This is a genomic window from Streptomyces litchfieldiae (assembly GCF_031845365.1).
GTDB classification, from domain to species: Bacteria; Actinomycetota; Actinomycetes; order Streptomycetales; family Streptomycetaceae; genus Streptomyces; species Streptomyces litchfieldiae.
This window is the reverse complement of the sequence record NZ_JAVREL010000018.1, coordinates 109,522-161,506: the sequence shown is the minus strand read 5'-3', so window position 1 is coordinate 161,506 and position 51,985 is coordinate 109,522. Positions and strand designations below refer to the sequence as shown.

Genomic DNA, 51,985 nt, shown 5'->3' with positions numbered 1-51,985 from the left:
CGGGCGTGCCTTCCCGACCCGCGTTCGCATCGCGGGCCTACTCGGTGACTTGACGATCACTCACTCGGGAAGGTACGCCCTTCGCACGCTCCCCGCGGAGCCGATCCACAAGTCATGAGCATTGCTCTGCCATGTCCACCGTGGAGATTCTCTTCTGACGGCCTACGCCACCGCCTCGTCGCAAACAGCACCAACACGCGGCGAGGCTTCGAACCCACGGTCCTTCTACACATCTTGTGCGTGTGCCCCCAGTAACGCGGCGACCGGTGACCGATGAGGACCTGGCAGCGCTCGTGCTCCTGCCATGCTTAGGGTGGCCGTGCACGTGGCCGGCGGCAACCGCCCGGACCGCACTGCACGCCACCCTCAAGTCGATTATTCAGCGGAGCCCACGCACACGACGTGGCTCAAACTGCGGAGGATGTACGCAACCATGGCGGAGCGGGTGCGGTCTTGGGCCGACGACGTGGAAGCGGCAGTCTCGACAGCGATGTCCGAGACCCTGCCGGCCGACCTGGCTTCCGAGGACCCGCTCGTGCGACGTTCGGACCGCGCCGATTTCCAGTCCAACGTTGCCCTCTCCCTCGCCAAGCGCCTCAAGCGCAATCCGCGGGACCTCGCGGCCGAGCTGCGCGACCGGCTGACTGGCGTCGAATGGGTCACCTCCGTCGAGGTGTCCGGGCCCGGTTTCCTGAACATCTTCCTGTCCCAATCCGCACTCCTCGATCGCCTGGCCTCGCGTCTGGACGACCCTCGGCTCGGCGTGCCCGAGACGCAGGCTTCGCAGGTCGCCGTGATCGACTACTCCGCGCCCAACGTCGCCAAAGAGATGCACGTCGGACACCTGCGGTCCACGCTGATCGGCGACGCCCTGGCACGCATCCTTGGATTCCTCGGGGCCACGGTCGTACGGCAAAACCATGTCGGCGATTGGGGCACCCAGTTCGGCATGCTGATCCAGTACCTCTCCGAGCACCCGGAAGCGTCCTGGCGGAACAAGGAGGTTGACCCGTCGACGACGGCCGGCGCCGTCTCCGCGTTGGACGCCCTGTACCGGGAGGCAAGGGCCGAGTTCGACGCCGACCCGGACTTCAAGGCCCGGGCCCAGCGTCGGGTCGTCGCCTTGCAGGCCGGGGATGAGGAGACCGTCGAAGCCTGGCGCGAGATCGTCGCGGAATCCGAGCAGGCGTTCCAGCAGATCTACGAACGGCTCGGTGTCCTGCTGACTCTTGACGACGTGGCAGGCGAGTCCTTCTACAACCCCTGGCTGCAAGAGGTCGTCGACGAACTGCGGGACAAGGACGTCCTGGAGGAGAGCGAGGGTGCCCTTGTCGTCTTCTTCGACGACATCCGAGGCCCCGAAGGACAACGCGTTCCCCTGCTGGTCCAGAAGAGCGACGGCGGCTTCGGATACGCCGCCACCGATCTGGCCACCATCCGCTACAGCATCCAGGAGCACGAAGGAACCCGGCTGCTCTACCTGGTCGACGCCCGCCAGGCACTCCATTTCAGGATGGTCTTCGAAACCGCCCGGCGCGCCGGCTGGCTCACCGACGACATCGAGGCCATCCACGTCCAGAACGGCACCATCAACGGCCCCGACGGCCGCCCCTTCAAGACCAGGGCCGGCGGCACCGTCCGACTGGCAGACCTGCTCGACGACGCACTCCGGCGCGCCCGCGAAGTCGTGGCGGAGAAGGACAGCGCACACGGCCCCGACGAGCTGGACGCCATCGCCCAACTGGTCAGCATCGGCGCCGTGAAGTACGCGGAACTCTCCACATCCCGGGTCAAGGACTACTCCTTCGACGTCGACCGCATGGTGAGCTTCAACGGGCAGACCGGCGTTTACCTCCAGTACACCCACACCCGGATCGCCTCGATCCTGCGCAAAGCCGAAGAGACCGGGGCCGGCCAGGGCCGGCTCCATCCCCACCTCGCCCTTGAGCCCGCCGAGCGCGCCCTCGCCCTGTCGCTGGACGAATTCGCGGCCGTTCTCAACAAGGTGGCGGCGACACTGGAGCCACACCGTCTCGCCGGCTACCTGTACGAGCTGGCCAAGGCATACACCACTTTCTACGAGTCCTGCCCCGTGCTCAAGGCGGACTCCGCGGAGACCCGGGCGAACCGGCTGACCTTGTGCCAACTGACCCGCCGCACACTCGCTCAGGGCCTGGAGCTCCTGGGAATCGCCGCCCCCGAACACATGTAGGTACCCAGCCCGCGCCCGCCCGCTTCGGCACAGTCCGGGCGGGCGCCATCGCCGTCACGAGACCGGTCGGCGTGTCCGGGTGATCGCGCTGCCACGTTTGCTCAACAGTTGGTTCGGTGACTCGGCCTGGCCGACGGGGCCCCGCGTCGGCGAACGGAGGAGAATCCCATGCGCGCGATCCGGAAAGTCCGCCACCTTCAGGCCGACGTGGGTGGCCTGAACGTCTTCTACCGCGAGGCCGGGCGCCCCGGGCGGCCGGCGGTACTGCTGCTGCACGGATTCCCCAGCTCCTCGCACACCTTCCGCGAGGTCATGCCCGCGCTGGCCGACGTCGCGCACGTGATCGCCCCCGATCTCCCCGGCTTCGGCCTGTCCTCATCGCCCACCGTCGACACGTACGACTACACCTTCGCGAACCTCTCGCGGACGGTCGAGGACCTGCTCGACCAGCTCGGGGCCGAGCGCTTCTTCGTCTACCTGCACGACTTCGGCGCACCGGTCGGCTACCACCTGGCCACCCGCTCCCCGCACCGCGTCCGCGGGCTCATCGTTCAGAGCGGCAACGCGCACCAGGAGGGCCTCGGCGAGCAGTGGGAGAGCGCCAAGGCGTACTGGGCCGACCCGACCGACGACAGGCGCGCCGAGCTGCCGGACTGGCTGAACTTCGCCGGCACGCGTGACCAGTACCTCGCCGGGCTGCCCGAGCGCCTGCGCGCGCTGCACCCCCCGGAGTCCTGGCACCTGGACTGGGAGCGCATGAGCCGGCCCGGCAACGTCGACGCGCAGTTCGCGCTGTTCACCGACTACGCCAACCACGTCGCCCGTTTCGAGGAGCTCGCCGAGTACCACCGGGCTCACCAGCCGCCGGCGCTCGTGCTGTGGGGACGGCACGACGCCTACTTCGACGTCCACGAGGTCCTCGCCTACCACCGCGCCCTTGAGCGCATGGACGCGCACATCTACGACGGCGGGCATCTCCTGCTGGAGACGCACGCGGCCGAGTGCGCCGAGCTCATGCGCGCGTTCGTGCTCGACAACGCCTGAGTGCGCCAGAAGTCGGTGCCCGCGGGGACCGGAACGGCCCTACCAGAGCGTGGCGATGAAGATGTTCGCCGTGGTGAGCAGCCCCACCGCCGCGAAGAGCGGCGTGGGCACGCGCTCGTCGTCGCGCCGGACGTAGACCAGCACGAGGACGGCCAGCAGCACGGCCAGCTTCACGGCGATCTTGGTGTTGTTGACCTCCTGGTCGTCCGCCTGGTTGAGGCCGACCAGCGCCACGCCCGTCACCAGCATCGTCAGCGCGCCGTGCAGCATGCCCGGCAGCATCCGCGCCTCGCCGGCGCCCAACGCCCGCAGCTGCGTGAGGAATCCGCCGAGCAGCGCGGCGATGCCGATGATGTGGAGGGCGAGAACGATGTTGAGCAGGACGTCCATGCTGCGGAGTTTACTGGTGCGGCTTATTGAGCCATTTCGGGTACTCCTGAGGTCTTGACGCGGTCCTGCCAGCGACATGACCATTCACTGGGAGCGCTCCCACACCCATGCCCACGTCCGCACTGCTGAAGGATCGAGCCGTGACCCACCGTCCTTCCCTCACCCCCCACGCGTCCCGCCGCGGCAAACGCGGCAGACGCCTCATGGGCGCAGCCCTCGCCGCCGGGCTGGCCACCAGCGCGCTCTCCGTCTCGACCGCGTCCGCCGAGGGCCCGGAGCTGATCAGCAACGGCGACTTCGCCTCCGGGGCGATCGCCCCCTGGTGGTCGACGCCCAACGCTCCCGCCGCGGTCGTTGACGGACGGCTCTGCGCGGAGGTTGAGGGCGGCACCGTCAACCCGTGGGATGCCATCGTCGGGCAGGATGGCCTTCCGCTGACCGCGGGTGAGTCGTACGAGCTCACCTACACCGCCTCGTCCTCGGTGCCGATCACGAGCCGCACCAACGTGCAGTTGGCCGAGGAGCCCTGGACCCAGGAGCTGGCCGCGCTCGACCCGGTCACCGAGACGGCCCAGACGTTCACCCATGTCTTCACCGCGAGCGCCGACTACACCGCCGCGCAGCTCGCGTTCCAGATCGGCGGCAGCGCCGATCCGTTCACCTTCTGTCTGGACGACGTCTCGCTGACCGGCGGCGCCGAGCCGCCCGTCTACGAGCCGGACACCGGCTCCCCGGTGCGCGTCAACCAGGTCGGCTACCTCACCAACGGCCCGAAGACCGGCACGTTCGTCACCGAGGCCACCGCCGCCCTGCCCTGGACGCTGAACGCCGCCGACGGCAGCGAGGCCGCCACGGGCACCACCACCCCGCTGGGCGTGGACCCGACCTCCGCGCAGAACGTCCACAGCTTCGACTTCAGCGACGTGACCGAGGCCGGCGACGGCTACACGGTGACGATCGACGGCCAGACCAGCGAGCCCTTCGCCATCGGCGACGACCTGTACTCCTCGCTGCGGAGCGACGCGCTGGCGTACTTCTACCACAACCGCAGCGGCATCGAGATCGACGCCGACCTGGTCGGCGCCGAGTACGCGCGCCCCGCCGGTCACGTCAACGTGGCGCCCAACCAGGGCGACGACGGCGTGACGTGCTGGGCGGCCGACCCCTGCGACTACACGCTGGACGCCGCGGGCGGCTGGTACGACGCGGGCGACCACGGCAAGTACGTGGTCAACGGCGGTATCTCCGTTGCCCAGTTGCTCTCCAGCTACGAGCGCACCCTGACCACCGAGGGCGCCGACGGCGAGCCGCTGGGCGACGGCGCGCTGGCCGTTCCCGAGCAGGGCAACGGCGTGCCGGACATCCTGGACGAGGCGCGCTGGCAGTTGGAGTTCCTGGTGTCGATGCAGGTGCCGGCGGGCGAGGAGCTGGCCGGCATGGCGCACCACAAGCTGCACGACCGGGAGTGGACCGGCCTGCCGCTGCGCCCCGACCAGGACCCGCAGCCGCGTGAGCTGCACCCGCCGTCCACCGCGGCGACGCTGAACCTGGCGGCCGCCGCCGCCCAGGGCGCCCGGCTCTTCGAGGAGTACGACCCCGCGTTCGCCGAGGAGCTGCGCACCGCCGCGGTCACCGCCTACGCGGCGGCCGAGGCGAACCCTGCCATCTACGCCGACCCGAACGACGGCGTGGGCGGCGGCGCCTACAGCGACAACAACGTGACGGACGAGTTCTACTGGGCCGCGTCCGAGCTGTTCATCACGACCGGCGAGGACGCCTACCGGCAGGACGTGCTGGGCTCCGAGGTGCACGGCGACGCGGAGGCGACGTTCCCGCGCGGCGGGTTCGGCTGGGGCTCCACCGCGGCGCTCGGCGCGCTGAGCCTGGCCACCGTGGACAACGGCCTCACCGCCGACCAGTTGGCCGGGGTGCGCGCCACGCTCGCCGAGGCGGCCGACGGGTTCGCCGCGGACGCGCAGGCGGCGGCGTACGGCGTGCCGCTGGCCGGCGCGGACAACTACGTGTGGGGCTCCAACAGCCAGGTCATGAACAACATGGTCGTCCTGGCCGTCGCCCACGACCTGACCGGGGACAACACGTACCGCGACGCGGTGCTCAGCGGCTTCGACTACCTGCTGGGCCGCAACCCGCTCAACCTCTCCTACGTCACCGGCTACGGCGAGCGCGACGTGGAGAACCAGCACCACCGCTTCTGGGCCAACCAGCTCAACGCCAGCCTGCCGAACCCGCCGGCCGGCTCGGTGGCGGGCGGCCCGAACAGCGCGCTCCAGGACCCGATCGCGGAGGACATGCTCCAGGGCTGCGCCCCGGCGATGTGCTACATCGACCACATCGAGTCCTACGCGACCAACGAGGTCACGATCAACTGGAACGCCCCGCTGGCCTGGCTCGCCTCCTACGCCGACGACCTGGGCGCCGGCGAGGGCGACACGGGCGAGGAGCCCGCGACGTGTGAGGTGTCCTACAACTCGTACCGGTGGAACAGCGGCTTCACCTCGTCGGTGACCATCAAGAACACCGGGACCACGCCGATCAGCCCCTGGGAGCTGACCTGGACGTTCGCCGACAACCAGCGGATCACGAACGCCTGGAACGCGTCGGTCACCCAGACCGGCCGGGACGTGGTGGCCCGCCCGGCCGCCTGGAACGGCACGGTTCAGCCCGGCGGTTCGGTGAACTTCGGCTTCCAGGGCACCGCCTCGGGCGCCGTCGCCGATCCGCAGTCCTTCTCGCTCAACGGGGGCGCCTGCACGACCGGTTAGCCACCCCCCACACCGCCGTCCCGCCACCCGCCCTTCAGGCGGGGCGGCCCCGGGCCTGCCGGCCTCAGCGCCGGCAGGCCCGGCCTTTTTGTCGGGCCGCTCGCACCGCCACCCGCACCGCCACCCGCACCGCCGCTCGCACCGTCCGGGCACCGCCTACCCTTGGCGGCATGCCCGTCGCACGCACCAGGAAGCCCAAGAACGGCAAGAAGCCCAGCGGCCGGGGCGGCGCCCGGCCGCCCGGCCCGCCCCGGCCCGCCGTCGCCCGGCGGGGCGGCGGCCCGCGCCGGCTGGCCGCGGCCCTGCTGGCCGCGGCCCTGGTGTGCGTGCTCACCGTCGCCGCGCTCTCCGCGCTGTCCCCGGACTCCGGCGGCTCGGCGGACTCCGGGGGCTCGGGCGCCTCGGGCGAGGAGGGCGTCGAGCCGCTGCCCGAGGACCACCCGGCGCTGGAGCTGGCCCGCCGCGACGCCGGCGACCCGCTGGCCCTCGGTGAGACCGACGCCCCGGTCGTCATGATCGAGTACGTGGACTTCCAGGACGCGTTCAGCGGCATCCACGCCCGCGACACCCACGACCAACTGGTGTCGGAGTACGTGGACGCGGGCGTGCTGCGCATCGAGTTCCGCAACTACCCCATCTACGGCCCGGAGTCCGACGCGGCGGCGCGCGCCGCCTGGGCCGCGGGCCGACAGGGCCGGTTCTGGGAGTTCTACGAGGCGGCGCTGGCCGAGGAGTTCCACCAGAACAGCGGCCGGTTCGACGAGGACGGCGTGCGCGAGCTGGCGCGGCAGGCGGGGGTCGCCGACCTGGACCGGTTCGCCGCGGACATGGACTCCGAGGAGGCGGGCGAGGCGGTGGGCCGGGACGCCGAGGAGGCGTTCGACCTGGGCGTGACGAGCACCCCCTCGTTCCTGATCAACGGGCAGGCGCTTCAGGGCGCGCGGCCCATGGACGAGTTCCGGGAGCTGATCGACCAGTTGTCCGAGGCCGAGCAGTAGTCACAGATCTCGCAGGATTGATCACACAGCGCCAGGGTTACCGAGCTCGCTCGATCAACTCCCGACAGTATCCATGGGATTGGCACCAATCCCGGTCGGACGGCCAGGAGCCGCCCCGCGCCAGGTCTACCGTCCACGTCCATGGCTCAGCATCGCAAGCAGCGGCACAAGCGGCGCCCATGGCACCGGCGGACCCTCCGAAAACCCATGCCTGCCGCCCTGCGCGCCGCCGCCACCCTCACGCTGGCCGGCGCCGCGTCGGCCGCCGCGTTCGACGGCTCCGCCCTGGCCGACCCCGAGCCCTCGCTCGCCGAGGTCGAGGAGCGCGTGGACGCGCTGCACCGGGAGGCCGAGGAGGCCACCGAGGAGTACAACGACGCCACCGAGGCCGTCCGGCGGGCCGAGGCGGAGATCGACCGGCTCGCCGACCGGGCCGCCCGCCGCACGGCCGAGCTGAACGAGGCCCGCGACCAGCTCGGTTCGCACGCGGGCGCCGAGTACCGCAACGGCGGGCTGCCCGCCTCCCTCCAGCTCGCCCTGTCCACCGAGCCCGACGACTTCCTCAGCCGCGCCGCGGTGCTCGACCGCAGCGGCGACCACTCGGCGCGCACGGTCGCCGGGATCGAGAACGGGCTGCGCGAGCTGGACCAGTTGCACGCCGAGGCGGCCGAGCGGTCCGAGGAGCTGACCGACGCCCGGGAGCGCGCCCGCGAGCAGCGGGAGCTGATGGCCGACCGGCTGGCGGAGGCCGAGCAACTGCTGGCCGAGCGCACCGCCGAGGAGCGGGAGCGGCTGCTGGGCGTGTCGGGCACGGAGACCGTCCCGGCCGACGCGGCCCCGCCGGTCGCCGCCCTGAGCGAACGCGCCGCGGCGGCCGTCGCGTTCGCCTACGCCCAGTTGGGCAAGCCGTACGGCTGGGGCGCGACCGGGCCCGCCGCCTACGACTGCTCCGGCCTCACCCAGGCCGCGTGGCGCGCCGGCGGGGTCGCCCTGCCGCGCACCAGCTACCGCCAGGTCGACGCGGGCACCCGGATCTCCCGTGCCCAACTCGCCCCGGGTGACCTGGTGTTCTACTACTCCGGGATCAGCCACGTGGGCATCTACGTCGGCGACGGCCAGATCATCCACGCCTCCCGCCCGGGCACCCCGGTGCAACTGGCGCCGGTCGACTCGATGCCGTTCGCGGCAGCGGCCCGCCCGGCCTGAACGCGCCTGACCCGCCGCGCGGGGGCCCGCCCGGCCGCCGTTCCGCACCCCTCACCGATCGTCAGCCGAACGGGGAAGTCCCGGACGGGAGTTGACGCGAGTCCGCCACCCCCGGCCCGGCTACCGCCCGCCGGGGCACGGCCGTGGCAGACTGGCCGACCCACCGACCCACCGGTCCCCCACCCGATGACGAAAGGTCGGACTTCCCCATGTCCTTGACGGAACGACTGGGCGGTCCCGCCGCCCGCGGCGCCCTGCCCGGCACCGGCGGCCCCGGCGGCGGCGCCCGGGAGGCCATGGCCCGCTACGCGACGCTCCCACTGCGGCTCTTCCTCGGCCTGACCTTCCTGTACGCCGGCATCGACAAGTTCACCGACGCCGGCCCGTTCAGCGCCGCGATGAGCACCGACGCGATGGAAGGGATGCTCACCGCCACCCGCGACGAGGCGGCGGCGGGCTGGCTGGCCGGCCTCGCCCTGGACCACCCGGCCCTGTTCACAGGCGGGATCGCCGTGGCCGAACTGGCGGTCGGCGCGGGCGTGCTGCTCGGCGTGGTGACACGGCTGGCGGCGGCGGGCGGCGCGCTGCTGTCGCTGTCGTTCTGGCTCACCGTGAGCTGGCCGGCCGAGCCCTACTACCTCGGCCAGGACCTGCCCTACCTACTGGGCTTCGCCACCCTGGCGCTGGCCGGCGGCGGCCCGTTCTCCCTGGGCCGCGTGCTCACGGCCCGCCGGGCCCAGCGGAGCGGCCGATTGTTCGCCTGACGCGGGCTTCTTCCCGCGGGCGCGCCGCACCACGAACGTGGCCACCGCCACCGTCGCCGCGGCCAGCAGCGCGGCGGGCAGCAGCGCCAGCCGCACCGGCAGCGGCACCTCGCCGCCGCCGGTGGCCCGCACCAGGTGTGCCACCGCGATGCCGATCAGGGCCAGGCCGAGCACCAGCCGGGCCGGTTCGAACCGGTGCCGCCGCAGCGGCGCGTTCTTCGCGCTCATCCCCGCTCCACCACCACATGGCCGATGCCCATCTCCAGCCGCAGCTCGATGGTCCCGGCCGGCTCCGCGTCCGGCTGGGCCGGATACTGCGTCGTGTCGTCCCGGCCGAGCCCGCCCCAGGAGTCCTCCAGGCCGCGGGCGCCGGCGGCCTCGTCCGTCTCGTAGGAGAACGCGCCCATGCCGATCTCCGTGGTGACCTCGACGTCCGCGCCGAGCGGCACCTCGACCCGGATCTGGCCGGCCCCGGCCTCCACGGAGGTGGACAGCCGCTGCCCCTCGGCCAGTTGCAGCGCGGTCAGGTCCAGCACGGCGTCGCCGGTGCCCAGCTCGTACGCGTCGCGCACGGCCGACACCTCGTCCGGCCGCCACTCGGTGGAGGTCCAGCTCGTCGTGATGTTGTCCGGCAGGGTGGACGCGCCCGCCAGCAGCCCGCCGGTGAGGATCACCGCGACGACCGTGCCGCCGCCCAGCTTGCCGGCGAACGCGCTGAACACCAGGCCCACGCCGAACACCCCGAGCGCCGCGGCCAGTCCGACGACCAGGCTGTCGCCCAGCGGCTCGCGCTCCCAGGACACGGCCGTGCCGATCACGCAGGCGCACATCGCCAGCAGGAGCAGCAGCGCGCCCAGCCGGAACTCGCGCGGCTCCGGCGGCTGCGCCGGGGGCCGCGGCACGGGCCGGGCCTCGCGCGGCGTCCAGACGCCGGGGGGAACGGCCGGGCCGGGCGCGTAGTCGCCCGGCCGGGCGTCCGCCGGGCCCCACAGATAACCGCCCGCCGCGCGCTCCGCCGCCGAGCCCGGCGCCACGCGCCACCAGGCCGGGCCGACCGGCGCGGGCGGCGGCTGCGCCTCCGGCGGCGCCTCGGCGACGACCTGCGCGGTCGCCGCGTCCACCGGCGCGCCCCCGGCGCCCGCGACCTGGGTCTCGGTCCGCCGCCGCGACCAGTAGGCCGCGCCGGCCAGCGCCCCGAAGACCATGATCGAGAACCAGGTGGCCTCGCCCCGGTCGCCCAGCGACGCCAGCAGCAGCCCGAAGCCCGCGACGATGAACAGCAGCGCCGTCAGGCCCGGCCCCTCCACGCGCCCGGACAGCATCCGGCGGCCCTCGTTCTCCTCCTCGCGCTCGAACGGGATCAGCAGCCAGGCGATGCCGTAGGCGACGAAGCCCAGGCCGCCGATCACCGAGAGCACCGCCAGCGGCACCCGGAAGATCACCGGGTCGAGGTTGTAGTACCGACCGACGCCGCCGCACACGCCGCCGATCACCTTGTGGCGGCGGCTGCGCGTCAGCCGGAGCCCCCCCGGCGCGTCGGCCGCCGGCTCCGTCGTCAGGTCGTCGGTCATGCCCACCATGGTGACGCAGCGGCGCGCCGGCCGTATCCGGGGGCGCCCCGGATCGTTCCCTGACGCGATCCTGGGGGCACCCCTGATGTCCGGACGCCACCATCCGTGTGACGATCGGGGACATGACGACCGCCACCCCCACCGGCGCCGCCCTGGACGAGGCACCGGTGCGCAAGCTCTACCGCAGCGCCGAGGGACGCTGGCTCGGCGGCGTAGCACAGGGCCTGGCCGGGCATCTGGCGCTGCCGGTCTCCTGGGTGCGGATCCTGTTCTTCGCGCTGATGCTGGCCAACGGTCTGGGCGTGCTGCTGTACGGGCTGTTCTGGTTCGTCGTGCCGCTGGGCGCGCCGGGGCCCACCGCGCAGCCGGCGCCGGTCCCCCGGCGGCTGCTGCGCCGGCCGGACAAGGGCCAGTTGGTCGCGTTCGTCGTGCTGGCCGCCACGCTGGGCGTGCTGGCGGCGAACGTCCAGTTCCCCATCCAGGACGGCTATCTGTGGCCGCTGCTGATCATCGGCGTCGGCGCGGCCACCGTCTGGCGGCAGGCGGACAACTCCCGCCGCGCGCACTGGGCCGCGGCCACCCGCCGCAGCCGCTGGCTGCCGCTGCTGCGCAGCGCGGCGGGCGCCGTGCTGGTGTGCCTGGGCGTGGGCAGCTTCGTGGTCGGGCGCAGCGCGTCGGAGTCCACGGAGGATCTGAGCCTGGTCTTCCAGGCGTCGGTGGCGCTGCTCGTCGGCGTCGCGCTGCTGGTCGGGCCGTATCTTGTCCGCATGGTGCAGGACCTCTCCGAGGAGCGGACGATGCGCATCCGCGCCCAGGAACGGGCCGAGGTGGCCGCGCACATCCACGACTCGGTGCTGCACACGCTGACGCTGATCCAGCGCAACGCGGAGAGGCCGCGCGAGGTGGCCAGGCTGGCCCGGGCCCAGGAGCGGGACCTGCGGGCCTGGCTGTACAAGTCCGCCGAGTCGCCCAAGGCGGCCGAGGAGGACGACGAGCCGCGGACGTTCGCCGCCGCCGTGCGCGCCACGGTCGCGGAGGTGGAGGACCACCACGGGGTGCCCATCGAGGTCGTCTGCGTCGGGGACTGCCCGGTGGACGACGCGCTGGTCGCCCAGTTGCAGGCCGCGCGCGAGGCGATGGTCAACGCCGCCAAGTACGGTGGCGAGGGCGGCCCCGTGCGGGTCTTCGCGGAGGTCGAGGGGCGTACTGTCTTTGTGTCGGTGCGCGACCGCGGCCCGGGCTTCGACCCGGACTCGGTGCCGGGGGACCGGATGGGCGTGCGCGAGTCCATCATCGGCCGGATGCAGCGCAACGGCGGCACCGCGCGGGTGAAGTCCACGCCGGGCGAGGGCACAGAGGTGGAGCTGACGATGGAGCGATCGGAATGAACGGGACACCCCACGGGACACCCGGAACGCGGCGGGCGCGCGTGGTCCTCGTCGACGACCACCGCATGTTCCGCGCCGGCGTGCAGGCGGAGATCGGCCGCACCGAGGAGACGGGCGTCGAGGTGGTCGGCGAGGCCGGCGACGTGGACCAGGCGGTGAGCGTGATCAAGGCGGCCCGCCCCGACGTGGTGCTCCTCGACGTGCACCTGCCGGGCGGCGGCGGCGTGGAGGTGCTGCGCCGCAGCGCGGACCTGATGTCGGCCGCCGAGGACCCGGTGCGTTTCCTGGCGCTGTCCGTCTCGGACGCCGCCGAGGACGTCATCGGCGTGATCCGCGGCGGCGCGCGCGGCTATGTCACCAAGACGATCACGGGTGCCGACCTGGTGGACGCGATCTTCCGGGTGGCGGACGGCGACGCGGTGTTCTCGCCGCGGCTGGCGGGCTTCGTGCTGGACGCGTTCGCCTCCTCGGAGGCGGCCCCGGTGGACGAGGACCTGGACCGCCTGACCCAGCGCGAACGCGAGGTCCTGCGCCTGATCGCGCGCGGCTACGCGTACAAGGAGGTGGGCAAGGAGCTGTTCATCTCGGTGAAGACGGTCGAGAGCCACGTCTCCGCGGTGCTGCGCAAGCTCCAGCTCTCCAACCGCCACGAGCTCACCCGCTGGGCGACGGCCCGCCGGCTGGTGTGACGCGGCGCCCCCGGCGGGCCGCCTTCGGCGCGGTCGCCACCGAACTGTCGCTGCTGAGCGACCGCCGGCTCGCGGACGCCGTGGCGTCGGCGACCGCCCTCGGGTCCGGAATCGGCGGCCGGGCGGCGGAGCTGGAGATCGCGGGCACACCGGTCTTCGCCAAACGGGTGCCGCTGACCGACCTCGAACTGCGCCCGGAGCACGCCCGGTCGACGGCGAACCTCTTCGGGCTGCCGCTGTTCTACCAGTACGGCATCGGCTCGTCCGGATTCGGCGCCTGGCGCGAGCTGGCCGCGCACACCATGGCCACCCACTGGGTGCTCACCGGCGCCTGCGCGGACTTCCCGCTGCTGTACCACTGGCGGATCCTGCCCGACTCGCCGCCGGCAGGGTTCACCGACGTGTTCGGGGGCATCGACGGGGCGGTGGCCCACTGGGAGGGCTCGCCCGCCGTGCGGACGCGGCTGGAGGCCATCGCCCGGGCGTCGTTCAGCCTGGTGCTCTTCCTGGAACACGTGCCGTGGACGCTCGCCGACTGGCTGGCCGACCACCCCGGCGCCGCGTCCTCCTGGGTGGGTGAGTCCCTGCTGCGCGGCACCGCGTTCATGAACTCCCGGGGTCTTGTCCACTTCGACGCGCACTTCCGCAACGTCCTCACGGACGGCCGCCGGCTCTACTTCAGCGACTTCGGCCTCGCGCTCAGCTCCGCGTTCGACCTGTCCCCCGCCGAGGCCGCGTTCCACGCGCGGCACCGCGTCTACGACCCCTGCTACGTGGTCAACCACCTGCGGCGCCACCACCTGCCGCACACCCCCGGCCCGGACCACCCGACCACGATCCTCGGCACCTTCCACCGCCGGCTGCTCGACGAGAGCAAGCGGACGCCGTTCCCGGCCGAGGAGATCGAGAAAGCCCTGGAACGGCACCCGTTGAGCGTCTGACGTCCCGAGGATGACGGACACCGCACCACGGGGCGACCTGCGCCCGCCGAGCATCAACGCCGACGAGAAGACGACGCTGCTGGCGTTCCTCGACTACCTCCGCGAAGCGGTCGCCGCCAAGGCGGCCGGCCTGCCGGAGCAGACGGCCCGCACCCCCGGGGTGCCGTCCGGCACGAGCCTGCTCCGCCTGGTCAAACACCTGACGGCGGTCGAGTTCAACTGGTTCACCTGGTCCTACACCGGCGCCGAAGTCCCCCTGGCGGATGACGAGTCGGACGTGCCCCCCGACGAGACGGCGGCCACGCTCCTCACGGCCTACCGCGAAGCGATCGCCCGCTCCAACGAGATCGCCCGGGCATGCGACGACCTGAACCGCCCCGGAGCGCGCTCGTTGCGGGAGACACCACCGCCGACGATGCGCTGGATCCTGACCCACATGATCGAAGAAACGGCCCGCCACGCCGGCCACGCGGACATCCTCCGCGAACAGATCGACGGCACGACGGGCCGGTAGGGCCCCAACCTCGCCCCGCACTGCCGCTCCCGACGGCCCGCGGCGACTGGATCCCTCTCCTGGGCGACTGTCCGGCGACCGGCTAGGGTTTCCGACGGAAGGTCAGTAACCGTGCCAGTACCGGGGGTCATTGCCATGCCAGCTCGTCAGATCAGCACGGCCACGGCGGTCGCCGCTCTCCTTCTCCTCACCGCCTGCGGTGGCTCCGACGACGGCGACGATCCCATCGCGGGTGTGGAGGAGAGCGCCGAGGAGTCCCCGTCCGAGGACGCGGAGGAACCCACCGGGGAGGAAACCCGGCCGGCCGACGACGGCCGTCCGGAGATCAACCTGCCGGAGGACGTGGAGCTGGTCTTCGACTGGGAGACCCCCGCGGACCCGGACGAGGCGACGGCACTGAGCGACGCGGCCAACTACATCCGCAGCATCGCCCTGGGCGTCGTCGAGCAGGACCCCGATCACCCGATTTACCAGGGCTACTCGACCGGCGCGGCGCGCGACTACGCGCGGACCCAGATCGGTCTGTGGGTCGACGGTGGCTGGACGATGCACGGCACCGACCGTTTCTACGCGCCCGAGATCCGGCGGCCCGAGAGCGGTGACACCATCGGCGTCGAGTTCTGTCACGACGAGTCGCAGATGCTGGGCAAGGACGCGGAGACCGGCGAGGCGCTGCCGCCCACGGAGTACGAGGGAGACGAGCACCTCTACCACTACACGATCGTCATGGCACCGGCTCCGGGCGTCGAGGGGTTCTGGCAGGCGCAAGGTGTTGAGGTCGAGGAGGAGGCGGCGCAGTGCCGCGAGTGAGGCGTCTGCCCCTCTCGGTGGGCGCCGTCGCCGGTCTGGCGCTGGTCCTTCTCCTGCCGGGGCAGGCCGCCGCCGGCCCCGTTGACCGCGGCGAGGGCGACCAGGAAGGACCGGCCGGCGGACGCGACGGGCAGACCATCCACGCGGAAGCCGTCGTATTCGACGAGAGCGCCAACGGCCGGGGCGATTCCGCCGGGCCGCTCACCAGTACTTCGACCTCCTGGTCGCCACCACCCTGCTGGTACGCCCCCACCTGGACTCCGGAGCAATTACGCGCCCACGCCGAGGAGTTCTGGGACCCGGCGAGCCAGCCCGCCGGGCACGGCCAGTCGGCGCTCGGCTGGATGTGGGACCACTACGACGAGGGCAATCCGTACACCGGCTTCAACGAGGAGGAAGCGGGAAACGGCATGTGGTGGGGCCCCGTCGAGAACGAGAACCACCCGGACATCATGGAACGCCTGTCGTGCAGCGAGATCCCCTTCTGGGTCGAGACCGGTGACGTCCCCGATGTCGAGAACGCCCTCAGTCCGGAAGTCCTGGCGGAGCTCGCCTACGAACGCCTCCGCGTCCCCGGCACCTCCGTCGAGCTGAGTCCGGCCGATCTCGACGGTCAGGTGGTGAACCTCGCCACCTGGGCCTGGTCGGACGGCGGTGACTTCGCCCCCGTCTCCGTGACCGCCAGACTCGAGAGCTGGGGCATCTGGGCCACCACCACCGCGCGCCCCGTTTCGCTCAGGCTCGATCCCGGGACCGGGGACGCCGTGTCGCATCCCGCGTCCGGGGAGTGCGCGATCGGTGCGGACGGGGCCGTTGGCAGTCCGTTCGATCCCTCCCGTGCCGAGGACGACCCGCCGTGCGGGGTGACGTACCTGCGCGCCACCCCCGCCGGCGAGACCTATCCGCTCACCGCGAGCATCACGTGGGAGATCGGCTGGGAGGGCTCCGACGGCTCGGGCGACGTGCTCCCGGACGCCGTCTTCGAGACGACCTATGACGTCGAGGTCCAGGAGATCCAGGCCATCGTCCGCTGAGCGCCGGGCGCCGCGGTGGTGGCCGTCACCCCCATTCGACCGGGTGGCCGTCGCCCTGGACGCCGACGCTGCGGACGTCGGCCAGCAGCACCACCGGGCGCTGCCAGATCTCGCGGTCCAGGCCCGCGGCCGTCAGCTGCTCGCGGACGCCTCCCACAGCCCGCCCACGTTGTGGTGGGACTTGATGTTCGCCGTGCCGGTGCCGCCGCCGGACTCCACCACGTCCGGACAGAGCGTGCCCTGCACCAGGAACGCCACGCCGATGGCCTTGCCGACGGGCAGTCCGTCGCGCCGGACGGCGGTGCCGACGCCGACATCATCGAAGCGCTTCGATGTTCAGTCAGGGCCCTGATTCTGTCAAGAGATCGCGCGACAACGGCTTGGTGCGCCCGCTGAAACCCCTCGGCAACGATGCCAATTCCCCTCGAACTTCTGCCGCAAGGCTTGTGCGCTCCGCTGAGGGCTCCTAGCCTCAACCGCGTCGAAGCGCTTCGATCATTCGTCTTACCTATGAGCTGAGGAGGGTCGCTGACGTCATGCCGAACCCACGCTCCGGGCTGAGCCGGAGAAGTTGGAGAGGCTGCCGCCGCAGGACGTGCTCCACCAGTTCGTGGTACGCCGCCAGCGGCCAAGTGCCCAGCCTCGCCGTACAGACCGCCGTGGTGATCCTCGCGCTGCTGCGCGTCGCCGTCCTCCCCCCCTTCGTCCGGCGGCACTTCACGAAGGGCATGCTCATCGGCGCCGTCAAGGGCTGAAACGTCCCCCCACAGATCCCGCCCCCACACCAAGAGGAGACAGCCGGTGACCGCGCTCAGCGACGCGCCCAGGGGCGGTTGCACACCGTCAACCTCGCTGGGGCGGACTCATTCATCCAGGCGATGTCCGTGTGCCGCGCGAGTCGAAGACCAACCTCTCGTACCCCTCGTATCCATCGCGAAGGAGAACATCATGCGACGACGCGCGTTCACCGCCTCCCTCGGCGCGGCCGCGGTCGCGGTCGCGGCCGGCGCCCTGCCCGCCCCGGCCTTCGCCAAGCCCGGCCGGCAGTCCAAGGACGCCTACACCTGGAAGAACGTCGTAGTCAACTGCGGCGGGTTCGTGCCCGGCATCATCTTCAACGAGACCGAGCCGAACCTCATCTACGCCCGCACCGACGTCGCCGGTGCCTTTCGGTGGCAGGAGGACACCCGGACCTGGAAGCAGCTGATGGACTGGGTCAGCCGCGACAAGTGGGGCTACCAGGGCGTGGTCTCGATGGCCTCCGACCCGGTCGAGACCGACCGCGTCTACGCCGCGGTCGGCGCTTACACCACCGACTGGGACCCGAACAACGGCGCCGTCCTCTACTCCGATGACCGCGGCGAAACCTGGGGCGTGGCCGAACTACCGTTCAAGCAGGGCGGCAACATGCCCGGCCGCGGCATGGGCGAGCGCCTGGCCGTCAACCCCGCCGACAACGCCGAGCTCTACCTGGGCACCCCCAGCGGGAACGGGCTGTGGCGCTCGCGCGACTACGGCCGCACCTGGGCGGCGGTCGAGAACTTCCCCAACCCCGGCAACTTCGTCGTCGACCCCACCAACGACTACCTGGCCGACAACCAGGGCGTGATCTGGATCGACTTCGACCAGATCGGCGGCAACATCTATGTGGGCGTGGCCGACCCGGACGACCCGCTGTACGTGTCCGAGGACGGCGGCGCGACCTGGCAGCCCGTGCCCGGCGCGGCCGAAGCGCTCGGCGTGGTGGACGGGAACCGCACCATCCCCAAGCAGTCCGCGGTGGACAACGCGAACGGGTACCTGTACATCGTCACCGGCTGGGACCCCGGCCCCTACAACGGTGCACCCGCCTCGGGCAACGGCGGCCAGATCTGGCGGCTGGCGACCCAGACCGGCGAATGGACCGACGTCACCCCCGCCTACAACCCGCGAGGTCCGATCCCCGGCTTCGGCGGTGTGACCGTCGACCGCCAGAACCCCGGCACGCTCATGGCGGCCACGTGCAACAACTGGGCGCCCGACGAGATCCTCTACCGCTCCACCGATTCGGGCGAGACCTGGCAGATCAGCTGGGACTACGCGGAGGGCGAGGAGCGCACCGACCGCTTCGTCATGGACAACACCGGCTCACCGTGGCTGGACTGGCGCGGCGAAGACCAGGGCCCGGCGTACGCGGTCAAGCACGGGTGGATGATCGATGGACTGGCGATCGACCCGCACAACTCCGACCGCATCATGTGGGGCACCGGCGCCACCATCTGGGGCACCGAGAGCCTCACGCGATGGGACACCCAGGGCGAGCTGATCGGCCAGAACGAGGCCGGCGAGCGCATCGCCCTGCCCGTCGAGAAGTTCACGGTCGGGGTGCGGGCCGAAGGGATAGAAATGACCTGGGTCCGCGACCTCGCGGCGCTCGGCGGCACCCTCGTCTCCGCCATGGGCGACGTCAACGGCTTCGTCCACACCGACCTCGACCGGGCCGAGCAGATGATCCACTCCGGCTGGGGCGGCACCAGTCTCGACTACGCCGCGTCCGACCCGGACGTCATCGTCGGCAGCGGGGACGTCAACGACGTGGACAGCCACGTCATCGTCTCCACCGACCGCGGCAAGACCTGGCAGGAGGCGACACGGCTCGAAGGCGCCCAGGGCAACAGCGGCGGCGTCGTCGCGATCACCGCCGACGCCGCCGCGCTCCTGTGGTCCCCCAGCAGCACCGACATCACGCCGGTCCACAGCACCGACCTGGGCCAGACCTGGAACCCGGTCCAGGGACTCCCGGCAGGGGCCAGGATCCGGTCCGACCGCGTCAACCCGTCGGTCCTGTACGCCTTCTCCGGCGGCAGGTTCTTCCGCAGCACCGACGCGGGCGCGACGTTCACCGACACCGGGGCGACCGGCCTGCCCGCCGAAGGCGTCGACGACTTCAGGGTCGCACCCGGCCACCAGGGCCATGTCTGGCTCGCCGGGCGCAGCGACAAAGCGGAGGTCGCGACCGGCTTGTGGCGCTCCAAGGACGGCGGCACGACCTGGCAGCGCATCCGCGCGATCGATTTGGCGATCGGTGTCGGCTTCGGCAAGGCCGCCGAGCGATCCGGTTACCCGGCGATCTACACCTCGGCCACGGTCGCAGGCCAGGACGGCATCTTCCGCTCGACCGACGGCGGCGACCGCTGGTTCCGCATCAACGACGACGCCCACCAGTGGGCCTTCGCCGGAAGCGCCATCACCGGCGACCCGCACATCTTCGGCCGCGTCTATCTGTCAGCACGCGGCGTGATCTACGGCGACATCGCCGACTGACGGAGCAGGCCGCCCCGCGCGACGCGGGGCGGCCTCCAACCCGAAGGCCGACGCCGGCGCCGGCAGCCACATCCGGCCCGACTGGATTGAACACCGCGTGAGGGAGAACGAACATGACCGGAACGCACCGCGAGAGCCTGCCCGGATGGGTGAAGGAGGCGAGCCTCGGCATCTTCATCCACTGGGGACCGTACGCGGTTCCCGCCTGGGCCGAGCCGGAACACGTGGCAGGCGAACCCGAGCCCGAAGGCGGGTGGTTCAAGCACTGCTCCTATGCCGAGTGGTACGCCAACACCATCCGCATCGAAGGGTCGCCGGCGGCGGCGCACCATGCCGAGGTCCACGGGTCGGCGCCTTACGAGGACTTCCTCGACCAGTGGAAGGCCGAAGCCTACGACCCCGCCGCATGGGCGCGGCTGTTCCGGGCACTTGGGGCGGACTACGTCGTGCCCGTCACGAAGCACCACGACGGGGTGACGCTGTGGGACGCCCCCGGCAGCGACGGCTTCAACACCGTCGACCGCGGCCCGAAGCGCGACCTGCTCGGCCCGCTCGCGGAGGCCGTGCGCGCGGAGGGGATGCGCTTCGGCGTCTACTACTCCGGCGGCCTCGACTGGTCGATCACCGACTACCCGCCGATCGTGGAGGGCGAGGACATCTGGCGGTTCCGCCCCAACGACGCCGCCTACGCCGCCTACGCCACCGCGCACGTCCGGGACCTGATCGACCGCTACGCGCCCTCGGTGCTCTGGAACGACATCGAATGGCCCGAGGCGGGCAAGGAAGACGGCTCGCTCGTCGACCTGATCGCCCACTACCGCGACGCGGTCCCCGACGGGATCGTGAACGACCGCTGGGGCGCCGACGTCTGGGACTACCGCACGAGCGAGTACTCGATGGGCGCCGACCACGAGACCGGCTCCGGCTGGGAGCACAACCGCGGACTCGGATCCTCCTTCGGCTACAACCGGGTCGAGGACGAATCGTTCACCCTCAGCCCCCGCGAGCTGGCGAAGCACTACGCGGACGTGGTTTCCCGTGGTGGCCGGCTGCTGCTCAACGTCGGACCCGATGCCGCCGGCCGCATCCCCGACGTCCAGGTCCGCACCCTCGAAGGCGCGGCCGCGTGGATGACCGGGGTGAAGCCGTACACCACCGACCGGCGGTTCCCGGGTGACGCCGAAGTCACCGTGTCCGCCGAGGCCGACAACTGGTACCGGACCTGGGCGAGCGGCGACAAGCTCGTCGTGATCGCCGACCGGCCCGAAGCCGTCCGCGTCACCGCGCCGGGCTACGAGACCGTGGCCATCGCCCTGCCCGAACAGGAGCGGTGAACAGGGCCGCCCGCTGCTACGCGCTCCGCGTTTCCGGCCTCGCCAGTCAGGACCCCGGTCCGTCCCCGGGGCTCACCGCCCCAGGGACGGACCGGTCCCGCATCCGCACTCATCCCGGAAGGACACCATGAAACGCTTACTGCGCATCCGATCGCGGATCGCCTTGGCGGCGGCCGCGATCGCGGCCATGGTCATCACCGCCACCCCACCGGCCACCGCCCAGCAGTCACCACCCCCGGTACAGGCGGCTGAGCTCACCTCGACCTACCAGTGGTCCTCGACAGGGCCGGTGATCTCGCCGCAGCCCGACGCGGACCACCCCGTCGTCTCGGTCAAGGACCCCACCGTGGTCCGCTACAACGGCGAGTGGCTGGTCTACATGACCACCGCCGACACCTCCGGCGCCTGGGGGCTGGCCTACACCAGTTTCTCCGACTGGTCCCAGGCCCCCAGTGCGCCGCAGCAGTTCCTGGACACCAACCCGAACCTCACCGGCTGGTACACCGCCGCGCCGCAGCTCTTCCACTTCGCCCCGCGCGACGAGTGGTACCTGGTCTACCAGACCGGGCCGCCCTCGTACTCGGTCAGCAAGGACCCGACCGACCCCATGAGCTGGTCGGCACCGCGGCAGTTCATGGACGTCGGCGGCCTGCTCGATTTCTGGGTCATCTGCGACGACGCCATGTGCTACCTGTTCTCCGCCGACGACGACGGCCGCGTCTACCGCGCCGAGACCACTGTCGGGGAGTTCCCGAACGGCTTCCGCAACAACAGGGTCGTCCTCCAGGACCCGGACCCCAAGCGGCTCTTCGAGGGCGGCGCCGTCTACAAAGTCGATGGCACCGACCAGTACCTGCTGATGTGGGAGGCCGGCGACTCGCAGTGGCGCCGCTACTACCGGGCCTTCACCGCCACGAGCCTCGACGGCCCGTGGGAGCCGCTGGCCGCCGAGGAGTCCAACCCGTTCGCCCGCTCCACCAACATCTCCTTCCCCGGTGGCGCCTGGACCGAGCACATCAGCCACGGCGAACTCCTCCGCTCCGGCTACGACCAGCGCATGACCATCGACCCGTGCAACCTCCAACTGCTCTACCAGGGCCACTCCTCCGACATCCCGCCGGACACCCCCTACTCCCAGATGCCCTACCGGCTCGCTCTGGCCACGCAGACCAACTCGGACTGCGGCGGCGGCACCGGATCGGGCCAGGTCGTCGGCACCGGTTCGGGCACATGCCTCGACGTCCCCGGCCAGGCGACGGCCGACGGCACCCAGACGCAGATCTGGGACTGCAACGGAGGGGCCAACCAGCGGTGGACCCTCTCGTCCTCCGGTGAGCTGTCGGTCTACTCCGGCTCCTCGCGCAAGTGCCTCGACGCCGGCGGAGGCGGCACCGGCGACGGCACGGCCGCGGTCATCTGGACCTGCCACGGGGGATCGAACCAGCAATGGCGCCTGAACGGCGACGGCACCATCAGATCAGTCCAATCAGGACTGTGTCTCGACGTCTCCGGCTGGGGCACGGCCAACGGGACCCCGGTTCACTTGTGGACCTGCCACGGCGGCGCCAACCAGCAGTGGACGCTCACCTAGTTCCGATTCGCGAGCACCGATCCGAGGCGCCCGGACTCGTCTCCCGGCGCCTCGGACCCCGCCTGTCCCACGGTCCCCCTGACAACGAAGGAACGAGCCCATGTCCACGGTCATCCGATTGCGCCGCGGCGCGACAGCGGTCTTCGCGATCGCGCTCGTGCTGGCCTCCGCGCTGATGGTCTTCGTGACCCCCAAGGCGGCGCACGCCGCCCAGCTCCAGCAGATCACGAACTTCGGGAACAATCCCGGCAACCTCGAGATGTACCTGTACGTGCCGGACAACGTCCCCGCGGACCCGGCGATCGTGGTGGGCAACCACTGGTGCACCGGGTCCGCGACCGACTTCCACAACGGCACGCAGTTCGACGAACTCGCCAACCAGTACGGCTACATCGTCATCTACCCCTCGGTCACCCGCAGCAGCAAATGCTTCGACGTCGCCTCCCAGGCCTCGCTCAGCGGCACCGGCGGCGACTCGGTCAGCATCAAGTCGATGGTCGACTACACCCTCGCCAACTATGGGGCCGACCCGAACCGGATCTACGCCACCGGCGTGTCCTCGGGTGCGATGATGACCAACGTCCTGCTCGGGGTCTACCCCGAGGTGTTCAAGGCCGGGTCGGCCTACGCCGGCGTCCCGTTCACCTGCTTCGCCACCACCAACGGCTCGGAGTGGAACAGCGACTGCGCGACCGGGACCATCGACCGCACGCCACAGCAGTGGGGCGACGCGGTCCGGAACGCCAACCCCGGCTACAACGGGCCCTGGCCGCGCATGCAGATCTGGCACGGCACCGAGGACGAGGCGCTCTACTACCCGAACTTCCAAGAGCAGATCGACCAGTGGACCAACGTCAGCGCCACCGACCAGACGCCGGAGTTCACCGACCATCCGCAGTCGAACTGGACCCGCACCCGCTACGGCGGCACCGGCGGCCAGGCCCCGGTCGAGGCGATCAGCATGGAGGGCGTCAACCACGGCCTGCCGCACCAGCCCGCCGAGACACTCCGCTTCTTCGGCCTGACCGCGTCCACCGGCGAGGGCCCGGGCGACGACCTATGACGTGGAGGTCCAGGAGATCCGGGGCGACGCGGTGGTGGCCGTCACTCCCATTCGATCGTGCCGGGGGGCTTGCTCGTGATGTCCAGTGTGACCCTGTTCACGTCGCGGACCTCGTTGGTGATCCGTGTGGAGATCTTCGCGAGCAGGTCGTAGGGCAGGCGTGACCAGTCCGCCGTCATCGCGTCCTCGGACGAGACCGGGCGCAGCACCACCGGGTGGCCGTAGGTGCGGCCGTCGCCCTGGACGCCGACGCTGCGGACGTCGGCCAGCAGCACCACCGGGCACTGCCAGATCTCGCGGTCCAGGCCCGCCGCCGTCAGCTCCTCGCGGACGATCGCGTCCGCCTCGCGCAGCAGGTCCAGCCGCTCGCGGGTGATCTCGCCGACGATGCGGATGCCGAGGCCGGGGCCGGGGAACGGCTGGCGGTGGACGATCTCGTCCGGCAGGCCGAGCTCCTGCCCGACCATCCGCACCTCGTCCTTGAACAGCTTGCGCAGCGGCTCGATCAGCTCGAACTCGAGGTCCTCGGGGAGCCCGCCCACGTTGTGGTGGGACTTGATGTTCGCCGTGCCGGTGCCGCCGCCGGATTCCACCACGTCCGGGTAGAGCGTGCCCTGCACCAGGAACGCCACGTCCTCGCCCACCGCGCCCGCCTCGGCGACCAGCTCGGCCTGCGCCTGCTCGAAGACCCGGATGAACTCCCGGCCGATGATCTTCCGCTTCTGCTCCGGGTCGCTGACCCCGGCCAGCGCGGAGAGGAAACGGTCGGCCGCGTCCACGACGCGCAGCTTGACGCCGGTCGCGGCCACGAAGTCCTTCTCGACCTGCTCGGTCTCGCCCTTGCGCATCAGCCCGTGGTCCACGTACACGCAGGTGAGCTGGTCGCCGATGGCGCGGTTGACCAGGGCGGCCGCGACCGCGGAGTCCACGCCGCCGGACAGCGCGCAGATGGCGCGCTTGCCGCCGACCCGCTCGCGGATCGCGGCGACCTGCTCGTCGACGATGCTGCCGGTGGTCCAGCTCGGGGTGATCCCGGCGCCCCGGTACAGGAAGTGTTCGAGCACCTGCTGCCCGTAGGTGGAGTGCATCACCTCGGGGTGGTGCTGGACGCCGTAAAGCCGCCGCTCGTCGTCCTCGAACGCGGCCACCGGAACGGTCTCGGTGGCGGCCGTCACGGTGAAGCCCTCCGGGGCGGCGGAGCAGGCGTCGCCGTGCGACATCCAGACCTGCTGCTCGTCCGGGGTGCCCTCGAAGAGGGTGGAGGAGGAGCGGGTCACGCTCAGCGCGGTGCGGCCGTACTCGCGCGCGCCGGTGTTGTCGACGGTGCCGCCCAGCGCCTGGGCCATGAGCTGGAACCCGTAGCACATGCCGAACACCGGCACACCGGCCTCGAAGATCGAGCGGTCCATGCCCGGGGCGTCCTCGGCGTAGACCGATGACGGGCCGCCGGAGAGGATGATCGCGCGCGGTCGCTTCGCAAGGATCTCGGCCACCGGCATGGTGGACGGAACGATCTCGCTGTAGACCCGCGCCTCACGCACCCGGCGGGCGATGAGCTGGGCGTACTGGGCGCCGAAATCGACAACGAGAACCGTGTCGGTGTCCGTGTCTGCCACGAATGAGCTGCCTTTCTTGCCTTCCTTGCGTCGTATGAGTCTACCGACCGCGGCTTGGCCCCGGCCCGGCCTCGCTGGCATACTCACGGCATGCTTCGCGTCACGCACACCCGCTCCTTTACCTATGGCACCGGCCCGGCCGGCTGCCGTCAGGAGCGCCACGCGCGGCGCTGACCAGCGACAACCACAACGCCCCGGGCCCGGAAACGGCCGCCCGGGGCGTTCGCGCGTCCGGGGGCGGCGAATGACCGGGCCGGCCATCCGATTCCTGGGAGACCCCGGCATGAACACCACCGAAGACGAGGCGACCGCGGTGATCGCCGACGCCCGCACCCGCATCGACGACCTGGACGCGCGCATCGCCGAGCTCGTCAGAGAACGCATCACCGTGTCCGAACAGATCCAGCGCACGCGCATCGCGGCGGGCGGGCGGCGCGTGCACCTCTCCCGCGAGCTGGAGATCCTGCGCCGCTACCGGGAGGCGCTGGGGCGGCCCGGCACCCAGCTCGCGATGACGTTGCTCGAACTGTGCCGGGGTCGCGGCACCTCCGAGCGCTGAACTCGTTGGCGGCAAGTCACCCGTACGGAGCGTGACCGCCCCCGGCGGGCTTCGTTGAAGGGGTTGTCCCCGGGGCGATGAGGCGCCCCGGCCCCCGCGGTGTGGCGGGGGCCGCGCGCCGTGGGACCTCGCTCCGGTGCGGTGGCCGGGCAGCAGGGGACAGCAGGCCGGTCACGTCCTGGCGGGCGGCCGGTTCCCGGGACGCCGGGGGCCGGCCGCCGCGCTCTTGCACGAGGGATTCCGCATCGCCCACGATGCGGGAAGGACAGCTTCAGACCTGTTGGCGGACCGTGGCGCACCCCCCTCCAATGGTCCGGCCAACGGCGGCGGCGCCTGCCCCCGGGCGCCGCTCCCCAGCACCGGCGCCGCCCTGTCGCCCGTGCTGACGCGGGAGCCCCGGCCCCTCGGGCCGGGGCTCCTCGCCGTCTCCGGCGCTCCCGCCCCGGAACCGCCCCCGGGGACCACCCGTCGAATCTGCGCCCGATGCTCCTTACCAACCCGCGGGGAACGAGGCACACATGAAGCTTCCGTGGCTGTTTCGTGACCATGGTCGGCGCAACCCCCCAGCGCCGTGGCCGGTCATACCCCATGCAATACCGGATCAGGCTCTCTGGAGGCGTCGATGAGGCCGCGCCCCGTCACCCGCGCCGCGGCGGCGACAGCGGTGACCGCAGCCGCGCTGCTCGGCGCCGCCGGGCCCGCGAGCGCCTCGTCCGGCCCGGAGTGCCCGGACTGGTCCGCCGAGTCCGAGAAGCCGGCCGAACTGCCGGACATGCCGGACACGATGGTGGCAGGCGAGTGGTCGGAGTTCACCTTCCGGGTCGTCAACGACTTCGGCGAGCCGGTCGACTCGCTGCACACGTTCCTGCGGCTGGAGACCAACAGCGACGTCAACGCGGCGCCGGAGCTCGTGCCCGAGATCCAGTGGCGGCCGGACGGCGAGTGGCTGGACATCGGCGATCCGGCCGGCTTCTTCGCCGACGCCGGACCGCTGGAGCCGGACGCGTACGCGGAGGTGCCGGTGCGGGTGCGGCTGCCCGCGGACACCTTGCACGAGGCCGAGTGGTTCATCGACTCCGGCGTCTTCGTCAACCGCGACGGGTCCTGCCAACTGTCCGACTGGAGCACCTACGACGTGGACTTCGTCGCCCCGGGCACCGACATCGGCCCGCCGCGCCCGGCCGAGGGGGCGCAGGTGCTCGGCAACAGCCAGGCGCCCGAGGGGGATTACCCGCCGCTGCCGGCCGGGGGCACGGGGCCCTTCGCGGCGTCCGGCGGTGACTCCTCGTCGGCCGGTCCGCCGGTGTACGCCGTGGCGGGCGTCACCACCCTGGCGATCGGCGGCGGCACCGCGTTCCTGCTGCACCGCAGGCGCGGCACCCGGGCCTGAGGGCCCGCAGGGACCGAAGGGGTCCGTTCCCATTCCCCCGAGGAACGGGCCCCTTCGCCATCACGTGGACTCCTTCTCCTGCGCCCCCATCCCCTCGCCCCGCGGCGGGACTTCGGGAACCGGGAGGACAACGGCCGTGCGCAGCGCGGCGAACGCCGACTCCGGGACGGCGGGGGCGGCCGGCGGGACCGGCGGCAGCGGCACATAGGCGGCGCCCTGCGGCGGCCGGGGGTCGGGCTCGCCCTTGTTGGGCCACAGCGCCATGGCGCGCTCGGCCTGGGCGGTGATGGTCAGCGCGGGGTTGACGCCGAGGTTGGCGGAGACGGCCGAGCCGTCCACGACCGTGATGCCCGGGTGGCCCCAGAGGCGGTGATACGGGTCCACCACGCCCTGTTCGGGGTCCGCGCCGATGGCGCAGCCGCCGAGGAAGTGGGCGGTCATCGGCGTGCCGATCAGTTCGCCGACGTTCGTGCCCGCGAAGCCGTTGATGTCCTCGGCGATGCGCCGGGCCGCCTCGGCGGCCTGCGGTATGTGGTCGGGGTTGGGCGCGCCATGGCCCTGCCGGGCGGTGAGCCGGCCCTTGCCGAGGCCGCGCCGTTTCCGGTACGTGGTCAGCGAGTTGTCGTGGGTCTGCATGATCAGGCCGATGATGGTGCGCTCCGACCATTTGCGGTTGGACAGCGAGATCAGGAAGAGCACCGGGTGGCGCACGCTGGTCAGCGCGTACGACAGCAGCCGGGGCAGCCCGTTCTCCCGCCGGAACTGCTTGATGGACAGGAACCCCATCGCGTTGGAGCCCTTGCCGTAGCGCACCGGCTCGATGTGGGTGTGCTCGTCGGGGTGAACGGAGGAGGTGATCGCCACGCCGCGGGTGAAGTCCGGCTCGGCGTCCGCGCCGTGCCGGGCCCGGTACCGGCGGGGGCTGGTGCGGGCGCCGACCAGCGCCTCGGAGTTGGTGCGGGTCAGCGCGCCGAGCCGGTCGGAGACGCGCGGCAGGGCGCCGCTGTCGCGCATCCGGTGCAGCAGCGTCTGGGTGCCATAGGTGCCGGCGGCCACGATGACATGGCGGGCGCGCAGGGTCCGTTGCGCGCGGCGGCGTCCGCGCCGGGACGCGTTGGTGGGCACGGTGGTGATCACGTGGCCCTCGCCGTCGGGGAGTTCGGTGACGGCGGTGACGGTGGTCAGCGGGTGGACCTCGGCGCCCGCGCGTTCGGCGAGGTGGAGATAGTTCTCGTTGAGGGTGTTCTTGGCGCCGTGCCGGCAGCCGGTCATGCACTCGCCGCACTCGGTGCAGGCGCGCCGGGCGGGTCCGGCGCCGCCGAAGTACGGGTCGGGCGCCTCTCCCCCGGCCGGCGCCGTCGCCGAGCCGTCGCCGTCCCGGCCGTCGCCGAAGAAGACGCCCACGGGCGCCAGATGGAACGTGTCGCCCGCGCCCATCTTCTCGGCCGCCGCCCGCAGATGCCGGTCGGTGGGGGTGAGCGTCGGGTTGAGGCGGACGCCGAGCATGCGCTGGGCCTGGTCGTAGTAGGGCGCCAGTTCCCGCTGCCAGTCGGTGATGTCGCGCCACTGGCGGTCCTGGAAGAACGCGGGCGGCGGCACGTACAGGGTGTTGGCGTAGTTGAGCGAGCCGCCGCCGACCCCGGCGCCCGCCAGGATCATGACATTCCGGAGCAGGTGAATGCGCTGGATGCCGTACAGCCGCAGCCGCGGCGCCCACAGGTAGTTGCGCAGGTCCCAGGACGTCCTGGGCAGGTCGGCGCGGGCGAAGCGGCGGCCCGCCTCCAGGACCGCGACCCGGTAGCCCTTCTCGGCCAGCCGCAGCGCGGAGACCGAGCCGCCGAACCCGGAGCCGACGATCACCACGTCGTAGTCGTCTGCCGTGCTGGTCATCTACCGGAACCTCAGGGTCTTGAGTGCCTTCAGCGAACGGGTCATCAGCGCCGCGTACCCGCGGTCGTCCAGACCGAGGGAGGGCGCCATCGGCAGCAGCCGCTGGTGGGCGACGGTCTGCGGTTCGGTGTACTTGAGGATGCCCTCGGCGCCGTGCCGGCGGCCGAGGCCGGAGTCGCCCATGCCGCCCATCGGGGCCTGGACGCTGCCATAGGCGGCGGCGTACGCCTCGTTGATGTTGACGGTGCCGGTGCGCAGCCGGGCGGCCATGCGCCGGGCGCGGCGCGCGTTGCCGGACCAGATGCTGGAGTTGAGGCCGAAGGTGGTGTCGTTGGCGCGAGCGATGACTTCCTCGTCGTCGGCGAACCGGTAGACGGCGACGACCGGGCCGAACGTCTCCGCCTCGCACGCCAGCATCGGCGGCCGGACGCCCGTCAGGATGGTCGGCTCGTAGAAGTACGGCCCCAGGTCGGGGCGCGGCCGGCCGCCGGCCAGGACCTCGGCGCCGCCCGCGACGGCGTCCTCGACGTGCCGGACGACGGTGTCGAGTTGGGCGCGGGAGGAGAGGGAGCCGAAGTCCGTGCCATAGGCGAGGGGCGCGCCCAGCCGCAGCGCGCGGGTCCGTTCGACGAAGCGCCGCACGAACTCGTCGGCCACCCTCTCCTGCACGAAGACCCGTTCGGCGGAGATGCACAACTGGCCGGCGGAGGAGAAGCAGGCGCGGACGGCGCCCGCCGCCGCCTTGTCGAGGTCGGCGTCGTCCAGTACCACCAGGGCGTTCTTGCCGCCGAGTTCGAGGCTGGCGCCGATGAGCCGCGCGCCGGCGCGTTCGGCGACCTCGCGGCCGGTGCGGGTGGAGCCGGTGAACGTGACGTAGTCCGCGTGCCGGACGACCAGGGGGCCGACGACGGGCCCCTCGCCCAGCACGATCCCCAGCACGTCCTCGGGGAGCCCGGCGTCGATCAGCAGCCGCCGGGCCCACAGGGCGGTCAGCGCGGTCTCGGTGTCGGGCTTCATCACCACCGCGTTGCCCGCGACCAGGGCGGGCAGGGCGTCACCGGCGGAGAGCTCCAGCGGGTAGTTCCACGGCGAGATGTGGCCGACGACCCCGCGCGGGTGACGCAGTTCGGTGACGTGGGTGAGCACGGGGAACGCGCCGGCGTGCCGCCGCGGCCGCAGATAGGCGGGCGCCCGGCGGCCGTAGTGGCGGGCCGCCATGGCGACCGCCTGCACCTCCTCGTGGGCGTGCAGCCTGGCCTTGCCGGTCTCCAACTGAATCAGGTCCAGCACCTCGTCCTGGCGGCGCAGCAGCAGGTCGTGGAAGCGCAGCAGCACGGCGGCGCGGCGCCGGACGGGTCTGCGCGCCCAGTCGGCCTGGGCGGCGCGGGCGCGCGCGAAGGCGGCGGCGACGTCCTCCTCGGTCGCCTCGGGCAGTTCGGCCAGCGGCTCGCCGGTGAGCGGACTGTGGCAGGCGGTCCGGCCGCTGCCCGCGACACCCCGGGTCAGCAGGTCCACGAGCTCTCCGGTGACCAGCCGGGCGGCGTCCGCCCGGGCATCTGACTGCGCTGTCGTCATAGTGCGGAGGGTACGACCGGGCCCCCGACGATGACTACCCGTTGGTAACCGTTTTTCGCCAGTGATCACGGGTCACGACGGGCCGGCGGCCGGGGGCGGCCGGCGAGGGCGCCCAGCAGCGCGCGGGCGGCGGCGACGGCACCGCGACCGCCCGCTCAACCGCCGGCCGGCTCGTAGCTCTCCGCGGTGACGTCGTAGATCTCGCCGAGCCGGTCCCGCTCGGCGGCGGGGCCGGTGGCCATGACGATGTGGTACGCGCCGTCTATCAGCCAGACCCGGTTGTACGCGACCCACTCGCCGTCGTCGTCCCGCCACTCGAATATGCCCTCGGCCCAGGAGACATCGCCGAGCCGCTTCTCGAAGAGGCCGCTGGCGACCCGGTACTGGTAGTCCCGGTAGGCGTCCAGCTCCCGCTGCTGGCCGAGCTGGTAGTCCATCGGCTCGCTGGCGAACTCAGCGGCGCTGTCCCTGCCGGGCACCACCACGATCTCCGCCGAGCCGTCGGCGTAGACGATCTGGCCCTGGTCGTTCTCCGCCTGCCGCTGCCAGCCCTCGGGCACCGTGAGGGCGAAGCCCGCCGCGTCCTCCTGGACGGTGAAACCGTCCGGCGGCGGCGCCGGCTGGTCGTCCTGACCGGCCGGGGACGGCTGGGTGGAGCCCTCCGTCGGCTCATCGGTGGGCTCGTCGTCCTCCGGCGGCGCCGGCGACTCGCCCACGGGCTCCTGGGACTCCGGCGGCGGGGCACCCTGGTCCGGGTTCTCCTCCTCCGACATGAACGCCAGCACATAGGCGACCGCGCCCGCCATGCCGAGCAGCACCAGCGTCAGCAGCGCCCGGCCCAGGCGGCGCGGGCTGCGCGGACGGCGCTGGCGCGGGCGCCGGCGCGGGCCCACCAGCTCACCGCGGCGGCGCACGATCGGCAGCCGCCGGGGATCCGCCGGCCGCCCGGGCTCCAGCGCCGGCGGCGCGGTCACCGTGCGGCGGCCCACCTCGGGCTCCGGCGCGCTGCGCAGCAACGACCGCAGCCAGCCGCGCAGCTCCTCCGCGCTCAGCCGCTCGGTGGGGTCCTGCCGCAGCAGGGACTCGATGATCGGGCGCAGCGCGCCGCAGTCCTCGGCGAACGCCGGCTGCTCCGCGCAGACGGCCTGGGTCAGCTCGGCCGCGCTCTCCTCGGGGTAGGGCGGATAGCCCTGCACCGCGCGGAAGAGCAGCGCGCCCAGCGCCCAGAAGTCGGCGGGCGGGCCGACGGGCGGGGCCAGCCGCCAGTGCTCGTACACCGGACCGGCCTGCTCGGGCGCCCAGCGCTCGGTAACGGCGCCCACGGTCATGATGCGCGCCTGGCGCGCGCGTTCGGCGGCCAGCGCGCTGTCCGGGCCGCGATAACGGTCCTCGCCCGGCGGCACCGCCGCCCGCTCCTGCGGGGCCTGCTGGGTCCGTGGGGGCTGCGGAGCCTGCCGTGCCTGGGGCAACTGCTGGGTGGGCGGCCCCTGTTCGGCGGGCGGCGGGGCCTGCCGGGGGACCGGCTCCCAGCCGGTGCGCACGGGGTGGCTGGGCCGCCCGGCACCGGGCAGCTCGGTCGGACTGGCGCCGCCCTGGGGGCCGTTCCCACTGCCCGGGCGGCGCGCCGCGCCGGCCTGCGTGCCGGCGCGGTACGCGGCGATCGCGCCGCTGCGCGCGGCGCGATCCACGGCGCCCGGCGGCGTGCCCTCGCCGGGCGGCGCGCCGTTGCCCCCCTCGAAGTCCCAGCTCGACGGCAGCTTCTCCCGCGCGCCGGAGCCATGCTGCGCCGCCGGCTCGACCGGGTGGCCGCCCTGCTGCCGCACCCGCGCGACCAGCCCGGCCGCGCCGCCGGGCGGCGGGGTTCCCGGGTCGGGATCGACCCGGGGAACGCTGCCGGTGTCCCAACGCCGGTACGCCTCGGGCCCGTACGGCTGCTCCTCGTACCCGGGCGGCAGTCCGCCCTGCCGCCGCACGCGGGCGGCCAGGTCGGCGTGGCCGGGCGCGCCGGACTCGCCGTGCGGCGGGTGCGGGAGCTGCTGGTGCTGGGGCGGCGGCTGGGTCTGGTGCTGCGGCTGGGCGGGAATCCGCGCCGGGGACGGCGAGGGCTGCTCGGCGGGCGCCCGCTGCCCCGGGTGCGCGGCGAACGTCTCAGGCACATCCGACGGCAACGGGTCGTACCCGCAGAGGACTTCCTCCGCCGCCCCGGCCGCCAGGCCGGTCAGCACCGCGCGCCCGTCCTCGCAGATCATGACGGTGCGAGCGGTGACGTTGCGATGGGTCCAGCCGTGCGCGTGCACGATGCGCAGGGCAGCGAGCAGGTCGGCGGCCACCTCGGCGGCCCGGAACGGGCCGAGGCGCTCCTCCGCCAGCACGGCCGCCAGCGGCCTGGCCGGCACTAATTCACTGACGATCCACAGGCCGTTGCCCTGCACGAAGACGTCGAAGACCTGGTCGAGCCGGGGGTGGTCCGGCAGCCGGGCCGCCGCCACGGCGGCCTCCACCGCCCGGCGCACCACCGGGTCGTCCGGCGTGCGCGTGGCGCGGTCGGCCATGCCGCGCGCCGGCGGCCGGGCCCGCCGGCCGTCGTCGTCCAGCGTCTCGGCGTCCACGATCTCGGGCAACGGCACCTGGCGGACGAGGACTTCCTGTCCGCTGGCCGTGTCGAAGGCACGTGACTCGATGAGCTCAAACTCTTCCGAGGGTGTCCTCGGAAGCCGGTAGCGATCGGCCAACAGCCGACCCGCGAAACTGTCCACGATGCCTCCCCACCGCGTGCAAGCCCCCGCCGGATCCGGTCTCTCACGATACGCGCCGCAGTCTTGCTACGGCTACAGTCTGTCAACTCCTGATGATGCTCAGTCCGGAGATGCTCAATTCAACGGCTGGAATGTCTGAAACGCCGTCTCCCGGAGCGTCCGGCAGGAGCTGTCGTTCCATTCGTCGGCGGGACAGGTGATCATCACCGCGTATCCGTGGTCGTCGTCGATCCGGAAGCCTCTGTTGAGCACATGTACCCGCTCGCCGTTCTCCGTGCGCTCGAACTCCCAGTCGGCGACGGTGGGATAGTCCCGCCACTCCACCGACTCGATGCCGATCAGCTCGTAGTCCGTGCTGTTGCCCCGGACGGCCGGCTCCAGGTCGCGCCAGGCCGCCTCGGCGTCGTCGCCCGGGCTGCTGTTGAAGTCGACCTGCACCTTGGGGGGTCCACCGCCCGGCGCGCTGTATATCCCGCCCGAGTTCTGTCCGGCGATGCCGGTGCGCTCCCAGCCCGCCGGCAGGAATATCCGGAAGTTGAAGTCGGTGTCGGCCACTTCGGCGTAGCCGGCGGGGCTTCCCGGCAGCGAGGCGCTGGGGTCCGTCTCGGGCGAGGTGCCCGGCGGGCCGTCCTCCTCGGGTGACTCGGCGGCGGGGTCGTCGGACTCCGCCGGCTCCCCGTTCGACGGATCGTCCGCCGGGTCGTCGGCGGGCGGGTCGCTCGGTTCCTCGTCGGCCGGGGTCAGGTCGTCGGAGGCCTCACCGCTCTGCCCCCCGGAAGCGGACTCGTCCCCGTCGTCGTCGCCCAGCGTCGAGGCCAGGGCGGCGCCCAGCAGCGCGAGCAGCACGACGACCACGCCGGCGATAATCAGCGTCCGCCGCCGGGCCGCGCCGCCTCCCGCCGGCACCGGCGAGGGCGGCGGCGAGGGCGGCGGCGTGGGGTGGTCGGGCGTTCCCGGGAGGGCCGAGAGCGGGCGCACCGGCGTGGGCGGCGCCTCGGGCACGGCTGTGCCGCCCGCGCCGTCCAGGCCGACGACCAGGGTCCGGTCCTCGCTGCCGGGCGTCGGCGCGGCGGCCTCGGGCTCCTCCAGCGCGGCGGTGAGCAGGCGGCGCGCGCCGGGCTCGTCCAGCCGGCCGGCCGGGGACTTGATCAGCAGTTGGTTGATGACCTCGGTCAGCGGTCCGGCGCGGCGCGGCGGCGGAACGGGGTCGTGCATCACGGCGGCCAGCGTGGCGATCGCGCCGCCCTCGTCGTACGGCGGGCGGCCCTCGACGCAGCAGTAGAGCAGGGCGCCCAGCGACCACATGTCGGCGGGCGCGCCCGGCGCCTCGCCCCGGGCCCGTTCGGGCGAGATGTAGGAGGGGGCGCCGACGAGCATGCCGGTGGAGGTGATCGACGGGTCGCCCTCCACCTTGGCTATGCCGAAGTCGGTGAGCACGACGCGACCGTCCTCGTCGGCGATGAGCACGTTGGACGGCTTGACGTCGCGGTGCAGGATGCCGGCCCCGTGGGCGGCGCGCAGCACGTCCAGGACCGCGAGCCCTGTCCGGGCGGCGCGGCGCGGCGTCATCGGCCCGTCGTGCCGGATGATGTCGGCGAGTGAACGGCCCTCGATGAGCTCCATCACGATCCACGGCCGGGAGCCCTCGTCCACCACGTCGTAGATGGTGACGACGCCCCGGCTGCGGATGGTGGCGATGGCCTTGGCCTCGCGCAGGGTGCGGGTGATCATGCGCCGGCGCTCGGCGTCGTCGACGTCCGGCGGCAGCCGAAGCTCCTTCACCGCGACCGCGCGGCCCAGGACTTCGTCCGTGGCGTGCCAGACGGTGCCCATGCCGCCGCGGCCCACGACGGAGCCGAGGCGGTAGCGCCCGTTCAACAGGCGCGCGGAACGCACCACTTGCGTCGCCCTGTCCCCGGTGTCACCACTGTCACCGGCGTCACTGGCATCGCCGGCGTCACCGGAGTGGGCCTCCGACCCGTCATCCGGCTTCTCGCCCGGCTTCTCGTCAGACTCGTCGTCCGCCTCCGGCACGGCGTCCCGCGGCTCCGCCGCGGCCTTTGGCCCCTTGTCCTCCGGCGCCTCGCCCGCCCCGGCAGCGGGCGTCGCGTCGGCCGGCGCGCTGTCGTCGCGGGCCTTGTCGTCCCGCGCCTCGATGTCCCCGTTGTCTTGGCCCATGCGTCCCCTCCGGCTTCCCCGGCCATTGTCACCCATCCGGCCGACAGCCGGTCCGCGGGGAGCGGCCGGAACGTCAGAGCGGCACGGTGTCCGGGGCGCCGAGCCGGGCCGCGTCCGCCGTCTGGTCGTCCGGCTGCAACTGCGACTCGCGCTCCGCCTCCACCCGCTTCTCGTAGTGCTGCACCTCGCGTTCGACCTGTTCGGGGGTCCAGCCGAGCACCGGAGCCATCAGCTCGGCGCACTCCCGCGCGCTGCGCGTGCCCCGGTCGAACGTCTCGATCGAGATGCGCGTCCGGCGTGTGAGCACGTCCTCCAGATGCCGGGCGCCCTCGTGCGAAGCGGCGTACACGATCTCGGCCTTGAGGTAGTCGTCGGCGGCCGGCAGCGGCTCGCCCAGCGCGGGCCGCTCGGCGATCAGCTCCAGCAGTTCCTCCGTCAGCGAGCCGTAGCGGCGCAGCAGATGCTCCACGCGCGCCTCGTGCAGCCCGGCGCGGGCTGCGAGCCGGGCCCGGGAGTTCCACAGGGCGTCATAGCCCTCGGCGCCGGCGAGCCGGATCTTCTCGGTGCAGCAGTCCGCCACGCGCCGGTCCAGCCCGTGCACGGCGGCGTCCACCGCGTCCTTGGCCATCACCCGGTACGTCGTGTACTTGCCGCCCGCGACCACCACCAGGCCGGGCACCGGGTGCGCGACCGTGTGCTCGCGCGACAGCTTGCTGGTGGCGTCCGACTCCCCGGCGAGCAACGGGCGCAGCCCCGCGTAGACGCCCTCCACGTCGTCCCGGGCGAGCGGCACGGCCAGCACCGAGTTGACGTGGTCGAGCAGGTAGTCAATGTCGGCGCTGGACGCCGCCGGATGCGCCTTGTCCAGGTCCCAGGCGGTGTCCGTGGTGCCGACGATCCAGTGCCGGCCCCAGGGGATGACGAACAGCACGCTGGTCTCGGTGCGCAGGATCAGCCCGGTCGAGGAGTGGATGCGGTCCTTGGGCACCACGAGGTGAATGCCCTTGGAGGCCCGGACGTGGAACTGCCCGCGCTCGGCGATCATCGCCTGGGTGTCGTCCGTCCACACCCCGGTGGCGTTGACGACCTGTTTGGCCCGCACCTCGTAGGCGCCGTCCTGCTCCAGATCGCGCACCTTCACGCCGACCACGCGCTCCCCCTCGCGCAGGAACTCGGTGACCCGCGCGCGGTTGGCCACATGCGCCCCGTAGCCCGCCGCGGTGCGCACGAGCGTGGCCACATAACGGGCGTCGTCCACCTGCGCGTCGTAGTACTGCAACGCGCCGACCAGTGCCTCCTTGCGCAGGCAGGGCGCGACCCGCAGCGCGTGGCGGCGCGTCAGGTGCCGGTGCCGGGGCAGCCCGCGGCCGTGCCCGGAGGACAGCGACATCGCGTCGTAGAGCGCCACGCCGGACCCGGCGTAGAGCCGTTCCCAGCCGCGATGGCGCAACGGGTACAGGAACGGCACGGGCCGCACGAGATGCGGGGCGATACGTTCCAGCAGCAGACCGCGTTCCTTCAGGGCCTCCCGCACCAGGCCGAAGTCGAGCATCTCCAGGTAGCGCAGCCCGCCATGGATCAGCTTGCTGGACCGGCTCGACGTGCCGGACGCCCAGTCCCGCGCCTCGACCAGCCCGGTCGCGAGCCCGCGCGTCACGGCGTCCAGCGCGGTGCCCGCGCCGACCACTCCCCCGCCGATCACGAGCACGTCGAGCTCTCGCTCCGCCATCCGGGCCAGGGCCCCGGCTCGCTGATCCGGTCCCAGTGCGGCTGTCCTCACGCCTGCCTCCCAGTCACGCCCGCTCGTATGCGTACGCCCGCTCGTTCCGGTCGACTTCCGTTATCGATGCTCCCCCATTTCCGTCGCTTTGGCGCGCCATCGGTCCGCCTCGGCGGTCAATCAGCTACATCTGTCATATATGCCCCTAAGCTGACCGCCGGGGGAGATGGGAGCCGACCGCCAATGCCCGCTGATCTCGCCGTTCTCGGGCTGGGGCAGCAGGGACTGCCCACAGCCCGGGCCGCCACCGCCGCCGGCATCGGCACCGTCGGCTTCACGCCCGACCCCGCCGCCGCGGCCGGGCTCAACGCCGGCCGGCCGCCGGCCGACGGCTTCCTCTCCGCCGCTGAGCTGCGCCGCATGCTGGCCGCCGGCTTCCGCGCCACCAGCGAACCGGCGGTGCTCGGCCGGGTGCGCACGGCCCTGATCTGCGCCCCCACCCCGCCCGGCAGCGGGCGCGCGCCCGATCTGGGCGCCGTGCGGGACGCGGCCACGGCGCTCGCGCCTCGGCTGCGCCCCCGGATGCTGGTGGTGCTGGAGTCGGTCGTGCACCCGGGCACCACCCGGAACGTGCTGCGCCCCCTGCTCGAACGCGGCTCCGGGTTGCGCGCCGGGCGCGACTTCCACCTCGCCCACGCCCCCGGCCGCCTCGACCCGGGCAGCCGCACGTTCGGCTACGCCAACACCCCGCGCGTCATCGGCGGCCTCACCCCCGCCTGCACCGAGGCGGCGGCGGCGTTCTACGGGCGGCTGACCGACAAGGTGGTCCGCGCCCGGGGCCTGGCCGAGGCCGAGGCCGTCAAGGTGCTGGAGACGAACTTCCGGCACGTCAACATCGCGCTGGTCAACGAGATGGCTGTGCTCTGCCACGAGCTCGGCATCGACCTGTGGGACGTGGTGCGGTGCGCGGAGACCAAGCCGTTCGGCTTCCAGTCCTTCCGCCCGGGCCCCGGCGTCGGCGGATACACCGCCCCGGCCAACCCCGGCGGCCGGCTCCGCCTCGTCGAGCGGGCCCGCGAGGTCAACGAGCGCATGCCGCGCTACGTCGCCCAGCGCGCCGCCGCGCTGCTCAACGAGCACGGCAAGTCCGCCCGCGGCGCGCACGTCCTGCTCCTCGGCGTGACCTACCGGCCCGACCTGCCCGCCCAAGAGGGCGCCCCGGCACGGGAGATCGCCACCCGGCTGCTCGGCCTGGGCGCGCGGCTCACGTTCCACGACCCCTTCGTCACCCAGTGGCGGGTGGCGGGGCAGCAGATCGCGCGGGCGGACCCGCTCCCCGAGTCGGCCGCCGAGGCGGACCTGACCCTGCTGCTCCAGCCGCACGCCACCTACGACCTCCAGGGCCTGGCCGCCAAGGCCCAACTCCTGCTCGACACCCGGGGTGCCACCCCCGCCGGGAGCGCCCACCGGTTGTGACGCCCTGACCACGTCCCCTAGCGTTCAGGCGAAATTTTCCCCCGGCGCCAAGGTGATGTCCCATGAGCGCAGATCATCGAACAACTCCCAACGCCCGCAAGGCGACCACGCTCAGCCGCCGCTCCTTGCTCGGGCGAACCGCGGCCGGCGCCGGAGTCGCGCTGGCCGGCAGCGTCGGCGTCCTGGCCAGCGCGCCCGGCGCGCTGGCCAGCGAGGCCAGGCGTCCGGCCCACGGCTACGGGCCGCTCGTGCCCGACCCGGAGGGCGTTCTCTCGCTCCCCGAGGGCTTCTCGTACCGCGTCATCACGCGAACCGGCCACACCACGCTGACCACCGGCGAGTCCACCCCCTCCCGCCACGACGGCACCGGTACGTTCGAAGGAAGCCGCGGCGCCGTCCTGCTCGTCGTCAACCACGAGCTGGACGGTCCCCGTTCCGGGTGGGCCAACCCCGTGCCACTCACCGATGGACTCGTGTACGACCCGGCGGCGGCCGGCGGGTGCACCGTCGTGGAGATCGTGGACGGCGGCGACCATGTCACCCAGTGGGTCGGCCTCTCCGGCACCTCCACCAACTGCGCTGGCGGCGCGACTCCTTGGGGCACCTGGCTCACCTGCGAGGAGAACTCCGACCGGGCCGGCGAGAACGGTATGACGAAGGACCACGGGTACGTCTTCGAGGTCGACCCGTACGACCGGGAGGCCAACCTCCACCCGCGGCCCATCAAGGCGCTGGGCAGGTTCGACCACGAGGCCGTCGTCGTCGACCCCCGGCACGGCCACTTCTACCTGACCGAGGACAACAGCGAGCCCAACGGCCTCTTCTACCGCTGGCTCCCGCCGCACGGCTTCCGGGCCGGCCGCGGCCAGTTGCGCACGCTGGCGGACGACGCGGGCCTGCTCCAGGCGTTCCGCTGCTTCGACTCCCGGGGCCGGTTCGTGGACGACCTCTCCCGCACCACCAAGATCGGCACGGTCCACGGCGTCGACTGGGTCGACGTGCCGGACCGCGACGCGCGGGAGACGTCGATCCGGGAGCAGTTCGGCCCGGGCCGGATCACCCGGGCCCGCAAGCTGGAGGGCATGTGGTGGGGGGACGGCGGGGCGTACTTCGTCTCGTCCTACGCCCGCGACGAGAGCCCCGGCGCCCCGCACGACGGCCAGGTGTGGTTCTACGACCCGCAGCGCCGCACGGTGACCCTCAAGGTGCTGCTCTGCGTCAACGAGGACCCGGAGTCGCCGGGCGGCGCGGACGGCCCGGACAACATCACGGTCTCCCCGTACGGCGGCCTGATCATCGCCGAGGACGGCGAGGGGCTCCAGCACCTCTACGGCGCCGACCAGGCCGGCGGCACCTACCCGCTGGCGCGCAACGAGGTCAACATCGGCACGGCGGCCTCACCCGAGTACAGCGAGTTCGCCGGGGTGACGTTCTCCCCCGACGGGGCAACGCTCTACGCGAGCATCCAGGAGCCGGGCATCCTGCTGGCCATCACGGGCCCCTGGCGCCGCGACGCGTGAGCGCCGGGCATCACCGGGAGCGGCCGACCGTGACCTCCACCCGCTGGAACTCCTTGAGCTCCGAGTACCCGGTCGTCGCCATCGCGCGGCGCAGGGCCCCGAAGAAGTTCATCGAGCCGTCGGGGGTCGTCGAGGGACCGGTGAGGATCTCCTCGGTGGTGCCCACCGTGCCCAGGTGCACCTTCTTGCCGCGCGGCACGTCCTCGTGCACGGCCTCCATCCCCCAGTGGTGGCCGCGCCCGGGGGCGTCCGTCGCGCGGGCCAGCGGGGAGCCCATCATCACGGCGTCCGCGCCGCAGGCGATCGCCTTCGGCAGGTCCCCGGACCAGCCGACGCCGCCGTCCGCGATGACATGCACATAACGCCCGCCGGACTCGTCCATGTAGTCCCGGCGGGCGGCGGCCACATCGGCCACCGCGGTGGCCATCGGCACCTGGATGCCCAGCACGTTCCGCGTGGTGTGCGCGGCGCCGCCGCCGAAGCCGACCAGCACCCCGGCCGCTCCGGTGCGCATCAGGTGCAGCGCGGCGGTGTACGTCGCGCAGCCGCCCACGATGACCGGCACGTCGAGCTCGTAGATGAACTGCTTCAGGTTCAGCGGCTCCGCGGCGCCCGAGACGTGCTCCGCCGACACCGTGGTGCCGCGGATCACGAAGATGTCGACGCCCGCGTCCAGCACCGCCTTGGAGAACTGCGCGGTCCGCTGCGGCGACAGCGCCGCCGCGGTGACCACGCCGGCCTCCCGGACCTCGCGGATCCGCCGGAAGATCAGCTCCTCCTGGATCGGCTCGGCGTAGATCTCCTGGAGGCGGCGGTTCGCGGAGGACTCGTCCAGCCCGGCGATCTCCTCCAGCAGCGGCTCCGGGTCCTCGTAACGGGTCCACAGCCCCTCGAGGTTGAGCACCCCGAGCCCGCCGGACTCGCCGATCCTGATGGCCGTGGCCGGCGACACCACCGAGTCCATCGGCGCGGCCAGGAACGGCAGCTCGAAGCGGTAGGCGTCGATCTGCCAGGCGATCGAGACCTCCTTGGGGTCACGGGTCCGCCGGCTGGGCACCACGGCGATGTCGTCGAACGCGTACGCCTGCCGCCCGCGCTTGCCGCGGCCGATCTCGATCTCAGTCACGATGGAACCTTTCCTTGCGAACGGGCGTCGCCCGCTGGTCACTCCTCCAGGAGCACGTGGGTGAAGTCCACGGCGTGGACGACGAGGACGAGCAGCAGCCCGTCGCTGACCACGTACTCGATGGCGATGTTCGGCGTCAGCGCCAGGGAGCGGGTGGCCTCGTCGCCGGAGACGGGAACGGACATCTTGGGCAGCGGATCCTGGGCCAGCACGGCGAGGCCCCGCTCCAGCAGCGCCCGCCGGTCGGCCGGCAGCCCGTCGCGCACGCGGGCCGCCTCCTCGCTGAACTTCACCGCGTACAGCATCCGTTTCCCCTCACCGGGCGATGAGCCGCCCGCTCAGCCTAACGCCGCGAGTAGTTGGGGGCCTCGGTCGTCATCTGGATGTCGTGCGGATGGCTCTCCTTCAGGCCCGCCGCGGTGATGCGCACGAACCGGCCGCGCTCCTTGATCTCCGGCACGGTACGGCCGCCCAGGTAGTACATCGACTGGTGCAGGCCGCCGACGAGCTGGTGCACGACGGACGCGAGCGGGCCGCGGTAGGGCACCTGGCCCTCGATGCCCTCGGGGATCAGCTTGTCGTCGTCGCCGATGCCGTCCTGGAAGTACCGGTCCTTGGAGTACGAACGCCGGTCGCCGCGCGACTGCATGGCGCCCAGCGAGCCCATGCCGCGGTAGGACTTGAACTGCTTGCCGTTGATGAACAGCAACTCGCCCGGCGACTCCTCGCAGCCGGCGAGCAGGCTGCCCAGCATCACGGTGTCCGCGCCGGCGACCAGCGCCTTGGCGATGTCGCCGCTGTACTGGAGGCCGCCGTCGCCGATGACCGGGATGCCGGCCGCGCGGGCGGCGAGCGACGCCTCGTGGATCGCGGTCACCTGCGGCACGCCGACCCCGGCGACCACGCGGGTGGTGCAGATGGAGCCCGGGCCCACGCCGACCTTGATGCCGTCCACTCCGGCGTCCACCAGGGCCTGCGCGCCGTCCCGGGTCGCCACGTTCCCCGCGACGACGTCGACGCTGTCGTAGTTGGACTTGATCTTGGCCGCCATGTCGGGGACCAGCCGGGAGTGGCCGTGCGCGGTGTCCACCACGATGAAGTCGACGCCGGCCTCGATCAGGGCCTCCGCGCGCTCGTACGCGTCGCCGGCCACGCCGACCGCCGCGCCGACGATCAGCCGGCCCTCCTCGTCCTTGGCGGCGTTCGGGTACTTCTCGGCCTTGACGAAGTCCTTGACGGTGATCAGGCCCTTGAGCAGGCCCTCGTCGTCGACCAGCGGGAGCTTCTCGATCTTGTGCCGCCGCAGCAGCTCCATCGCGTCCTCGCCGGAGATCCCGACCCGGCCGGTGACCAGCGGCATCGGCGTCATGACCTCGCGCACCTGACGCGTGCGGTCCGGCTCGAACGCCATGTCGCGGTTGGTCACGATGCCCAGCAGTCGGCCGCCGCCGTCGGTGACCGGCACACCGCTGATCCGGAACCGGCCGCACAGCTCGTCGGCCTCCCGCAGCGTGGCGTCCGGCCGGATGGTGATCGGGTCGGTGACCATGCCCGACTCCGACCGCTTGACGCGGTCCACCTGCGCGGCCTGCTCCTCGATGGACAGATTCCGGTGCAGAACGCCGGCGCCGCCCTGCCGGGCCATGGCGATGGCCATGCGCGCCTCGGTCACCTTGTCCATCGCGGCCGAGATCAACGGCACCCGCACCTTGACGTTGCGGGAGATGCGCGACGAGGTGTCGATGTCGCCCGGCGCCAGATTCGCGGGGCCGGGCAGCAGCAGCACATCGTCGAAGGTCAGCCCGAGTGCCGCGAATTTCTCGGGCACCTCACCCGCGTAATCAGTCATGACAGCCTTTCCCGCGTACCCGCATGAATGTCCATGCTACGGCTCCCCGACAAGCGCCCCGGACCCGCTCCGGCGCACCCCGGAGAGCCGTTCGTTCAGCGCCCGGCCAGCGCCCGCAGCCGGGTCAGCGCCCGGTGCTGCGCCACCCGCACCGCGCCCGGCGACATCCCGAGCTTCTGCCCGGTCTCCTCCGCCGTCAGCCCCACCGCGACCCGCAGCAGCACCAGCTCCCGCAGATGCTCGGGCAGCTTGGCCAGCAGCTTGCGCGCCCACTCGGCGTCACTGCTCAGCAGCGCCCGCTCCTCGGGTCCCAGGGAGTCGTCCGGCCGCTCGGGCATCTCGTCCGAGGGCACGGCCGTGGCCCCGGGGTGCCGCAGGGCGGCGCGCTGGAGATCGGCGACCTTGTGCTGGGCGATGGCGACGACGAACGCGTCGAACGGGCGCCCAGTGTCCCGGTAGCGCGGCAGCGCGCAGAGGACCGCGAGGCAGACCTCCTGGGCCAGGTCGTCCACGAAGTGCCGGGCCTCGCCGGGCAGCCGCGCCAGCCGGACCCGGCAGTAGCGCTGGGCCAGCGGGTGCACATGGGCGAGCAGATCATGTGTGGCCTGGGCGTCGCCCTCGGCCGCGCGATGGACGAGGGCGCCGATCGCCGTGGTCTCGTCATCGCGCATCGGTCCATGGTGCACCGTCGCCGCACGGTCCGGACCACCGTGGGCGGAGTTGTGCACCGAAGCGTTATGTGCGACGGGAGCGTTGTGCGCGGGAGCGCCGATCGACATGTCCCGTGCCCTCCCCTCGCACCTGGCCGACTCGTCCCCAAGGAGCGTCATGCATTCAAGCATGCGTCACCGGCGAAGCTTTTGGGCCGGCCCTCCTCACCGGACGGGGTGACAGCCGCCGGCCGTGCTCCCCGTCCGGGTCTTGTCGATCAGCGGACCAGGCCCCAGCGGAAGCCGAGGGCGACGGCGTGGGCACGGTCCGAGGCGCCGAGCTTCTTGAACAGCCGGCGGGCGTGCGTCTTGACCGTGTCCTCGGAGAGGAAGAGCTCGCGCCCGATCTCGGCGTTGGACCGGCCGTGGCTCATCCCCTCCAGAACCTGGATCTCCCGGGCGGTCAGGGTGGGCGCCGCCCCCATGTCCGAGGAACGCAGCCGGCGCGGCGCCAGCCGCCACGTCGGGTCGGCGAGCGCCTGGGTGACGGTGGCCCGAAGCTCGGCGCGCGAGGCGTCCTTGTGCAGATAGCCCCGGGCTCCCGCCGCGACGGCGAGCGCCACGCCGTCCAGATCCTCGGCCACGGTGAGCATGATGATGCGGGCGCCGGGGTCGGCGGAAAGAAGGCGCCGGACGGTTTCCACTCCGCCGAGGCCGGGCATTCGGACGTCCATCAGAATCAGGTCGGAACGATCGGCGCCCCAGCGACGCAGGACTTCCTCGCCGTTGGCGGCCGTCGTGACCCGCTCGACGCCGGGCACGGTCGCGACCGCGCGGCGGAGCGCCTCCCGGGCGAGCGGGGAGTCGTCGCAGACAAGGACGGAAGTCATGGTCGCCCTCCGCAGCTGATGCGCATCACCTTGAGCCTCCAGGCAGTCGTGTGTCGTCATCTGTGCGATTGACAAGCCGTGCCAACCGCCTTCGCCCTCTCAACGACGGTCACCCGAAAGAGTTACGGCCTCCAATCTCACAGCAGGAGCACTGTACGTGACCGGCTCATCACGCGACCGCCGCGCTCAGATAAACACGCCGAACACCCGTTTTTGCCCTATTTAGACCTTATTGCCCGCTTCGGGGTGTCTATGGCTATATTCGACTGGTAGTCATATTTCATGACTCCTCCCCAGCCTCGATGACGATGGGACACTGTCATGGCAGATTTCTCCCGCCTTCCGGGCCCCAATGCCGACCTGTGGGACTGGCAGCTCCTCGCCGCCTGCCGGGGCGTGGACAGCTCGTTGTTCTTCCATCCCGAGGGCGAGCGCGGGGCGGCCCGCAGCGCGCGCGAGGAGGCGGCGAAGGAAGTGTGCATGCGCTGCCCGGTCCGCGCCGAGTGCGCCGCGCACGCGCTCTCCGTGCGCGAGCCGTACGGCGTCTGGGGCGGACTGACCGAGGACGAGCGCGAGGAGCTGCTGGGCCGCGCGCGGCGCGACCTGGTGAACGCCAACTCCCCGCACAACCCCGGCTGACGCCGACTACCGTCTTCGTATGACAACTGCATTGGTGACCGGAGCGACGGCGGGAATCGGCGCCGCCTTCGCCCGTCGGCTGGCCCGCGACCGGCACGATCTGGTGCTGGTGGCGCGCGACGCCGAGGCGCTGCGGCGCCAGGCCGCCGAGCTGCACGACCGGCACGGGATCGAGGCCGCCGTGCTGAGGGCCGACCTGTCCACCGACGAGGGCATCGCCGCGGTCGAGACGCGGCTGTCCGACCCGGCGCACCCGGTGGACCTGCTGATCAACAACGCCGGGTTCGGGCTCAAGGGCAGCTATCTGAACGTGCCCATGGCGGATGAGCTGCGGATGCTCAGGGTCCACTGCGAGGCGGTGCTGCGCCTGACCACGGCCGCCGCGGAGCCCATGCGGCGGCGCGGGCGGGGCGCGGTGGTGAACGTGGCCTCGGTGGCCGCGTTCCTGCCCCGGGGCACCTATGGCGCGTCCAAGGCGTGGGTGGTGCAGTTCACCGAGGGCGCGGCCCGCGATCTGGCGGGCAGCGGGGTGCGGCTGATGGCGCTGTGCCCCGGTTTCGTGCGCACCGAGTTCCACCAGCGGGCCGGGATGGGCACGGAGAACATCCCCAACTGGATGTGGCTGGACGCCGACCGCGTGGTGGACACCGCGCTGCGGGACCTCGCCCGGTACCGGACCGTGTCCATCCCGGACGCGCGCTACAAGGTGCTCATGGGCGCCGCCCGGCTGGCGCCGCGCGGGGCGCTGGGCGGCCTGTCGGCCCGGGCCGGCCGGAAGTACGGACCCCGGCGGAAGAGCGACGGATAACCCCGATGGGCTAAGGTGGATATGTCTGATATGTACCGCTTCGACCCTCAGGACACGGACACCATCATGACATTCGTACAGGTAATCGACTTCAAGACCAGCAGAGCCGACGAGCTGAACCGGCTCATGGACACCTGGGTCGCGCAGACCGAGGGGAAACGGACGGCCACGCACTCGGTGGTCGGCCGGGACCGGTCGGACAGCACGCACATCGTGGAGATCGTCGAGTTCCCGTCGTACGAGGACGCCGAGCGGAACGCGCGGCTGCCGGAGACCGACCGGATCTTCCGAGAGATGGCGGCGCTGTGCGACGACGTGCCGCGGTTCACCGACCTGGACGTGGTGCGGGACGAGCAGCTCAACAAGGCGGCCGTCCGGCGCTTCTTCGAGGACGCGGTCAACCGGGCCGACCTGGACCTGCTGGACGAGCTGTGCACCGGCGACTACGCGGAGCACGACCCGAGCAGCTCGGTGGACCCGGCCGATCTGGCCTCCGCCAAGACCGACGCGACCAAGTACATCAGGGCCTTCGGGCCGACGTTCCTGGTGGAGGACCAACTGGCCGAGGGCGACCTCGTGACCACGCGGTTCACCGCGATCGGCACGCACACCGACGACTTCATGGGGCTGCCCGCCACCGGGCGCCCGGTGCGGATCGCCGGACAGGTCACGCACCGGTTCCGGGACGGCAGGATCGCCGAGTCATGGTGGAACTGGGACCAGCTCGGCCTGCTGGCGCAGATCGGCCTGGTCGAGCTGTAACGCCGGACACGAGCCGCGCGGGCCCCGGCCCGCACCGCCCTGAGGGTGGTGCGGGCCGGGGCCCGTCCGTACCGCGCGCCGGGGCGCGTCAGTGGGAGTGGCCGTGGCCGTGGCCCGCCGACTCCGGCTCCTCTTCCTTCTTCTCCACCACCAGGGTCTCGGTGGTGAGCAGCAGGGAGGCGATGGAGGCGGCGTTCTGCAGGGCGGAACGGGTCACCTTCACCGGGTCGATCACGCCGTCCTTGACCAGGTCGCCATAGGCGCCGGTGGCCGCGTTGAAGCCCTGGCCCTTGTCGAGCTCGGCCACCTTGGAGGTGATCACGTACCCCTCCAGGCCGGCGTTCTCCGCGATCCAGCGCAGCGGCTCGACGGCGGCGCGGCGGACGATCGCCACGCCGGTGGCCTCGTCGCCGGTCTTGCCGAGGTCGTCGGCCAGCACCTTGGAGGAGTGGACCAGGGAGGCGCCGCCGCCGGGGACGATGCCCTCCTCGACCGCCGCGCGGGTGGCCGAGATGGCGTCCTCCAGACGGTGCTTCTTCTCCTTCAGCTCCACCTCGGTGGCGGCGCCGACGCGGATGACGCACACGCCGCCGGCCAGCTTGGCCAGCCGCTCCTGGAGCTTCTCGCGGTCCCAGTCGGAGTCGGTGGTCTCGATCTCGGCGCGGATCTGGGCGACCCGGGCCTCGATGTCGGCCGACTGGCCGGCGCCGTCGACGATGGTGGTGTCGTCCTTGGTGACCGTCACGCGGCGGGCGGTGCCCAGCACGTCCAGGCCGACCTGGTCGAGCTTGAGGCCGACCTCCTCGGAGATCACGGTGCCGCCGGTGAGGGTGGCCATGTCGCCGAGCATCGCCTTGCGGCGGTCGCCGAAGCCGGGGGCCTTGACGGCCACCGAGTTGAACGTGCCGCGGATCTTGTTGACGACGAGGGTGGACAGCGCCTCGCCCTCGACGTCCTCGGCGATGATCAGCAGCGGGCGGGAGCCGCCGGACTGCATGATCTTCTCCAGCAGCGGGAGCAGGTCCTGGATGGAGGAGATCTTGCCCTGGTGGATCAGGATGTAGGGGTCGTCGAGGACGGCCTCCATGCGCTCCTGGTCCGTGACCATGTAGTGCGACAGGTAGCCCTTGTCGAACGCCATGCCCTCGGTGAAGTCCAGCTCCAGGCCGAAGGTCTGGGACTCCTCGACGGTGATCACACCGTCCTTGCCGACCTTGTCCATGGCCTCCGCGATCAGCTCGCCGACCTGCTTGTCCTGGGCGGACAGGGCGGCGACCGCGGCGATGTCCTCCTTGGAGTCGATCGGCCGGGCGCTGGCGCGCAGGTCTTCGGCGACGGCCTCGACCGCGGCGTCGATGCCCCGCTTCAGCCCGGACGGCGAAGCACCGGCGGCGACGTTGCGCAGCCCCTCGCGGACGAGGGCCTGGGCCAGCACGGTGGCGGTGGTGGTGCCGTCACCGGCGATGTCGTTGGTCTTGGTCGCCACCTCCTTCACGAGCTGGGCGCCCAGGTTCTCGTACGGGTCCTCCGCCTCGACCTCGCGGGCGATGGTGACGCCGTCGTTGGTGATGGTGGGCGCGCCGAACTTCTTGTCGATGACGACGTTCCGGCCCTTGGGACCGATGGTCACCTTGACCGCGTCGGCGAGCTGGTTGACGCCGCGTTCGAGGGCGCGGCGGGCGTCCTCGTCGAATTTCAGGATCTTCGCCATGGGTGTGGATGTCCTTGTGTTCTTCGGAGACGAAACCGCGCCCCGGGCGCCCGCCGATCTCGGATCAGTCGCGGGGCCCGGGGCGCGGTGCGATCACTTCTCGATGATCGCCAGCACGTCGCGGGCGGAGAGGACGAGGTACTCCTCGTTGTTGTACTTGACCTCGGTGCCGCCGTACTTGCTGTACAGCACGATGTCGCCGACCTTGACGTCGAGCGGCAGGCGGTTGCCGTCCTCGAAGCGGCCCGGGCCCACGGCCAGGACGGTGCCCTCCTGGGGCTTCTCCTTGGCGGTGTCCGGAATGACCAGTCCGGAGGCCGTGGTCTGCTCGGCCTCCAGCGGCTGGATCACGATGCGGTCCTCGAGCGGCTTGATGGCAACCTTGGAGCTGACGGTCGTCACGATCCGACCTCCCCCTTCGGAGATCTCACGGGGTTTTCAATGGCTGGATGGCGACGTGGTGGACCCGTCGTCGCGGGTGCCGGATCCGCCTGTCGCGCGATGGTTGGCACTCGTCCATGGAGAGTGCCAACATCGACACTATGCGGCGCTTAGCACTCAGTCAACTAGAGTGCCAGTCGCCCGCCGCGCGCCGGAGCCGGGGGAACGCGCGAGCCGGCGGGAACGCGCCCCCGCCCAGGGCACGTTGCCCACTCCGGGGCTCACGGGCGCGAGTTCACACGTAATCCTCCAGGCGAGCGATGGCGAACCCCTGTTCGGTAACGGTGTTGAGCACCCGGCGCAGCATGCCGATCATGTCACCGTCCCACTCCTCCTTGCCCCGGAAGTGGGTGAGGATGATGTCGCCGGGGTGGAACTTCCGGTCGGCGCGCCCGTACGCGATCCGGTCCGGGAACGCCTCCTCGGCCCACAGCGGCACCACGCGCACGCCGCAGGAGGCCGCCGCGCGCAGCGTATCGCGGTCGTAGGCGCCGTAGGGGGGCCGGAACATCTCCGGCCGCTCGCCGATCTCCTTCTCCAGCGTGTCCTGCTGGCGGCAGATCTCGGTGCGCTGCTGGGCGTAGGTGAGCTTCGGCATCTCCCGGTGGTTGACCGAGTGGTTCTGAATGGCGGAGCCGTAGCGGTGGGCCTTGCGGAAGTAGCCGTAGTCGTCGCGGGCGACGTAGTCGGCGAGGAAGCTGCTGTAGGGCACGTCGAGTTCGCGCAGCATCTCCAGCATCCGGGGGTCCTTCTCCGAGCCGTCGTCGATCGTGAGGAAGACGACCTTCTTGTCGGTGGGCACCGAGACGATGACGGGCGGCAGCCCGGCCCCGGAGATGTGGCCCGGCTCGGTGGTCAGCTTCGGCTTCTTCTCCGGCGGCGCGGGCGCGCGCAGCGGAACGCGGCGCAGGCCCCACCGTTTGGCCGCGGCGACGCGGCGCGCCTCGGCCTTCTCCAGGCGCTCGGCGTAGGCGGCCCGCGCCTCCGCGACGGCCCGCGCCTGGCCGTGCCGCGGTGCGCCGAGGAAGCCGACGGAGGCGAGGAGCGCGCTGTCGCCGGTGCCGGGCGGGTTGGCGTCCGCGGTGACCGGCGTCCCCGGGCTCCGGGCGCCGCCAGGCAGGAGGTGCGGGGGGAGCCCGGCGCCCGAGCAGACGAGGGCGAGCATCGTCGCGCCGCCGAGCGCGGTGCACCGCCGCACCCTCCTCATGAACCGGCAGTCTTTTTGTACTACTTGTCCGATAATCCCCATGGCTCGGAATGGTGGCACTCCCCTGCCCCGAACTCCCGCGCGCCGTTCCGGACCGGCGGGGAGAATGACCCGTGTGGCCGCAACCGACCTCGACGCCTTCCGCGCCCTGCTGACCGAGCCGGGCCGCCGGCTGCTGGCCGAGCTGCGCGACCTGCCGCCCGCCGGCGAGCTGGCCGCCGCCACCCGGCTGCGCCGCGACCACCCGCCGAAGCTGGTCGCGGCGGCGATCGGCCAGGCCCGGCTGCGGCAGCGCGCGGCGGCGAAGTTCGGCGCCGACGCCGACCGGATGTTCTTCACGGCCGACGGCGTCGAGCAGGCCACCCGCACCCCCGTCGCCGACTGGCGCGCCCGCCGTTTCGCGGCCCTGGGCGTACAACGGGTGGCCGACCTGTGCTGCGGCGTCGGCGGCGACGCCCTGGCGCTGGCCCGGGCCGGGCTGACCGTGCTCGCCGTGGACCGCTCCCCGCTGGCCTGCGCCGCCGCCGAGGCCAACGCGGCGGCGCTGGGCCTGGCCGACCGGATCACCGTGCGCTGCGCGCCCGTCGAGGACGTCGACGTGCGCGGCTGGGACGCGGTGTTCGCCGACCCGGCGCGCCGCCGCGCCACCGGCGGCCGGATCTTCGACCCCGAGGCGTACTCGCCCCCGCTGTCCTGGGCGCTGGAGCTGGCCGGCCGGGTCCCGCACGCCGCGCTGAAGATCGCGCCGGGCGTGCCGCACGAGGCGATCCCCGACGGCGCGGAGGCGGAGTGGGTCTCCCACCGGGGGAACGTCAAGGAGGCCGTGCTCTGGTTCGGCACCGGGGCCGCCCACCCGCGCCGCGCCACCCTGCTGCCCGGCGGCGACACCCTCACCGGCACCGAACGCCCGGCCCCGGCCGGCCCGCCGGGGCGTTACCTCTACGAGCCGGACGGCGCGGTGATCCGCGCCCACCTCGTCGCCGACGTCGCCGAACGGGTCACCGGCCGGCTGCTCGACCCGACGATCGCCTATGTCACGGCCGACGACCTGCGCCCGACCCCGTTCGCCACGGCCTACGAGCTCACCGACGTGCTCCCGTTCAACGTGAAACGGCTCAAGGCACTCCTGCGCGAACGCGGCGTGGGCACCCTGACCGTCAAGAAGCGCGGCTCGCCCGTCACCCCCGAGGAGCTGCTGCGCCGCGTCAAGCCCCGGGGCCCGGCCGCCGCCACCGTGTTCCTCACCCGCGTCGCGGACGCCCCCGCCATGCTGCTGGGCCGCCCGGCGGCTACCGCGGCGGCTGCTCCGGCACCGGCGTGAACCGCCACCGGTGCACCGGCCGGTGCAGCAACTCGGCGGGCGGGTCCGGCAGTTCGGCGATCTCCCCGGCGTCCTCGCCGTCCCACCACGTGATGACCAGGACCCGCTCCCCCGGCGCGGTGAACGTCTCCCGGCGCGCCGGGGCCGGCTCCAGCACCCGGGCGCGGGCCCAGGCCAGCAGCTCCTCGCCCCGGCCCGCCGCGGCCCGCGCCTCCCACATCAGCGCCACCGCCATCAGTGGCCGCCGGGCACGTGCGGCTCGGTCA

The 51,985-nt window shown here is 72.3% G+C and carries 44 protein-coding genes and 1 pseudogene (1 of these 45 cut by a window edge); 25 read left to right on the top strand and 20 right to left on the bottom strand.

Going from position 1 to position 51,985, the window contains the following annotated elements:
• Positions 1 to 433: 433 nt before the first annotated feature.
• Positions 434 to 2,212: an arginine--tRNA ligase gene (argS, locus tag RM590_RS26845; RefSeq protein WP_311707301.1), complete on the top strand. Its 1,779-nt coding sequence runs from the start codon at positions 434 to 436 to the stop codon at positions 2,210 to 2,212.
• Positions 2,213 to 2,380: 168 nt separating this feature from the next.
• Positions 2,381 to 3,256 (top strand): alpha/beta fold hydrolase, encoded by an 876-nt coding sequence (locus RM590_RS26840; protein ID WP_311707294.1) that lies wholly within the window; start codon positions 2,381 to 2,383, stop codon positions 3,254 to 3,256.
• Positions 3,257 to 3,295: 39 nt separating this feature from the next.
• Here the strand turns inward: RM590_RS26840 and RM590_RS26835 are convergent, their stop codons facing one another.
• Positions 3,296 to 3,646 carry a hypothetical protein gene (locus tag RM590_RS26835; RefSeq protein WP_311707293.1) on the bottom strand — a complete coding sequence of 117 codons (351 nt, stop codon included), beginning with the start codon at positions 3,644 to 3,646 and terminating at the stop codon, positions 3,296 to 3,298.
• 203 nt (positions 3,647 to 3,849) lie between these two features.
• On the opposite strand from RM590_RS26835, the gene RM590_RS26830 reads away from it, so the two are divergent.
• The 4 genes from RM590_RS26830 (at position 3,850) to RM590_RS26815 (ending at position 9,397) form a co-directional block, all read left to right on the top strand.
• Positions 3,850 to 6,429 (top strand): glycoside hydrolase family 9 protein, encoded by a 2,580-nt coding sequence (locus RM590_RS26830; protein ID WP_311707300.1) that lies wholly within the window; start codon positions 3,850 to 3,852, stop codon positions 6,427 to 6,429.
• Positions 6,430 to 6,599: 170 nt separating this feature from the next.
• Positions 6,600 to 7,427 (top strand): DsbA family protein, encoded by an 828-nt coding sequence (locus RM590_RS26825; protein ID WP_311707292.1) that lies wholly within the window; start codon positions 6,600 to 6,602, stop codon positions 7,425 to 7,427.
• Between the two features lie 207 nt (positions 7,428 to 7,634).
• On the top strand, positions 7,635 to 8,633 hold the full coding sequence (locus tag RM590_RS26820; RefSeq protein WP_311707291.1) for a C40 family peptidase: 999 nt from the start codon (positions 7,635 to 7,637) through the stop codon (positions 8,631 to 8,633).
• Positions 8,634 to 8,842: 209 nt separating this feature from the next.
• The gene (locus tag RM590_RS26815) at positions 8,843 to 9,397 is read left to right on the top strand and encodes a DoxX family protein (RefSeq protein ID WP_311707290.1); all 555 of its coding nucleotides are present in this window, start codon (positions 8,843 to 8,845) and stop codon (positions 9,395 to 9,397) included.
• Here RM590_RS26815 and RM590_RS26810 read toward each other — a convergent pair.
• Positions 9,293 to 9,625, bottom strand: coding sequence for a hypothetical protein (locus RM590_RS26810; RefSeq protein WP_311707289.1), 333 nt, complete (start codon positions 9,623 to 9,625; stop codon positions 9,293 to 9,295). The two genes, RM590_RS26815 and RM590_RS26810, sit on opposite strands and share 105 nt — an antisense overlap.
• A complete protein-coding gene (locus tag RM590_RS26805) occupies positions 9,622 to 10,968 on the bottom strand; it encodes a PspC domain-containing protein (RefSeq protein ID WP_311707288.1) in 1,347 nt (448 codons plus the stop codon). The genes RM590_RS26810 and RM590_RS26805 overlap by 4 nt, the downstream gene beginning before the upstream one ends.
• A gap of 122 nt (positions 10,969 to 11,090) precedes the next feature.
• Between RM590_RS26805 and RM590_RS26800 the strand changes: the two genes are divergently transcribed.
• The 6 genes from RM590_RS26800 (at position 11,091) to RM590_RS26775 (ending at position 16,344) form a co-directional block, all read left to right on the top strand.
• Positions 11,091 to 12,356 (top strand): ATP-binding protein, encoded by a 1,266-nt coding sequence (locus RM590_RS26800; protein ID WP_311707287.1) that lies wholly within the window; start codon positions 11,091 to 11,093, stop codon positions 12,354 to 12,356.
• Positions 12,353 to 13,045, top strand: coding sequence for a response regulator transcription factor (locus RM590_RS26795; protein ID WP_311707286.1), 693 nt, complete (start codon positions 12,353 to 12,355; stop codon positions 13,043 to 13,045). Before RM590_RS26800 ends, RM590_RS26795 begins: the two co-directional genes overlap by 4 nt.
• Complete coding sequence (locus tag RM590_RS26790) at positions 13,042 to 13,986, top strand: BUD32 family EKC/KEOPS complex subunit (RefSeq protein ID WP_311707285.1); 945 nt, start codon at positions 13,042 to 13,044, stop codon at positions 13,984 to 13,986. Before RM590_RS26795 ends, RM590_RS26790 begins: the two co-directional genes overlap by 4 nt.
• Before the next feature lie 10 nt (positions 13,987 to 13,996).
• Positions 13,997 to 14,500 (top strand): DinB family protein, encoded by a 504-nt coding sequence (locus RM590_RS26785; RefSeq protein WP_311707284.1) that lies wholly within the window; start codon positions 13,997 to 13,999, stop codon positions 14,498 to 14,500.
• Positions 14,501 to 14,635: 135 nt separating this feature from the next.
• A complete protein-coding gene (locus tag RM590_RS26780; protein ID WP_311707283.1) occupies positions 14,636 to 15,310 on the top strand; it encodes a hypothetical protein in 675 nt (224 codons plus the stop codon).
• Complete coding sequence (locus tag RM590_RS26775) at positions 15,307 to 16,344, top strand: hypothetical protein (protein ID WP_311707282.1); 1,038 nt, start codon at positions 15,307 to 15,309, stop codon at positions 16,342 to 16,344. The genes RM590_RS26780 and RM590_RS26775 overlap by 4 nt, the downstream gene beginning before the upstream one ends.
• Before the next feature lie 37 nt (positions 16,345 to 16,381).
• On the opposite strand, the pseudogene RM590_RS26770 reads toward RM590_RS26775, so the two are convergent.
• Positions 16,382 to 16,602, bottom strand: a pseudogene (locus tag RM590_RS26770) (glutamine-hydrolyzing GMP synthase); the annotation flags it as partial.
• A 374-nt stretch (positions 16,603 to 16,976) separates the two neighbouring features.
• On the opposite strand from RM590_RS26770, the gene RM590_RS26765 reads away from it, so the two are divergent.
• From RM590_RS26765 to RM590_RS26745, 5 genes are all read left to right on the top strand, one after another.
• Entirely contained in the window at positions 16,977 to 17,099 is a 123-nt protein-coding gene (locus RM590_RS26765; protein WP_394813981.1) for a hypothetical protein, read from the top strand.
• A 193-nt stretch (positions 17,100 to 17,292) separates the two neighbouring features.
• Positions 17,293 to 19,647, top strand: a complete 2,355-nt coding sequence (locus RM590_RS26760) for a xyloglucanase (RefSeq protein ID WP_311707281.1) — start codon at positions 17,293 to 17,295, stop codon at positions 19,645 to 19,647.
• A gap of 113 nt (positions 19,648 to 19,760) precedes the next feature.
• Complete coding sequence (locus RM590_RS26755; protein ID WP_311707280.1) at positions 19,761 to 20,981, top strand: alpha-L-fucosidase; 1,221 nt, start codon at positions 19,761 to 19,763, stop codon at positions 20,979 to 20,981.
• 127 nt (positions 20,982 to 21,108) lie between these two features.
• A complete protein-coding gene (locus RM590_RS26750) occupies positions 21,109 to 22,572 on the top strand; it encodes a non-reducing end alpha-L-arabinofuranosidase family hydrolase (RefSeq protein ID WP_311707279.1) in 1,464 nt (487 codons plus the stop codon).
• A 100-nt stretch (positions 22,573 to 22,672) separates the two neighbouring features.
• Positions 22,673 to 23,635: an extracellular catalytic domain type 1 short-chain-length polyhydroxyalkanoate depolymerase gene (locus tag RM590_RS26745; RefSeq protein ID WP_394813980.1), complete on the top strand. Its 963-nt coding sequence runs from the start codon at positions 22,673 to 22,675 to the stop codon at positions 23,633 to 23,635.
• Positions 23,636 to 23,676: 41 nt separating this feature from the next.
• On the opposite strand, the gene guaA is transcribed toward RM590_RS26745, so the two are convergent.
• A complete protein-coding gene (gene guaA / locus RM590_RS26740; RefSeq protein WP_311707278.1) occupies positions 23,677 to 25,251 on the bottom strand; it encodes a glutamine-hydrolyzing GMP synthase in 1,575 nt (524 codons plus the stop codon).
• A 283-nt stretch (positions 25,252 to 25,534) separates the two neighbouring features.
• Between guaA and RM590_RS26735 the strand changes: the two genes are divergently transcribed.
• A complete protein-coding gene (locus RM590_RS26735) occupies positions 25,535 to 25,810 on the top strand; it encodes a chorismate mutase (RefSeq protein ID WP_311707277.1) in 276 nt (91 codons plus the stop codon).
• Between the two features lie 622 nt (positions 25,811 to 26,432).
• Positions 26,433 to 27,200, top strand: a complete 768-nt coding sequence (locus tag RM590_RS26730; protein ID WP_311707276.1) for a hypothetical protein — start codon at positions 26,433 to 26,435, stop codon at positions 27,198 to 27,200.
• 60 nt (positions 27,201 to 27,260) lie between these two features.
• Here RM590_RS26730 and RM590_RS26725 read toward each other — a convergent pair whose 3' ends face one another.
• The 5 genes from RM590_RS26725 to RM590_RS26705 form a co-directional block, all read right to left on the bottom strand.
• Positions 27,261 to 29,090: a GMC family oxidoreductase gene (locus RM590_RS26725; protein WP_311707275.1), complete on the bottom strand. Its 1,830-nt coding sequence runs from the start codon at positions 29,088 to 29,090 to the stop codon at positions 27,261 to 27,263.
• Positions 29,091 to 30,665: a succinic semialdehyde dehydrogenase gene (locus tag RM590_RS26720; protein WP_311707274.1), complete on the bottom strand. Its 1,575-nt coding sequence runs from the start codon at positions 30,663 to 30,665 to the stop codon at positions 29,091 to 29,093.
• 155 nt (positions 30,666 to 30,820) lie between these two features.
• Positions 30,821 to 33,421: a serine/threonine protein kinase gene (locus RM590_RS26715; RefSeq protein ID WP_311707273.1), complete on the bottom strand. Its 2,601-nt coding sequence runs from the start codon at positions 33,419 to 33,421 to the stop codon at positions 30,821 to 30,823.
• A gap of 114 nt (positions 33,422 to 33,535) precedes the next feature.
• The gene (locus RM590_RS26710; RefSeq protein ID WP_311707272.1) at positions 33,536 to 35,599 is read right to left on the bottom strand and encodes a protein kinase domain-containing protein; all 2,064 of its coding nucleotides are present in this window, start codon (positions 35,597 to 35,599) and stop codon (positions 33,536 to 33,538) included.
• A 73-nt stretch (positions 35,600 to 35,672) separates the two neighbouring features.
• Positions 35,673 to 37,379 (bottom strand): glycerol-3-phosphate dehydrogenase/oxidase, encoded by a 1,707-nt coding sequence (locus tag RM590_RS26705; RefSeq protein ID WP_311707271.1) that lies wholly within the window; start codon positions 37,377 to 37,379, stop codon positions 35,673 to 35,675.
• Between the two features lie 183 nt (positions 37,380 to 37,562).
• Here RM590_RS26705 and RM590_RS26700 point away from each other — a divergent pair, with 183 nt between their 5' ends.
• Together RM590_RS26700 and RM590_RS26695 are read left to right on the top strand one after the other, a co-directional pair.
• Positions 37,563 to 38,795 carry a nucleotide sugar dehydrogenase gene (locus RM590_RS26700; protein WP_311707270.1) on the top strand — a complete coding sequence of 411 codons (1,233 nt, stop codon included), beginning with the start codon at positions 37,563 to 37,565 and terminating at the stop codon, positions 38,793 to 38,795.
• A 62-nt stretch (positions 38,796 to 38,857) separates the two neighbouring features.
• Positions 38,858 to 40,315 (top strand): alkaline phosphatase PhoX, encoded by a 1,458-nt coding sequence (locus tag RM590_RS26695; RefSeq protein WP_311707269.1) that lies wholly within the window; start codon positions 38,858 to 38,860, stop codon positions 40,313 to 40,315.
• A gap of 10 nt (positions 40,316 to 40,325) precedes the next feature.
• On the opposite strand, the gene RM590_RS26690 is transcribed toward RM590_RS26695, so the two are convergent.
• From RM590_RS26690 to RM590_RS26670, 5 genes are all read right to left on the bottom strand, one after another.
• Positions 40,326 to 41,441: a GuaB3 family IMP dehydrogenase-related protein gene (locus RM590_RS26690; protein WP_311707268.1), complete on the bottom strand. Its 1,116-nt coding sequence runs from the start codon at positions 41,439 to 41,441 to the stop codon at positions 40,326 to 40,328.
• 38 nt (positions 41,442 to 41,479) lie between these two features.
• Positions 41,480 to 41,746 carry a hypothetical protein gene (locus RM590_RS26685; protein WP_311707267.1) on the bottom strand — a complete coding sequence of 89 codons (267 nt, stop codon included), beginning with the start codon at positions 41,744 to 41,746 and terminating at the stop codon, positions 41,480 to 41,482.
• Between the two features lie 38 nt (positions 41,747 to 41,784).
• A complete protein-coding gene (gene guaB, locus RM590_RS26680; protein WP_311707266.1) occupies positions 41,785 to 43,290 on the bottom strand; it encodes an IMP dehydrogenase in 1,506 nt (501 codons plus the stop codon).
• Positions 43,291 to 43,385: 95 nt separating this feature from the next.
• On the bottom strand, positions 43,386 to 43,961 hold the full coding sequence (shbA, locus tag RM590_RS26675; protein ID WP_311707265.1) for an RNA polymerase sigma factor ShbA: 576 nt from the start codon (positions 43,959 to 43,961) through the stop codon (positions 43,386 to 43,388).
• A gap of 257 nt (positions 43,962 to 44,218) precedes the next feature.
• Positions 44,219 to 44,830 carry a response regulator transcription factor gene (locus RM590_RS26670; protein WP_019431595.1) on the bottom strand — a complete coding sequence of 204 codons (612 nt, stop codon included), beginning with the start codon at positions 44,828 to 44,830 and terminating at the stop codon, positions 44,219 to 44,221.
• 321 nt (positions 44,831 to 45,151) lie between these two features.
• Here RM590_RS26670 and RM590_RS26665 point away from each other — a divergent pair, with 321 nt between their 5' ends.
• The 3 genes from RM590_RS26665 to RM590_RS26655 all read left to right on the top strand — a co-directional run bounded on the left by RM590_RS26665 (position 45,152) and on the right by RM590_RS26655 (position 47,039).
• Positions 45,152 to 45,469 (top strand): WhiB family transcriptional regulator, encoded by a 318-nt coding sequence (locus RM590_RS26665; protein WP_311707264.1) that lies wholly within the window; start codon positions 45,152 to 45,154, stop codon positions 45,467 to 45,469.
• 19 nt (positions 45,470 to 45,488) lie between these two features.
• Entirely contained in the window at positions 45,489 to 46,277 is a 789-nt protein-coding gene (locus RM590_RS26660) for an SDR family NAD(P)-dependent oxidoreductase (protein ID WP_311707263.1), read from the top strand.
• A 66-nt stretch (positions 46,278 to 46,343) separates the two neighbouring features.
• The gene (locus RM590_RS26655) at positions 46,344 to 47,039 is read left to right on the top strand and encodes an ester cyclase (protein WP_311707262.1); all 696 of its coding nucleotides are present in this window, start codon (positions 46,344 to 46,346) and stop codon (positions 47,037 to 47,039) included.
• 88 nt (positions 47,040 to 47,127) lie between these two features.
• On the opposite strand, the gene groL is transcribed toward RM590_RS26655, so the two are convergent.
• The 3 genes from groL to RM590_RS26640 form a co-directional block, all read right to left on the bottom strand.
• On the bottom strand, positions 47,128 to 48,750 hold the full coding sequence (gene groL / locus RM590_RS26650; RefSeq protein WP_311707261.1) for a chaperonin GroEL: 1,623 nt from the start codon (positions 48,748 to 48,750) through the stop codon (positions 47,128 to 47,130).
• A 93-nt stretch (positions 48,751 to 48,843) separates the two neighbouring features.
• Positions 48,844 to 49,152 (bottom strand): co-chaperone GroES, encoded by a 309-nt coding sequence (gene groES, locus RM590_RS26645; RefSeq protein WP_311707260.1) that lies wholly within the window; start codon positions 49,150 to 49,152, stop codon positions 48,844 to 48,846.
• Between the two features lie 274 nt (positions 49,153 to 49,426).
• Positions 49,427 to 50,398: a polysaccharide deacetylase family protein gene (locus RM590_RS26640; protein WP_311707259.1), complete on the bottom strand. Its 972-nt coding sequence runs from the start codon at positions 50,396 to 50,398 to the stop codon at positions 49,427 to 49,429.
• 106 nt (positions 50,399 to 50,504) lie between these two features.
• On the opposite strand from RM590_RS26640, the gene RM590_RS26635 reads away from it, so the two are divergent.
• On the top strand, positions 50,505 to 51,719 hold the full coding sequence (locus tag RM590_RS26635; RefSeq protein ID WP_311707258.1) for a class I SAM-dependent methyltransferase: 1,215 nt from the start codon (positions 50,505 to 50,507) through the stop codon (positions 51,717 to 51,719).
• On the opposite strand, the gene RM590_RS26630 is transcribed toward RM590_RS26635, so the two are convergent.
• Positions 51,688 to 51,954, bottom strand: a complete 267-nt coding sequence (locus tag RM590_RS26630) for a hypothetical protein (protein ID WP_311707257.1) — start codon at positions 51,952 to 51,954, stop codon at positions 51,688 to 51,690. The two genes, RM590_RS26635 and RM590_RS26630, sit on opposite strands and share 32 nt — an antisense overlap.
• Positions 51,954 to 51,985, bottom strand: partial view of a tRNA (adenosine(37)-N6)-threonylcarbamoyltransferase complex transferase subunit TsaD gene (gene tsaD, locus RM590_RS26625; protein ID WP_311707256.1) — the 3' end only. The gene runs 1,018 nt beyond the window's last position; the window shows 32 of its 1,050 coding nt (coding positions 1,019-1,050); the start codon falls outside the window, past its right edge; the stop codon is at positions 51,954 to 51,956. The genes RM590_RS26630 and tsaD overlap by 1 nt, the downstream gene beginning before the upstream one ends.

What these genes read in the sequence shown, in the direction of transcription:
- RM590_RS26750 (WP_311707279.1), top strand. Translation starts at nt 21,109, where the DNA reads ATGAAACGCTTACTGCGCATCCGATCGCGGATCGCCTTGGCGGCGGCC.
- RM590_RS26720 (WP_311707274.1), bottom strand. Translation starts at nt 30,665, where the DNA reads ATGACGACAGCGCAGTCAGATGCCCGGGCGGACGCCGCCCGGCTGGTC.
- RM590_RS26630 (WP_311707257.1), bottom strand. Translation starts at nt 51,954, where the DNA reads ATGGCGGTGGCGCTGATGTGGGAGGCGCGGGCCGCGGCGGGCCGGGGC.
- RM590_RS26670 (WP_019431595.1), bottom strand. Translation starts at nt 44,830, where the DNA reads ATGACTTCCGTCCTTGTCTGCGACGACTCCCCGCTCGCCCGGGAGGCG.
- RM590_RS26735 (WP_311707277.1), top strand. Translation starts at nt 25,535, where the DNA reads ATGAACACCACCGAAGACGAGGCGACCGCGGTGATCGCCGACGCCCGC.
- shbA (WP_311707265.1), bottom strand. Translation starts at nt 43,961, where the DNA reads ATGCGCGATGACGAGACCACGGCGATCGGCGCCCTCGTCCATCGCGCG.
- RM590_RS26755 (WP_311707280.1), top strand. Translation starts at nt 19,761, where the DNA reads ATGACCGGAACGCACCGCGAGAGCCTGCCCGGATGGGTGAAGGAGGCG.
- guaB (WP_311707266.1), bottom strand. Translation starts at nt 43,290, where the DNA reads ATGACTGATTACGCGGGTGAGGTGCCCGAGAAATTCGCGGCACTCGGG.
- RM590_RS26725 (WP_311707275.1), bottom strand. Translation starts at nt 29,090, where the DNA reads ATGACCAGCACGGCAGACGACTACGACGTGGTGATCGTCGGCTCCGGG.
- RM590_RS26695 (WP_311707269.1), top strand. Translation starts at nt 38,858, where the DNA reads ATGAGCGCAGATCATCGAACAACTCCCAACGCCCGCAAGGCGACCACG.
- RM590_RS26635 (WP_311707258.1), top strand. Translation starts at nt 50,505, where the DNA reads ATGACCCGTGTGGCCGCAACCGACCTCGACGCCTTCCGCGCCCTGCTG.
- RM590_RS26745 (WP_394813980.1), top strand. Translation starts at nt 22,673, where the DNA reads ATGTCCACGGTCATCCGATTGCGCCGCGGCGCGACAGCGGTCTTCGCG.
- RM590_RS26655 (WP_311707262.1), top strand. Translation starts at nt 46,344, where the DNA reads ATGACATTCGTACAGGTAATCGACTTCAAGACCAGCAGAGCCGACGAG.
- RM590_RS26810 (WP_311707289.1), bottom strand. Translation starts at nt 9,625, where the DNA reads ATGAGCGCGAAGAACGCGCCGCTGCGGCGGCACCGGTTCGAACCGGCC.
- groL (WP_311707261.1), bottom strand. Translation starts at nt 48,750, where the DNA reads ATGGCGAAGATCCTGAAATTCGACGAGGACGCCCGCCGCGCCCTCGAA.
- RM590_RS26640 (WP_311707259.1), bottom strand. Translation starts at nt 50,398, where the DNA reads ATGAGGAGGGTGCGGCGGTGCACCGCGCTCGGCGGCGCGACGATGCTC.
- RM590_RS26685 (WP_311707267.1), bottom strand. Translation starts at nt 41,746, where the DNA reads ATGCTGTACGCGGTGAAGTTCAGCGAGGAGGCGGCCCGCGTGCGCGAC.
- RM590_RS26805 (WP_311707288.1), bottom strand. Translation starts at nt 10,968, where the DNA reads ATGACCGACGACCTGACGACGGAGCCGGCGGCCGACGCGCCGGGGGGG.
- argS (WP_311707301.1), top strand. Translation starts at nt 434, where the DNA reads ATGGCGGAGCGGGTGCGGTCTTGGGCCGACGACGTGGAAGCGGCAGTC.
- RM590_RS26780 (WP_311707283.1), top strand. Translation starts at nt 14,636, where the DNA reads ATGCCAGCTCGTCAGATCAGCACGGCCACGGCGGTCGCCGCTCTCCTT.
- RM590_RS26830 (WP_311707300.1), top strand. Translation starts at nt 3,850, where the DNA reads ATGGGCGCAGCCCTCGCCGCCGGGCTGGCCACCAGCGCGCTCTCCGTC.
- RM590_RS26815 (WP_311707290.1), top strand. Translation starts at nt 8,843, where the DNA reads ATGTCCTTGACGGAACGACTGGGCGGTCCCGCCGCCCGCGGCGCCCTG.
- RM590_RS26665 (WP_311707264.1), top strand. Translation starts at nt 45,152, where the DNA reads ATGGCAGATTTCTCCCGCCTTCCGGGCCCCAATGCCGACCTGTGGGAC.
- RM590_RS26785 (WP_311707284.1), top strand. Translation starts at nt 13,997, where the DNA reads ATGACGGACACCGCACCACGGGGCGACCTGCGCCCGCCGAGCATCAAC.
- RM590_RS26795 (WP_311707286.1), top strand. Translation starts at nt 12,353, where the DNA reads ATGAACGGGACACCCCACGGGACACCCGGAACGCGGCGGGCGCGCGTG.
- RM590_RS26760 (WP_311707281.1), top strand. Translation starts at nt 17,293, where the DNA reads ATGCGACGACGCGCGTTCACCGCCTCCCTCGGCGCGGCCGCGGTCGCG.
- RM590_RS26730 (WP_311707276.1), top strand. Translation starts at nt 26,433, where the DNA reads ATGAGGCCGCGCCCCGTCACCCGCGCCGCGGCGGCGACAGCGGTGACC.
- RM590_RS26710 (WP_311707272.1), bottom strand. Translation starts at nt 35,599, where the DNA reads ATGGGCCAAGACAACGGGGACATCGAGGCGCGGGACGACAAGGCCCGC.
- RM590_RS26835 (WP_311707293.1), bottom strand. Translation starts at nt 3,646, where the DNA reads ATGGACGTCCTGCTCAACATCGTTCTCGCCCTCCACATCATCGGCATC.
- RM590_RS26800 (WP_311707287.1), top strand. Translation starts at nt 11,091, where the DNA reads ATGACGACCGCCACCCCCACCGGCGCCGCCCTGGACGAGGCACCGGTG.
- RM590_RS26660 (WP_311707263.1), top strand. Translation starts at nt 45,489, where the DNA reads ATGACAACTGCATTGGTGACCGGAGCGACGGCGGGAATCGGCGCCGCC.
- RM590_RS26700 (WP_311707270.1), top strand. Translation starts at nt 37,563, where the DNA reads ATGCCCGCTGATCTCGCCGTTCTCGGGCTGGGGCAGCAGGGACTGCCC.
- RM590_RS26820 (WP_311707291.1), top strand. Translation starts at nt 7,635, where the DNA reads ATGCCTGCCGCCCTGCGCGCCGCCGCCACCCTCACGCTGGCCGGCGCC.
- RM590_RS26840 (WP_311707294.1), top strand. Translation starts at nt 2,381, where the DNA reads ATGCGCGCGATCCGGAAAGTCCGCCACCTTCAGGCCGACGTGGGTGGC.
- RM590_RS26825 (WP_311707292.1), top strand. Translation starts at nt 6,600, where the DNA reads ATGCCCGTCGCACGCACCAGGAAGCCCAAGAACGGCAAGAAGCCCAGC.